Origin of the sequence: Vibrio thalassae, assembly GCF_900089835.1 — a bacterium.
GTDB lineage: Bacteria > Pseudomonadota > Gammaproteobacteria > Enterobacterales > Vibrionaceae > Vibrio > Vibrio thalassae.
The window spans coordinates 1-57,671 of sequence record NZ_OANU01000014.1 but is presented as its reverse complement, the minus strand read 5'-3'; the positions used below and the strand labels follow the sequence as shown (position 1 = coordinate 57,671).

Here is a 57,671-nt window from a genome sequence, read left to right as displayed (position 1 = left end):
ATAGATTATTTATATTCTTATCGTACTGCGCTGCTCATTCCAGGATTAAAATCAGCATCTTTTTCAATTAGTTCCCAGTTATCACTGAACCATTGCACGTTTTCACCAAAACCTTCCTCAAAAGTTACAATAGGTTTATAGCCGATCAGACGTTCTGCCTTATCGGTACAAGCTAGCATTCTTTTCTTTGTATCCCAAGTTCTTCTAGGTTTGAATTCAATGTTATTCTCGTTGCTCGCAGCGACGTTTACTGCTTTTGCCATATCTGCAATTGAAATTTCCCTACCAGCAGATAGGTTAAAGTTCTCTCCAATCGCTTCTTCATAAAAACCTGATTTTACTAGACCTTGAACTAAATCAAGCACGTATGTAAAGTCTCTCGTTTCTGATCCATCGCCAGTAATTGGTAGTGGCTGTTTTTTCATCGCCCAATAGATAAAATTTGGGATCACATTTCGGTATTGTCCAGGGATCTCTCCTGGTCCATATGAATTAAAGAACCTACAATTTACAGTATTTAGTCCGTAGTTATGGTGATAGAAGTTGCAGTACATTTCACCCGTCATTTTATTAACTTGATAAGGGGTTGTAAGATGCATAGATATGAAATCTTCCTTAACCGGTAGTTGCGCTGAAGAGCCATAGACTGCACAACCACTCGATGCATACACAAAACGACTTACTTTTGCTAACCTTGAATACTCTAATAACCTAATTTGTCCTAAAATATCAACCTCTGCTGATATTTCTGGATAATCGACAGAGTTTTGATTCGCAAAAAATGCTGCAAGATGGAAAACAATATCGATCTCTTCTTTAAAAACTCTTTTAAGATCAATATCGCTACGAATATCACCTTCAACGAACATCACATTTGCCAACGGAGTGATATTCCAATTAGATTTATTTTTTGAAGAGCTTAAGTTGTCCAAAATTACAATCTTTCCGCTTTCACCAACCAGCTTGGATAACATGATTGTGAGATTACTACCGATAGCCCCAGCACCTCCAGTGACAAGTATGTTTTTATTTGAATAGTAATTCATCAATTTGGTGTCAAAACTCGCTCTATTAAAGTAGTCGTCTACAATTCTTAATCTTTGCTCGTATACAGGTTTCATTTATATTCTTCCATTACTTAGTTGCTAAATTGTTGCAAATTCTCTCACATGCTTTTCCATCACCATATGGGTTATGTGAAAAGCTCATCGTTTGATAGGCCGTTTTATTAGAAAGTAACTCGTTTAAGTGACTAATAATTCTACCTACATCAGTTCCTACCAGTTTCACTGTTCCGGCTTCAACCGCTTCAGGGCGTTCCGTTGTATCTCTCATTACAAGTACCGGCTTACCAAGTGATGGAGCTTCTTCTTGAATACCTCCCGAATCGGTAAGGATTATATGTGCGCGGCTCATGAGGTAGATAAATGGTAAATATTGCTGCGGCTCAATAAGGTGAATATTCTCAATACCCTTTAGAACTCTATTTACAGGACCTCGTACATTTGGGTTTAAGTGCATTGGGTACAGTATTTGAGTATCAGGATGCGCTTTGGCTGTGATGGCCAACGCTTCACAAATGCGCTCAAACCCTCCTCCAAAGCTCTCTCTGCGATGACCCGTTACCAAGATTAATTTCTTGCTGTCATCTAAGAATGGAAACTGAGCAGCTAACGTCGCATTCAAGTCGCTATCCGATTCGATTTTATCTTTCACCATGAGCAGCGCATCAATAACGGTGTTGCCTGTTACGTAAATATCATCCGGCGTAAAGTTTTCACGTAGGAGGTTTTCTTTTGACGTTTCGGTTGGGGCAAAGTGATACTTTGTTAGTACACCCGTCAAACGGCGGTTCGCTTCTTCTGGCCACGGCGAGTAGATATTTCCAGTACGAAGGCCAGCTTCCACATGACCCACTTCAATTTGTTCGTAGTAAGCGGCTAAGCTAGCGGCAAAGGTCGTCGCCGTATCTCCATGAACCAAAACGACATCTGGTTTAAATTCTTGAAGGACGGTTTTTAACTCTTGAACGATACGCGCTGTCACATCATTAAGCGTTTGACCTGCTTTCATCAGGTTCAAATCATAGTCCGGAGTAATTTCGAACAACTCTAACACTTGGTCCAGCATTTCTCTGTGCTGTGCGGTGACGCAGCATTTTGCTTCGAAGCGCTCATCAGCTGCTAATGCGTGAACAAGAGGAGCCATTTTGATGGCTTCTGGACGTGTGCCGAAAACCGTTAAGACTTTTTTCTTAGCCATTGAATTTGCCACTTTTTAACGTTGTAGGGAGCTCGCTCCCTTAAGATTTGAGTTTTTTGCAAAAGTTGGTCTCAGTGAAATTTATATACTGAGACACTTTTCATTCATTTTGAGACAGCCTATTTTCGACAGCCCCTTATAAAACCTAGATTTTGCTACCTTTTTAAAAACCGCCCCAATAGGTGCCGCTTTTTTGTTAATCACTCACTATGATATATCGTCACTTTGGTGACGCTCACGAAATGACTAAAGCTGACGAGGTTTGGAGGATGATAGTAAGAGCCTAGGTTCTAGAGTCTCAATCGCCATTGTCCTGTTCTTTTCTAAATGCGAAGCGAACTAACACAATGGCAACGCCCAACATGCCACCAAGCAAGGTCCCAAGCACGCAAATCAGCGCACGCTTCGGCCCCGCTTTCAGCTCAGGCACCACGGCAGGATCCACCACTTTAAAAATGAACTCCTCCTGAACCTCGGCAAGCATCAAACTCTTGGTCTGCTCTTCAACGATCTGGTAAAACGCACTTTGCATCTCCGCCACCGAAGTTTTATTAAGCTGCTCAGCAAGGTAATCCAAGTTCTGAGTACTCTCAGCAATCACACGCTCTCGCATCACTTTGTTGATGTCTTCCACCAACCATGTGGTCCATTGCTGCGCGAGTAATGGTGAAAAGAACTCAATGCTTACTGTGTATAAGCCACTTTCTTTATCCTGGCTTACACTAAACATGTTTTTGATAAATACCTCATACGCTTCTTGCGCTGATGGTTCAGAGCCGCGTAATCCTTTTGGTTCACGTAGCCACTCGCCTGTAGATGCGTCATACGCCTCATCATCCAAAACCAAGGTATTCGTATTCGCATCCCACTCTTTCGCTGCCATTATTGGCACCAAAAGATCATGCTTTTGAATAAAATGGTCAACAAACTGACGAGATTTCATTACTTGCACGGCTAGGTCTGTTTGACTGCTCTCACCACCACCAAGGCTTACCCCAGCAAGCGCCGCCAAGCCGCCAAGTTGCCCTGCCATTTTAGCCAGTCCACCCTGCCCCGAGCTTTCTGCTGGGGCTAATAAGGTATCGGCTTTGTAAGTGTTAGGCTGGCTTATCGCGAATAGTACCGCCCCTACAGCAAACACAAAGGTTGTCGCAACGATTATCCACTTCCCTTTCCAAAGCGCGATAAACAGCTCTTTGAGATCAATTTCATCGTCGTGGCTTTGCTGCGCAAACTGCGGTGGCAGTTGGTTCGGATAGTTGTTCTGACTCATATTTTCTACTCCGAACTGTTACTTATTAATCGCATTAACCGCTACACCAATTTGGTATAGGATTTGCGTGGCAGCTGTCCAGGTGCTAAGTGCATCACGGTAATCCGTATCAATCGGCACAACAATCGTATCACCTGGTTTTAGCTCTTCATTGCGATTACCAAACCAGTAGCCGGAGTTAGGCTTGTAGACAGAGCCATCAGCACGTACAACAAAAATGCGGTCTTCATCCGCTTGCTTTTTAATACCACCCGCTTTGTTTAGGTAGTCTTTTACTTTTAGCTTGTTATCCAACAAGTAAGTGATAGACACCTGGACTTCACCCATAATTGATACGGTATTGCGGAAGGTTGGTACAAATAAGAAGTCACCATCTTCTAGCATAAAGTCAGCAGCTTGGTTGCCTTGTGTGATTTCATCGAGTTGAACGACCATACGGCCAAGCGCTTTGCTCTTACTGGCTTCTTCTACAAACGCCAATGTTTTATCAGGGTCTGTGATAGTGGAGCCTAGATTATTATCAACACGGAAGGTCTTCTTCGCAGTTTCTTTACGAATATCAGCTGCGTATTCGTTAAGCTGCTTTTCTTCCTGTAAACGAAGTGCTTCACGAGTGAAAATTGCGCCTTGCGGATGGGCGAATTTGGTTAAGCCACCAGCACGCTCGATAAGCTCACTAATGGTTTCACCCTGCCTTACTGTGTAAGTACCCGGGAATTTCACTTCACCTTTTAATGTCACGGAGCGGTGCATATTAGCATTGGGTTGCTCAAGGACATTTAAGCGATCACGTGGACCAATGATAGCGTTTTCATTGACATCACTAAGTAATGCGTTACCCAGATTAATACGAGAAATATCCAATACCGAGCGTTGGTCTTTTTGGTCAACAACTGTGCGAGATAGTTCGGCATTCATAATATAAGCATCTGGTGTCAAGCCTCCTGCAGCCGCCACCAAGTCTTTTACAGTATTATTATTGGTAATTGGGTAATTACCTGGGTGTTTAACTTCACCACTCACTTCTGCGATCATAGGTGGATGGCCATAAACAGCTTGTTGGCGAAGCTGCATCAACACAGGTGCGAGCAAGGATCGACGAGTAGAACGCTTCACCATATCAATTTGTTCTTGGGTAATTTCTTGACCTTGATAGATGAGTTTGACTTGTTGATTGTCAAGTTGCTCAGCACCTTTCAATGCATTTTGCTGGCCTTTCAACTCTTCTTCAAAGCTCTGCAACTGAGCTTGCTCGAAAGTCTTTGCCGTAACATTTTTTTCACCTAGCTGTGAAAGTGAATCTAACTCTTCAAGATTAAATCGGTTAAACACTAGGATACGATCACGAGAGTTAAGAAGCATATTGTCTTTGCTACTTGGTGCCATAATCGCGTTGGCTAGGTCAATTTGATAAACACGAACATCACGTTGAGGGTTTATTTCACGCACAACAAGGGCATAGTGCACATCTGCGGTTGAATTAAACGCGGTATCTACACTAGAGAAAATATGCGAAATCTTAGTGCCGTTTTTCCACTGGTAGTAACCCGGATGCAATACGTCACCTTCCACTTGCACGTAGTTCTTTAACTCATCACTACGCTTGCCAACAGTTACTTGGTCACCACTTTTAGCTTTAGTATTTAAACCTGCATTAGTATTGAGTGCGAGTGTTAATACTTCACGAACACCATGTTTAGCAGAGCGCTTAACTTGAACTTGATCGGCATAGGCGTTCGCCGTCAATCCAGCAGCCATATTCAGGATATGAGCGTAACTTTCCCCAGGCTTGATTTCATAAATGGCAGGGCGATTCACCTCACCTTCTATAGAAACAGTTTGTTTTACTGGACCAATAAAGACCACATCACCCGGCATTAAGCGCACATCGTTGCGAGTATCACCTTTTAGTAGTAAGTCATACATATCCAAACGACGGATTAGCTTTCCATTGCGTTTTAGCTGAATATCACGCAGTGCACCGCTTTCGCTAAAACCACCACTATAGTAAATCGCTTGAGAAATGGTTGTCAGTCCGCTTACGGTATACGCACCTGGCTTATAGGCATCACCCATCACGAAAATCTGCATGGTACGCAGTTCACCCATAGTGACATCGCTACGTACCCCAATCATCTGTTCACGCACACGTTGTTGTAATGATTCGCGTACGTTAGAGAAGCTCATTCCGCCAACTTGAATGGGGCCCAATGTTGGGAAATTAACCACACCTTCACGGTTCACTCTCAAACGGTGAATCTGGTTTTCCTTACCGAACAGCTGAATTACTATTTCATCACCTGGGCCAACTTGATACTCCGCGGGTACTGGTACATCACTTATCGGTGCAAATGTCGAAGGCGATGACGCGAACAGGTTAATACCAAAACGTTGCAAAGGAATATTTTGCTTTTCTTTTGGGGGATTAGGGTTGGGAATAAATTGACCGTCAGCGTCTTGAATAAAGGTTTGCTCAACAAATTGACCATCGGGCCCTTTAATATAAGTTGCTTGAGGCTGTGCGGAGCTTTGTGCTCCTTGCGCACCACGCTCATTCATCAACTGCGGATTTTGGTATTGTTCAGTCGTTCCGCTACTACTTGGCAGAGTTATTCCATATTGCGCTGCTAATGCTTGCTGTTGGCTAGCTGGCAAACTTTTGAACATTTCCATCTGCTGTGGTGTTGGCGTTTGAGCGTTTACTGGCATAGTAAATGCCGCTGTCATACAGACACTGGCAACCAGCCACTGTTTTAATTTCGTTCTCATTGATTCTTTCTCTTAGCGTATTCCATAATGACTTAGGTTTGTTTTCCTCACTTTCTAGAAGCGGTACTGAAACCCAAGACTTAACCCGTTTAAGCGAGCTTTATCGCTATTTAAATTGTTGAGAAACTCAAACGTGACGGCAGTGTAACCGCTTAACGCATAGTGCATACCGAGACCAAAACTCATCCCACTGTCAGAGCCAGAACCTACATCCTGCTGGTCAATGGTTACTGATGAATAGCCTAGCAAACCATACATTGAAAGCTGGTCAGTCACTGGGACATTGCCTTTTAATAACGCAGATGCCGTATGGTCAACATTAAGACCACCAGAGCGTTGAATCGAAGTGCCATAACGGCCTTCAACCGCAAAGTAATCCGTGAAGAAGTAGCCAAGCTGCGCTTGAACTAGCAGCGGGGAGGCATCTGTTGTCGCGCTTGATGAGGTGTGTTGAAATTCAGCACCAGCATAGGTAACAGCGGCACCTGCGTATAAATCAGCCAATGCCGATTGAGAGCAGAGCGCGCTACCCAATATGGCCGTTGCGATAGTCAATTTGGTTTTCTGGATCAAAATAATGTTCCCTGAGGCGTGATTATGGTCCGTATTGTGGAGGCATAGCCTAGGACAAATGGTCGAGAGGCGTAAAAGGAAATGTCGTCTTGGGATATGATGAAGTGAGCTAGGCAAAGCCGTGTCAATTTGAGGTGTGACAATGTACACAAGATAGGTACTTCTTTCGCCGCAGCCGCGCACATTACCTAATTTTCCATTTTTCGCGTCTCTGAGACGCGTTCATCCTTCAACTGTGGCACGCTACCGCCCGTTGGTAAAGCGTAAACCACATTGCGCATTTGCTAGCTATGTCTATTCAGAGTGATTAAATTACCAACCTTTAATCCATCGAGTGTATTGCTTTGATGGTCATCTAATGATGGTCTTTCTCGTCTGCTTCTGTCGGTCAATAACAGCGACTTTATTATCCATATATCACATAAGTGAGCAAGTTGGATTCGGTGAGAGTGTGTAAGGGGTCTTAGAGATTTGCACACTTTTTCTATTTGTTATCGATAAAAAACACAGATTAATTAACGAAAAACGCCATTAGCGCCTACCGAAGCTACCTCACTCTGGTCGGTCGCTCCGATCGGCATAGACAAGAATGGCTACTCTTAGTTATTGGGTATCTAGCTGATTCGGTCTTTGTAGCCAAGGTGACCTTGAATCTGTCACACTAAACAACTCGTACTTGCGCCCAAGCATTTGACCTCCGTCTCGAGTAATTGGCTGCCAGTTGAAGTTTGCTCGATTATTGCTTGGCTTCACCGTCATAATGTCGAATGGGATAGAGACATAGAATCCTTTAGTAAAGCTGCCCTCACCGAACTCTTCAGAACTTAAGTTAGAGAAACTTGCATAAGCTCCTGCAATCACACCACTCTTAAACTGTTTAGAGAAGTCCACACGAGTACCGATATCACCCGCTAAGAACTGACCAACACCAACCTTAAGCAAAGTATTATCGATAAATGACCACTGTGGCATGTAGTACCCAGTCAAGAACCCAGTTGTGCCTTTAGTAATGACTTTGAATGGACGCCCATATTCTGGGATGTTTTGCTGCTCTTCAGTGAAAACCCCAAAAGGGCTTGAAGGGTCGCGCTGAGACACTAGGTTGATGTCAGCACCTATGGCCCAGTTCTTATTCATCGGTCGGTACAATAACTCACCACCTGCACCCGCAAACATAGTTTCTAGATAACCACCATAAAACTGACCATAAAACCCATTGCCAAATTCTTGGAACCAAGTCGCTTGCAGGTTTTTCACCCATAATGTGTTATCTGATACATAGGCGCGGAACAAAGTTCGAACCCTAGGCACATCAGTACCATCTGGCGGCACGATATAGTTAAACTTGTCATAGTTATCGACAATATTAAGATGAACCGTACCCGATAAGTTAAGGTTTCGAGTTGCCCATAGCTCTGCACCCGCATCTAGGCCAATTTCATACAGATAGAAGCTTTCTGCCGATCCTATAGATTGTGCCAGCGTCGGAGATATTGAGTAATCCCAGCGGTCAAAGTCGTCACGTACGACAGTACTGTTCACTGGCTTAGAAACACCACTCATGGCAATCGCATCTGTTTCACTTTGGTCAAGTGACTGCTCGACAGCAATGCGCTTAAAGTCGTTGGCATTTACCGTCGCAGTGGTTAACGGCAGATGCTGTTTAGTTTCTACGATTTTGTAAGTATCAATCGACTTTGGAAGGTGGTTTGCGAGCACGCCAGCTGCTCTCTGCTGCGCCTCTTGTCTGTCTCGGTATTTGGTTTGTTCACCAATGATCGTGACCGTAGCTCCCGACTGCTCAATCATGACATTGTCATAACCAGCATTCGTTTTCAGCTCACCAATCACGGTATCCCAGTCTACTTGCTGATCATTACTAGCATAGGCCGTTGGTCTTGGCTCTGGCTTAGGCTCATCTAGCCAATGCGCTTTCATCTCATTAAAGTTAGTACGCAAAGTCAGGCCTAGCGCTACTGAATTGCCTCGTTGATAGCTCACGCGGGCATCGCCCCAATTACCTAATCGGTACAAGGCACCAAAGTTCCATGGTGTGGCTGGCGTCATATCCACGCCACCTCGATAAACCGGGAAATCTCCGGAGTAATCGTTGGAATCATATTCAACTTTGAAGCGCAGTGGTTGCCATGGGGTTTGATACTCGACACCGCCAAATAACGCCGCGGGGCCTTTAAACCAACGCTCGTAATCAACCATACCGCCGCTGCCTTTTACGTCTGATGGTCGAGAACAGTAGCCATCACTAATTTTACAGAACGGATTGGCAATATTATTTCGGGTGCCTAAATACCCCCATCCCATACCTAGGGTAAAATCGACGTTTTCATAGCGCTTCGTCGCGGCAATAAATTCGCCATCAAATAAACCTGTGCCTCCAAAATCGCGCAAACCTATGGAGGTTTCTGGCAGGTATTTTCCTTCTTGCCATAAACGGAATTTGAGATCGATACCTTTGTCGGTATATTTGGTATCTCCACTAAATCCCGGGTCGTTACTATAAAGGAGGTCTTGCACCATGGTGTAACGAATCGTAGTTTCAAGCCAAGGCATCACTTGCAGGCTGATATTGTATTTATGGTATTGGTCGCTCCAGTCACCATTAATACTAAACTCACCTTCGGCAGCCATGCGGCCTGTTGGCATTTGCATCAGACCTACGCCGCCAAAATCGGATTGAGAAGGTTTTAACGTTGCTGGCTCAAACGCATCCGCCCAAACGGTAGCACTAAAACTTGAGGCAATCGCCACTGCAACAAGGGAAGGTTTCATTTTATTATTGGTCATTATTGATTACCTTGTGACGCAGCAGTTGAACGATGTCTTGGTTGAGAGTTTTCAGCTCAGAAGGCAGAGACTTAATCGGGATATAGATAATGGCACCAGGAGCAATAAAGTGAGGTTTAAAGTTCCAAGCTCCGTATTGAGCTTCCATTACTTTTCCATCAGGCTGAATGATAGTTGCTGTGCCGTCGTATGCTGCTTCGGATTTTATGTTTCCAAGCATGGCGAAGTAGTCAGCTAAGAACCACTGGGCATGTTGTTTGACTTCTTCAGCCTTTTTAACAGCACCAAGAAAGTAGATGTTGTTAATTCGTGGAGCGATATTGAGTTGGTAGCTTCCAATTAAAAGAGGATTACCTTTTCGTTGGGACTGAACAACATCGTAATCAAGAGAAGTAAATTCACGATAATGAAACTTTGATGCGTTGATTTGCTCTGAGATTGACTGTGAATCAAGTTCTGGTTTTATTTGAGCGAGGTCTGACAGTTGACTCAATACCTGTTGCTTCATTTCATCAACGATTACTTGTTTTTTAGAATCAAACAGTTGAGCTTGGACTGGTTCAAAACGAACCTGTTTTTCTTGGGCTTGTTTCTGAACATCCCGAAGTATTGTTTCAAGACGCACTGACTGTGGATAGTCTAGACGAACACCTTGATTGGGTAACAGTACCGAGAGTTCTGCAGCGATAGACAAAATAGGTGCGCACAGTAGCGTCGCTAGTAGTAATTGTTTTATGCGTCCCTGTAGCATAGGGTGTCCTTTTCTTAGGTGCTAATTCGCCATCTTGGAAGTTGAGTCCTCTTGCAGCGAGTCATGCGCTTTGAGAGATCCTCGTTTTCACGAGGATGACGACTATTTTTATTTGTGCTGGGTGTGGCCAAGTTCTCTACATCCGTCATTCCCTTGAAAAAGGGAATCTCATGCAGCGAGTCACGCGCTTTGGGAGCTCCTCGTTTTTACGAGGATGACGACTTTTCTACTCTGTGACCGTGTATGACTCGGTCTCATGATTTTCTAAATCGTTGGTTGCTTCAGCAACGTTAGCTCAATGGTGCTCATATCAGGACCTATTTGCTCTATCGACTTGATCACTTTTCCAGTCGACGTATCTTTCCAATAGGTGTTAATGAGCTCACCATCAATTGCGTCAAAAACTACAGATTCTGTATACCTTGCGGTTTGATATGAACCGACAGCGGTCGAAATCGTCTCTTTACCCGCTAGGAATTCCGTGGCCAATCCCTGATAACCGTAGCGATAATTTGGCATCCAGTCGTAGGTGACTTTCCATGAGCTGGTCGTTTGTTGCTCTCTTTGTATGCCTTGCAGGTTATCCCCAAACAACCCTATCGTTTTTACGATTCGACCATTTTCGGTAATGATCATCGCTCGATCTGATGACATCCATTTATACTGAGTCACACCAGTGTTTGGATTCGGTTGTGCAAACGCGAGGACAACGAAAATCTGCGGGCCTTCGTTTATGCGCACATAAGCGCTGGCATACGGCAGTTGCTTGATTTTTTCGGGCGTCAGTGCAATATCGTCGGCACCAAATAACGCCTCAGCCATGGTTGCATTGACATCTTGAAAACGTTGGGAGCAAGCGGATAGAAACAGTAGACAGAAGAGTGCTAAAAACGATTTGGGGTTCATTTGAGACATTCTTGGATCTTCGCTGGGATTCTGGGTTCTAGAAAATCTAGAACCAAAACAAAAAGCCCCCTTACGATACAGCATGTAAGAGGAGCTCAAGCTGACTAACTAAAAATTAGTTTGCAGCCGTTACTGTGGTTGTTGTTGCGGTAGAATCGTCAGACGAGGCAACAGCGACAACTGCTACGGCCGCTGCTGCACCCACTGCGATAGCACCTGTTGTTGCTGCACCTGCTGCTGCGCCACTTGCACTTGCGCCTGCAGCGCCCGCTTCAGTCTCTGCGAATGCTGGATTAGCCAAGCCTGCCGCAATCGCCATTACTAGTGCGATTTTTTTCATGGTTATTTCCCTTTACTAAATTATCGATAATTCAGTGCACTCAGTTGACCACACTGACTCCTAATGTTAATGGAAAAAATAAACAGATGTAAAACGATATTTTAACCTTCCCATGACAAAAGTTAGCTTTTGACCACATCATCACGCTCTGAAAAAGATCCATAACGACCTCTCAGTAAACGAGAACTGAGTTACCTCGCTTTGAAGCGAACTGGAAATCTTATATACTCAACGCAATTATCCGATTCAAATGGAACCGTTTTATGATCATTGTAACTGGCGGCGCTGGCATGATTGGCAGCAACATTATTAAAGCACTTAACGAAGCAGGCTTAAATGATATTCTGGTAGTCGACAACCTTAAAAATGGACGTAAGTTCAAAAACTTGGTTGACCTTGATATTACTGACTATATGGATCGCGATGACTTTTTAACGCAAGTTATGGCCGGCGATGATTTTGGACCTATCGAAGCGGTATTCCACGAAGGTGCATGCTCAGCGACCACAGAGTGGGATGGCAAGTATGTCATGCTAAATAACTATGAGTATTCAAAAGAGTTACTACATTACTGTTTAGACCGTGAAATTCCGTTCCTTTATGCCTCTTCTGCAGCAACATACGGTGAAACCACAGTATTCAAAGAAGAGCGCCAATACGAAGGTGCGTTGAACGTTTATGGTTACTCTAAGCAGCAGTTTGATAACTATGTTCGCCGTCTAACCGCAGATGCTGAAGCTCATGGTGAGAAACTGTCGCAAATTACTGGATTCCGTTACTTCAATGTTTATGGTCCACGTGAACAGCACAAAGGCAGTATGGCTTCTGTGGCATTCCATCTGAATAATCAAATGAACGCGGGTGAGAATCCTAAATTATTTGAAGGTAGCGCCCAGTTTAAGCGCGACTTCGTTTATGTTGGTGACGTGGCTAAAGTCAATCTGTGGTTTATGGAAAATGGCGTGTCGGGTATTTTTAATTGCGGCACCGGCAATGCAGAGACGTTTGAGGCTATTGCTGAAGCGGCGATCAAGCATCACGGTAAAGGTGAGATTGAGAATATTCCGTTCCCGGACCATTTGAAAGGCGCTTATCAAGAGTTTACAGAAGCTGATTTAACCAACCTGCGCGCTGCGGGTTGCGATGTGGAGTTTAAGACTGTAGCTGAAGGTGTTGCTGAGTATTTGGCGATTGTGAACGGTAAGTAACAGGGCTTTACGTGATTCGTGTTATTTAATAGCGTCACTTGCTGTGGGAGATCCTCGTTTTCACGAGGATGACGCAAGTGTTAACAACATAGAAGATATTTATTAATGAACATTCTGATGGCCCTTTCTCAATTAGAGGTGACTGGAGCTGAAGTTTATGCAACAACAGTCGGAAACGAGTTAACCGCTCGGGGTCATAATGTGTTTTATGTCTCTGATACGCTAACAAAGCCCCATGACGGCCCATTTTTCTCATTGCGATTTAACAAACGCAGCGTTCCGCGTCGCTTTTGGCATGTGGGTTATCTTATATACCTAATCAAAAAACATAATATCCAGCTAGTCCATGCGCACTCTCGTGCATCAAGCTGGAGTTGTCATGTCGCTTGTAAGTTGACTGGTACGCCAATGGTGACAACCGTTCATGGTCGTCAACCTGTGCATGCTTCGCGGAAAAAGTTTCATGCTATGGGCGATAAAGCACTACCAGTTTGTGAGGCGATTCGCGATCAATTACACAACGACTTAGCCGTCCCATTAGAACAAATGGAAGTAAGTCGCAATGGTATTGAAACTGACAACTTCAAATGGGTTGAAGCTCCTAATAACATCAAGCCGGTTATTACCATTGTTGGTCGCTTAACGGGTCCAAAAGGCGATCTCTGTTATCGCTTGCTTGATGAGTGCTTAGATGCTGACAAATACGATATTCGTGTGGTCACAGGCTCTAAATTTGAAACGCGATTCGATAAATTTACCTCCACGGTTAACTTTGTTGGTTATACCAATGATGTGCCGACAATGCTAAGTGAAGCAGATTTGGTCATTGGGGCTGGGCGTGTTGCTATGGAGTCGTTGCTATGCGGCCGACCTACTCTCGCGGTTGGTGAAGCAAAATGTGTTGGTATCGTTAACGAAGAAAATATTACTGAAGCAATGGCGACTAACTTTGGTGATATAGGACCAAAAGACCTCGATATCGACTTTAACTCGATTCCTGCTCTTGTTGAGCAAGGTCTTGCTTCTGCACACTGTTCATCAACCACCAGCGACACGATACGTGAACACTATACGTTGTCGACTATTGTTGATCAGATTGAGGACATTTATCAGGATGTCTATGTCACCAAACTAAGGCGTGAGATGCCAGTCATCATGTATCACCGGTTTATTAGCGATGACAGTGGAAAAGGCGTTCACGGTACCTATTTGCATATCAATATGTTTGATAAACATATGGCCTTGTTAAACAAAATGGGATTCGAAACGTTAACCTTTGAGGATCTTCAGGATGGACGTTTAATTCGCAGGCTCGAAGCAGGTAAACGTTACATTATGCTGACGGTCGACGATGGTTATGTTGATAACTTAGAGCTAATGCTTCCCGTTTTACAAAAGTACGATTTTAAAGCTGTGGTTTATGTGGTGACGGGTGAAACGTTTAATCGCTGGGATGTCGAAAACCCTAGTAACCCGGAAAAGTCAGTACCCTTGATGAACGCGGAGCAAGTCCAGCAATTAGCACAATCCGGCAACATCGAAATCGGTGGGCATACGTTAACTCACCCTAAACTTGACACTTTGACCGACGAACAACAACGTTATGAGATTGTCGAGAATAAAAAAACATTGGAGCAAATATTAGGCAAACCATTAACCTCGTTTGCTTATCCATTTGGTGAGCATAACCAAGCTTCTAAAGACATCGCCCAAGATGCCGGTTACCAATACGCGGTTGCAACGAATTCTGGTCCACTTCTGTTCCATAAAGATCCTTACCAAATACGACGTATTGCGATTTTCCCGAAAACCGATGTGTTTGGGTTATGGCGCAAGATTCGTGGTAATTATCTGTTTAGAAAAGTGAAGAACTGATCAATGAGACAACTTATTTCAAGATTGCAGCTTTTGCGGGATCAAATACGCCAAAAGTTGGGCATTGCTTTGTTCGATAAAGCTCGTTCAACAAACTCGCTTGATCCAAAATCGATACAACATGTTGTGATCTTGAGAGTCGATGCCAAGCTTGGTGACTCTTTTGTTTCCTCGTTCGTCGCTAAAGACATTAAGGCATTTAATCCTGCTATCAAAGTAACCGTTGTAACAACAAGCGCAATGCGTTCCCTATTCTTGGATTATTGGGGGGCAGATGAAGTTATCGAGCTTAAAAAAAGACCTAAGTATCGCGATATTACAAACGCTTGCCGACAAATAGGTGATTGTGACTTACTCGTCTCGCTGACCCTCAATCCTAAGATGAAAGATTTGTTCTTTTTAAGTCAGTGTCGAGCTAAACATATTGCGGGCCTTAAAGACTCTTTGAAAATCGTTGATATCAAACTTGGTGAGAAAACTCGTTCGATGCATTTCGCAGAACGCTTTGCCTATCTATTAGAAGAAATCGGTATCACAGCGCACGCTCGACGTTACGTAATTCCACAAGACCAACACTCTATTGCAACGGCAGACTCATACATAGCAGCGCACTCTGCGACACCGTTTTGTGTGCTCAACGCCTATGGTAGTGGCAATTCGAGAAAGCTTAATGGTGAATCCATCAAGCGCCTCGTCACCATGGTTAAACGTCACGACAAACATTTGAACGTCATTCTGATCTCCTCACCAGATACGGTCGCAATAACAAACGAATATATAAAGCAATATCAGTTAGATGCATTACACTATGATGTATCGCGTTCTATTCTTGATGTAGCAAGTCTCGTAGCGAGATCAGAGTTTGTCATCTCAGTGGATACTGCCATTGTGCATATGGCAACGGGTTTAAATAAACCTCAACTGGCACTTTACAATCCCGACCCCGATAACTTTAACCAATGGCACCCTAATTCTGATCGCGCTTATACAAGCGTAGCCCTTGAGACCGACATTCCAGATATCAATATGCTCGATTGGAATGATATTGAACAAAAGCTCAAGCAGATAATAGACACTATCGGCTGATTTATATGAAAATATTAGTAGTAGGCCCCTCATGGGTCGGAGACATGGTAATGTCTCAAAGTTTGTACAAAGCGATTAAAGACAAGCATCCCACGGCGACCATTGATGTCCTCGCTCCGGCTTGGTGCCGTCCAATCTTAGAGCGCATGCCTGAGATCAATCAAACGATAGAAATGCCTATCGGTCATGGCTCGTTTAACCTTAAAGGTCGCTGGCAAATCGGTCGAGAGCTTAAAGCCGCTCGTTATAGTCATGCATTTGTCCTTCCCAATTCAGCAAAGTCCGCCCTGATTCCTCTCTTCGCGCGTATCCCTAATCGCATAGGGTGGAAAGGTGAAATGCGTTACGGACTGCTTACTGACCTAAGGCCTAACAAACGTATCTTTCAATATTATGTTGAACGGTTTGTTGCACTTGCCTCCAGCAAAGAGGCAATGATGGATGAAGTGAGTCTAGAGCGCTGTCCTCGTCCATCTCTTACCGTAAACTCCGCTGCTCAATCTGCAGCACTCGATAAGTTTGCAATATCTCATCAACGCCTAGCGATAGGCTTATGCCCCGGCGCAGAGTTTGGTCCATCTAAACGTTGGCCCGAGCACTACTACGCACAGGTTGCTCAACACGCGATAGAGCAAGGCAAACAAGTATTATTGTTTGGCTCAGCGAAAGATCGTGAAGTAACAAGTCAAATCGAAGCATTGTTAACAGAAGAAGCAAGGAAGTACTGTACGAATTTAGCAGGAAATACTTCTCTCATTGAAGCGATAGACTTACTTGCCGCCTGTGATACGGTGGTGAGTAATGATTCGGGATTAATGCATGTTTCCGCTGCTGTGGGATGTAATATTATCGCTATCTACGGTTCAAGCTCTCCGGATTACACGCCACCACTGAGTAACAACGTCTCTATCGTCAATACTGATATAGAATGCCGACCATGCTTTAAAAGAGTGTGCCCACTTGGTCATATGGATTGTCTAAACCAACTGACACCAGACACGGTCATTCGATTAATAAAGTGAAGATATCAGTATGAACAATAACTCTATTTATATGCGCGCAACACAAGTGACTGTTGCTTTCACTTTTTTTACTCTATTTGTCTCCAAAGCGGGAATGAATATCGCCTTTGCTCTCATTCTGCTTACAGCTTTGGCTGGAATGATGACTAAACAAACCGTTCTATCTGACCAACCTTTTCATCGTAACATTACGATAGCGTGTATTTCTCTTTATGTTCTCGGGCTTATTACTACTTTTATTGAACCGTTAAGTACACAAGACTTCTCTTGGTTTGCTAGAAAAGGGGCGTTCTTATTGCTAGTCCCCTTTTTTATTCCAATGGTACAGCAACATCAACGCACTGCTCTAAATGCACTGCTACTCGGTGTCATCGTCGCCCTAGCTTACTGCGTGTATGTCTATGTCGTGCAGAATTCTTTTCCTCAAGGGCGACTCCGACTCCACAGTTTTTGGGATGTCGGACGCTGGAGTGAGATCCTCGCCTACTTCATCGCTTTGTGTATCGGACTCACCTACTATCGCGGTGTGGTAGCACAGAAGAGGCGAGTACTGTTGATCATACTGGCAACCTTATGCTTTGTTGCTTTACTCGCAAGCGGCTCTCGGGGACCATTGCTATTTGTCGCGATGACAGTCTTCATGTTCCTTGCATTGGAAAACAAGAAATTATTTTTACTTTCTTTACTCGCTTTAGGGGCTCTACTCTTTTTGTCTCGAGAATCCAGCACTTTTTCTGGTATTTACGACAATGTCGCCAGTATTTTCGCCAACAATAACGAATCAAATAATGCTCGATTTTTAATGTGGAATAATGGCATCGGTTTTACCTTAGATAATATTGAAAACCACCTTTCTGTGTTCTTGTTTGGGACTGGAGACCATCAGATTGAAACTCTTTACTCTCAATATTTGCAATCCATAGGCTCAATCGAAGAGATGCAGCAAAGAGTTAACAATCAAATGTCTTTGAATGATTTTCATAATCAGTACATCGATAATTTAGTCCGTATGGGTATCATCTATACCCTTTGTTACCTAGGTTTTTTAGTGACTCTATTAATTGGATTTACAAAGCAATTAATAACTGGAAGTAAGGTTGCTTGGGCGGGGATACTACTTATTCTCACCTATGCCGGCATTGGCTTGGTATACAGCAATAATCTTGAATTTCAGACTGCTATATTTTTCTTTATGCTAACTCTAATTTTGGCTTGGCCACCAAAACCGCAAACGCTGAGGAGCAATCACTAATGAGTGGAAGTATTGAGGTCATTATGGCCGCTTACAATAATGTTCGTGACATGCAACTTGTTTTCGAGGGTTACTTAAGACAGACCGACAAAAGCTTTCAACTCTGCATCGCTGATGACGGCTCGGGACCAGAAGTAAAAACATTAGTTGATCTGTATAGCGCTCTTGGTCTAAACATAAGACATATTTGGCAACCCGATAACGGTTTTAGAAAAACGAGCATTGTCAACCGAGCCATTGCTAGTTCTGACGCCGAGTATATCATCTTCACTGATAACGACTGTATTCCTTCAAAGTACTACATAGAAGATTACCGTCACTATCTTTGCAGCGACAAGATACTAATCGGTCGACGCGTTGACATGTATAATGGGGCAAGTCACCTTTTGCGCACTCACCAAGTATCACTGGATACGCTTGAAAAACCTGTTTGGTTGCTCTGGCACGCGATAAAACGTAATCTCAAACGCCCCGAAATGGGGATCCGCTTTCCAGAGTTTGTAGTCAACTTCTGGAACAAAAAGAAAAGAGGTGCTATCGGCGCCAACATGGCGATGCCGAGAAAGTCATTAATTGAAGTGAATGGCTATGATGCAGATTTTGAAGGCTACGGTATGGAAGAAACTGACTTGCTCTATCGTTTAAATGCTCAGGGTTATAAAAACCAAACGGTGCTTGGGCGATGTGCAATGTATCATCTTTACCACAAAGAAAAACAACAGGGGCCTGAAGCTTCTGAGATGTTTCAGCAAAAAAGAAAACAAAACTTAACTCGCTGCCTAAACGGCATCGACCAGATCAGAGAAAGCCAATGATTGTCACAAATCCAATAATCTCTATCGTTTGTCCTTGCTACAACGAAGAACAAGTCGTTGGGCTTTTCATGGAGCGTATTAGTGCCGTACTGAGCAGTACTAATTACGAATATGAGATCATTCTCATTAATGACGGCAGTAAAGACCGCACACTTGAGACCATTAAAAACCTCCAAACACAATATCCCGCTATTCGACTGATCAATCTATCTCGTAACTTTGGCAAAGAAGCCGCACTTACCGCTGGTATTGATGTCGCGCGCGGAGAAGTATTAATTCCTATCGATGCTGACTTACAAGACCCTCCAGAGCTTATTCATGATTTCTTGCGCGAATGGGAAAAGGGCTTTGATGTCGTCGTTGCGAAACGCGTTGATCGCAGCACAGACTCTTGGGCGAAAAAGCTAACGGCTGAGCTTTTCTATAAGTTTCACAATGCCGTCGCTCAAGTTGAGATTCCTGAAAATGTTGGAGACTTTCGACTCATTAACCGCCGAGTGGTAAAAGCCATTCAGCTCCTTCCAGAAAACCAACGTTTTATGAAAGGCATTTTCTCCTGGGTTGGCTTCAAAACTTCAGTGGTCGAGTATAAACGCGAAGCACGTGAAGCGGGAGAGACGAGCTTTAACGGTTGGAAACTTTGGAACTTTGCGCTTGATGGCATAACGAGTTTCAGTACCGCACCACTGCGCATTTGGCTCTATATTGGTTCGTTCATTTCCGCCTTGGCTTTTGTCTATGGCAGCTTTACGGTAGTGAAAACCTTAATCTACGGCATTGATGCACCGGGTTACGCGTCGTTGATCACTGTGATGCTTTTTCTCGGTGGTGTGCAGCTTATTGGGATTGGCGTGATGGGTGAATATATCGGACGCCTGTATATGGAATCCAAACGCAGACCGACTTACATCATTGAAGAAGATAGCCTCACGAGTACGAGTGAGCCAAAAGACCGAGTCGAGTAACATGGCCCAACTGCTCGATCGCTTACTACAATATCGATTGATTCGCTTTGCGTTGACTGGCGGTATTGCCACCGCCATTCATATTGCGGTCGCGTTTGTTTACTTGCACATGGTTCAGGATAACGTGTTCCTCGCCAACGTTTTTGGCTTTAGCTTGGCGTTTATCTTTTCATACTTCGCACAAACGCTATTGGTATTCAAAAAACCGGTCAATTGGAGTAACGCACTGCGATTTTTTATGGTGCAATTCGGCGCTTTGCTGGTTGCTCAAGGTATTAGCGAGATATTCTCAGACATAAACAGTTACTTGCGCGTCATTATGGTGGTGTTTATTTTACCTATTGTGACCTACATTATTCACAAGCTGTGGACCTTCTCAGATTCGCAACCTCCTCAGCACAAGTCATAGAGAAAAACACCATGCTTCGTTTGCTCTACACCCTGCTTCTTACCCTAGTTGCTCCGCTTTTTCTCTATGGTCTTTTTAAACAAAAGCCCGGCAAGCCTAGCGTTGGAAAACGTTGGAAGGAACATTTTGGAGCCACGGCTGAGATCGAACGAAATGAAGACCATCCTGTGGTATGGTTTCACGCGGTGTCGGTGGGAGAAGTTATTGCCGTTAGTCCACTGATTCGCCGTTATGCCAAAGCCAACCCTAGCCACAATATTGTTATAACGACCACTACACCTACCGGCGCTGAGCAAGCAGACAAGCTATCCGACATTGCTCAGCACCGATATATGCCGCTCGACTTTAGCTTTGCCATCAACGGTTTTCTAAATCGTGTTAAGCCTAGTCAATTCATCATAGTGGAGACAGAGCTTTGGCCGAACACTCTACGTGCGGTCAGTCGTGCTGCCATTCCAATCACTGTTATTAACGCTCGCCTGTCGGAGCGCTCTTGCCAGCGTTACGCTAAAGTAAAACCTTTCTTTTGGTTGGCCGCTCAACATATCGATAGCTTTTGCTGTCAGTTCAATGAAGACGCAGAGCGTTTTATTCGGCTCGGTGTCGACTCTGACCGAGTTTCGGTGACAGGTTCGATTAAGTTTGATATCGAAGTGCAACCTGAAAGTTTTGCACACGGTAAACAGCTTAGAGAGACACTAGGCACAACACGGCCTGTATGGATTGCAGCCAGCACACACGAAGGCGAAGATGAGAAGGTCATCGCGGCACACAAAACCTTGCTCCAAACGGTTCCTGATGCGCTATTGCTGTTAGTTCCTAGGCACCCAGAGCGCTTTAACCAAGTCGAAAAACTATGCATAGAATCCGGTTTTTCCGTTGAGCGGAAGAGCCAAACTCAGGGGCCAATTACCCATACCACTGCTATTTTTTTGGGTGATACCATGGGTGAGATGATGGCTTACCTAGCGGCCAGTGATGTGTGTTTTATGGGCGGCAGCTTAATCGGTAAAAAAGTGGGCGGACACAATGTGCTCGAGCCCGCTGCACTTGGCATACCCTGTATAACCGGACCAAGCTATTTCAACTTCACCCAAGTTGTTGAACAGATGTGCAGCTCAAACGCCATTGAGTTGGTGCAAGACGAGTACGAACTAGCGCAGAGGGTTGAATCACTATTGCAAAGCCCAGATGCACTCGCGGCATTGGCCAACTCAGCGCAGCAAGTAGTAAAGCAGAGCCAAGGCGCGATTGACCGAACACTGAAATCAGTAAGTGACTAAGGGCAGATTTGCAAAAAATCGTCGGCATGATAATGAATGCCGGCTCGCTGTACTTCTTTCTCAAACGAGCGCTCTAACCTATCATAGTTAGCCTGCTTCCAATCATCCCCTTGCTGGGTATGACACTTATCGAAATCGATGATCCATACCTTATCGGCACTATCTATCAGTATATTATGAATATTAAGATCAGTATGGTTCACCTGTGCATCGTGCATCTTGCGTATCTCGGCACCGATCTTTTGGTACATTTCGGCAGTTAGTGGTCCATCTTTTAGGATCGCCACTAAATCACGCGCATTGGCTACCTTTTCACTTAATAGATCGGCGCGATAATACGGACCTGTTTTTACTGCTCTTGCCGCAATTGGACGAGGAACGTTTACACCCGCCTCGATAAGAGTATGAAGCAGTTGAAACTCTTGATAACAGCGAGTTTGCTCCCAGCCAGAGAACCAGTATTGATCTTTAATGAGCTTTCCAAATAACCCACCTCGGCGATAATGACGCAAAGCTGCCGAAACGGTTTCCGTTTGCACAAACCACGTCGTGCCCCTCCCTTGTGCACTACCAAGAACACGCTGCTGTGCTTGCCAATATTTCGGCTCAAACACGCTCTGCACAGGCTCTTTTAGTAGCGTTTCATCAAACCAATAAACTACGTTGTTCTCTTGAATCTCTCTCACACTCTCGCCCTAAATCTCTATTCAAGCTTTTACTAATCACTCGCTCTATCTGTTTCTGATTTTACATTCAAACCGCCCCCCTGCATAATCTTTACATCTGTCCCTTGCTTTGCGATTTTATGGCACTTTTTGATACTTCTCCTAAATCCATTTGTATTTTGCGTCTGTCTGCCATTGGTGACGTCTGTAACACCATTGCAGCAGTACAAGCCATTCAAACCTATTGGCCCGAGACTAAAATAACTTGGATTACCAGTAAACTTGAAGCTCAGTTGCTTGAGAGCATTGCTGGTATCAAGGTTGTTGTATTTGATAAAAAAGCTGGTTGGCAAGGCTACAAACAACTTTGGCAGCAATTGAAAGGACAGCAGTTTGACGCTCTGTTACACATGCAATACGCATTTCGCGCTAGTATTGCGACATTAGGCATCAAGGCAAAATATAAACTTGGTTTTGATGAAGAGCGTGCGCAAGACTTTCAAGGGCTATTTACTAATGTAAAAGTTCCTTCCCCGAGAAAAATGCACGTTCTTGATGGGCTAATGGCTTTTACCGAAACACTGGGAATACCAGCTACAGAACCTAACTGGCAACTTCAATACTCTGAGGAAGAGTATGCCTGGGCTAAGCAATATATTGCTAATAAGCGTAATTTGGTCATCGTGCCCGCAGCAAGTAAAGGCTATAAGAACTGGACCGCCGAAGGCTATGCGGATGTGATTGAACATGCGATGCAGCTAGGCTGGAATATACTACTCGCGGGGAGCCCTGCTCAGATCGAAATTGAGCTTAGTGAAAAGATTGAGAAAAGCCTCTCATCGCCGATTACCAATCTGGTGGGTAAAAGTAGCTTACTCCAAATGCTTGCCCTTCTTGATCTAGCCGATTTAGTTATTGCGCCAGACACTGGCCCTACTCATATGGCTAACGCCATGGGAACGCCAGTTATTGGCCTGTATGCTCACCATAACCCTAAGCGAACCGGGCCGTATAACTATCAGGATTATGTCGTGTCTGTCTATGAAGAGGCAATTTTAGCTGAAACGGGAAAACCAAGTGCAGAGCTGAATTGGCGGGCTCGAGTTAAGGATAAAAAAGCAATGCAGCGAATTTCGTCAGATAACGTGATTGAAATGTTCGATCGGGTTATCGAGGCGGAAAGACTCGGTTAATCCAAGGGGTAAATCCACTGTCATCCGCTTGAAAAAGGGGATCTCATGAAGCGCACTGTGGAGCTGAGTACGCTTTACTTACCATGTCGTTATTCACGTAATCACTCGCTTTGGGAGAGCCTCACTATCGTGAGGATGACGAGATAATTAGAGACGGCGAAAATTTACGAATGACATTATCCCTCGATAATAACCGGGGGTACAAACCAAGGACCATTACCGTGACCAAACCAACACTTGCTGTCGCAATGATTGTAAAAAACGAATCTAAGCACTTACGTGCTTGTCTTGAAACCGTTCAAGGTTGGGTCGATGAGATCGTTATTCTTGATTCTGGCAGTACTGACGATACCAAAGCAATCGCCGACGAGTTTAAAGCAAAATTCCACCTGAACGCTCAATGGCCAGGCTTTGGACCACAACGCCGCTTGGCACAAAGTCATGTAGAGTCTGATTTTGTATTCTGGCTTGATGCCGATGAGCGCGTTACTCCAGAGCTTAAAAAAAGTATTATCGAAGCGGTAGAAAAAAACCAACCTTCCATTATCTATCAATTTGCTCGACTAAGTTGGGTCTTTGGTCGCTTTATCAAACATTGCGGCTGGTATCCTGACAAAGTACTGCGTCTTTATCCAACCAAGCTAACTCAATACGACGACTCTTTGGTGCATGAGAAAGTTGAAACGAATAACAACATGAATATTGAGACGCTGAACGGTGATTTAATCCACTACACCTACGATGATGTCCATCACTACTTAGTAAAGTCAGCGGGTTATGCCAAAGCTTGGGCCGAACAACGAGAGAAGCGTGGTAAACATTCAAGTATCTCTCAAGGGATCATTCATGCAATAGCTTGCTTTGTAAAAATGTACATTATCAAAGCGGGATTTTTAGATGGCAAACAAGGTTTGTTACTCTCTCTATTATCTGCACATTCAACCTTTGTGAAATACGCCGACTTATGGGTGCGCACTGCAACATCACAACCTCAGCAAGACAAAAAGTAGTAATAATATGAACTATCAACAACACTTCCGACAACTCACTAGACTGGTCTGGTTTCAGGTTTTATTAACCACCACTATTTTATTATTAGGTAGAGTGGTTATGTTCACCGATTTCGTGGACTTTAGTCAGTTGGCTGGGCGTAATACAGATCTGTGGCGCATGGTTGTCACTGGCCTTCGTTATGATTTTCGTGTCACGGCGATTGCCTTTGCTCCACTTTACCTTTTCGGCTTAATCTTTGCCTGTCACCCGATGACATGGCGCGCACTTAAGGCCGCTGCGCCGCTATATTCTGCCCTAATTACTTTTTTGATAGCGGCTGTCACTATTAGTAATTACTTCTATTACCAAACCTATCACAATCATTTCGACATTTTTATGTTTGGTTTCTTCGAGGATGACACCAAAGCCGTGGTGGCGAATATGTGGCAAGACTACCCCATATTTAAATGTACAATTTTATCCGCGCTCGCGGCGTTACTAAGCGGCATGTTAGCGAAAAAAATCCTCGTTTCTGAACGCATTATGTCCCCATGGAAAACATTACCCGTAACTGTTTATGGCTTGATTTCTATTGTCATTTTTGTGATCGCTGCCCGCGGTTCCATCGGTACATTCCCACTTCGCCAAGCCAACGCACAGGTTTCTGACTTGGTGGTGCTAAACAAACTCACCCCCAATGGATTTATGGCCATCGATTGGGCTTTAAAAGCACGTAAACAAGACGCTAAATTTGAAGATGTCACACTAGAAAAAGGCCTGTCACTGATAGAAGACACGATTGCTGAAAACGAGCTTTATATCCAAACTGAGGTCAATCCTTATCTGGAGGATACCAAACCGAACGTGGTTTTAGTGGTGATGGAGAGTTTGGGCTCAAATATGTTGGCCTTCGATGACCCAAAAACGAATGATATGCTCGGTAGCCTACGTCAACACTTTGAATCGGATTATTTGTTTGAGCATTTCTTGCCTGCCGATAACGGAACTGCGCCATCACTTGCGCAAATAATGTTTAACAGTCCTATCCCATCGATCAGTCAATCATCGGCACAGAGTTTGACATTAGATGGCACCGCTTTTAAGCCTTATAAAGACGCTGGCTACAAAATCGTTTTTGTATCCCCTGGCAATATGGCGTGGCGAAACTATTCCGACTATTTGCCTATTCAAGGCGTCGACCAAGTCGTAGACCAAAACACACTGCTCAACACCTACCCCGAATCGGCTAAATACATGACTGACTGGGGCCTGCCTGACGATGTGGCGTTTAAATACACTCAAAAGCTTCTTGCCGACGAGCAGGGACCTCTATTTATCATTATACTGTCAGTCACCAATCATCCTCCCTATGTGACACCCGACTATTACGACGCCTACCCGACTCATGTCAGTGACGACTATCGAGAGCGAGCAGGACAAGGTCAAATCGCTCCAGAAGGGATTCAGTCTACGTTCCAATACTCTGCTGACAGCTTAGGTCGGTTCATTTCGGATATCAAAAACGAAAACCAGAAAGACCAATCTCGCCCTACGATTATTGCCGCGACGGGCGATCATCAAATGCGTCGTATTGCAGCGAAGATGCCACAAGAGGTTTATCTAGACAAAGGCGTGCCTTTTTATCTCTACATCCCAGAGAGATTACATCAACATATAGGCATCACCTATGAGCCTCAACGAATCGGTGCTCACAAAGATATTATGCCCACACTATTTAGTGTGAGCTTATCTAATGCTACCTACCTCAATGTCGGCGGTCGTAATTTGATGGCCGAACAAGATAACCCCAACAAGGCATTTGGAGTGAATACCAAGGTTTGGATTAATAAGGATGGAGTTGTGTCTTTAGAGGAACCCATGCGTTTCTACCCTTGGAACAAAAATAGCCTATACCTTGAACCACAAAGCGCTGCCGCCGTCCCCGATGATGTCAAACAGAAAATATCGGCCTACCATGAACTCATGAAATGGCAGTTAAATTATCGTGTCATGCAAGCCAAAGAGTAATGTAATAGACATACAAAAACAGACCTCAATTGAGGTCTGTTTTTGTTTACTATAAACCTTGATGTATCCAGCGATTAATCTCGGGAAGTAAAGCCACAACATCAATTCTAGACATATCCTCTTGTGCCCCAGTATCGGTCGCATGCGGCGGATAAAACGGCAAATGTCTTCCTTCTGAGTTGATAGGCTGCCATCTTAACGGCGTTGCAGAACGCTTAGCCGGGAAAAATCCAACTGTCGGTACATCAAGCGCTGCAGCAATATGCAGCGGGCCTGTCGAGCCTGCGATGAACAAACTCGCGCACGCCAATGAGCACGAGAAATCCACCAGCCCATCATTTTTCTCATAGACCACACTGCGGATAGTATTCTCAGCAAGCAGTTGCTGTAACTGTCTGGCTTTCTTTTCTTCACCAGGGCCCGCGGTGAGAACAATTTCTGCATTCAACTCAATACCACAGATCAGCTCACAGTACTGTTCAAGAGACAAATTGTTCGCGGAGCCTCCGCTGCCAGCATGCACATAAATCCAAGGTAGGCCTTTATTCAGGTCTAGGTCGGTAGAGAGCTTTTCTTTTTGTTTCGCCAAGGCATCGAGAGAAAACGAGAAATAAGGCGCGTGAGGCTCGATAATATCTATGTTTTGATCTCTCAAAAATGCGCGAATCAGATCAAGGTTATACTCGAACTCTGGCTTAGCACTTTGTGAACGCTTTTGTTTAATACGTTTGTTATAGAAGATTTGAGCCAGTTTAGTTGCAGGCGCCAAGCGGTAAGGGATTTTCGCTTTCCAAACCAATAGAGCATTGTACGTCGTGGAAAATAAATTAATGGAGGCGTCAAATTTTGCTCCCTTTAAGGTATTCACCAGTGTGGCTTGAGCACGCTTACTCGCTTCCTCTCCACAATCAACAATCACCTCATCAATCCACGGACAAGCTTTTGCCAAAGCCACTGTATAATTGGGCACAAGAGCCGTAATACGGCACTCCGGTAAAGAGGCTTTCAGCATCGCAAAGCTCGGCCATGCCAACATAAAATCACCGATTTTATCGTTACGAACGACTAAAATATTTTTCATGTAATACTTCTCTTTGATCTCTTATACCTAGCAACGCAAGAATAATAACAAGTCATTGGATTAATGATAACTGTTGCGAGTCTGTTTGTTCGCATCTATAAAATGCTACACTGAACAAAATTTCTTACTTAGAGCAGACATTGTGACCCAGAAGCGTTTATCTCGAGTTATCTACCCTGGTACATTTGATCCTATCACCAATGGTCATCTAGATCTTATAGAGCGAGCGGCCACTATGTTTGATGAGGTGATCATCGCCATTGCCGCCAGCCCCAGTAAGAACACTATGTTTATGCTTGATGAGCGGGTTGAGTTTGCCCAAAAGGTCACCCAGCATTTAGAGAACGTCTCTGTAAAAGGTTTCTCCGGTTTATTAGTCAATTTTGCGAAAGATGAGAGAGCGAACGTCCTTATTCGTGGCTTACGTACTACTGTCGATTTTGAATATGAATTCGGCTTAACCAATATGTACCGACGTTTGTTGCCGGGTTTAGAAAGCGTCTTTCTCACTCCAGCTGAAGAGCATGCGTTTATCTCTTCTACATTGGTTCGAGAAGTAGCCATACACGGCGGTGATGTAAGTCAATTTGTACCGCCATTAATTGAAAAAGCGCTACAAACGAAAAAAGTGGTCTAGCATAAGAGCTTCTTTTGTAAAATTACACTCCTTAACAATAGATTACTTGCCAATTTATTGACCTACACTTAAAGAGTATGTGAGACTCCGTAAGTTTTTATTTGGCAGGATGATATAGCTATCATCCTGTTTTGATTTGTAACAGAAACCCTGTTCTCTGTTTTGGCGACAAGTTGGAGCTAACAAAATGATTAATAAAGAGCGAACGCTATGGACCTTGCTAATTGGTGCGTTGCTCATCCGTCTACTCTCTCTTGGATTCTATCCACTAATGGATACTACCGAATCTCGGTATGGGGAAATGGCGCGAATGATGGTGGAAACTGGAAACTGGTTAACGCCTCTCTATGATTATGGCGTGCCTTTTTGGGGCAAACCACCACTATTTACTTGGATGAGTGCGACAAGCGTTGAGCTATTTGGCTTGTCGGAATTTACTTTACGTCTGCCACACTGGATTGCTGGTGTGATAGTAGTTGGGGCAGTAGCATGGTTTGCCAAAAAGAATGGCTACCATCCTCTTGTTGCCGCTGTTGTTCTATCAACAACGTTAGTCTTCTCTATCTCCGCAGGCGCGGTCATGACAGATATGGCGCTCACCTTCGGGCTGACATTTGCGATGATAGGTTTCTATCAATGCTGGCGTGGTGAGACACTATGGGGTTATGTAGGTTTTGTCGGCTTAGCCATCGGCTTACTCGCAAAAGGCCCTGTAAGTATAGTCTTGTTCGGATTGGCCGTATTTCCGTGGATGGTCATTCAGCATGGTATTGTTGGAGCCTTTGTCGAACTATGGCGTCGATTCCCTCTGATTAAAGGGACATTACTGATGCTCGCTATCGCCTTGCCGTGGTACCTCATGGCAGAGCGCGCAACACCAGGTTTCATTGATTATTTTATTGTCGGAGAGCACTACAAGCGTTTTGTTGAGCCAGGCTGGACCGGTGATCTGTATGGTGCTGGTCATCAAGAAGCAAAAGGCAAGATCTGGTTCTTCTGGATTCTAGCGATATTACCTTGGTCGCTTATCTTGCCGCTACTCATGATCATTAGAGCGAAATTTGGTCTAGAACAAGCTAAAAACAATCATGGCTTTACCAGTTTCGCCATCTGGTGGGCACTATGCCCTCTTATTTTGTTCACCATGTCGAGTAATATTTTAGCGACCTACGTGCTGCCTGGAGCGCCCGCGATAGCGATTCTAATGGCCATTTTCTGGAAACAAAAAGACACGCTTTGGTTGACAATTGCTGCACTTATCGTGCCTGTTGCTTTAATTGTCGCAACTTGGTTACTCAATACGGGGCAAGTTGCTGATAATAGTGATAAGTCTATTTTCCAAAAAATAGATAAATCGATTCCTGTTTACTACTTACATTCAAGACCTTATTCCGGTCAGTACTACAGCAGTGGTAAAGCGAAAGCAATTCAGAACATCGAAGAAATAAAACAAGCCGACGAGTTTTATATTATCTTCCGAAACAATAGACAAGAGCAGTGGGATAAAATGGCGCACGGGCACATCTCTTGTAGCCAGCCAGTCGCGACAAATGCTGAGCGCACCGCCTTACTTTGTCACGCTAAGTAACCAATAGCAAAAAGCCCCATCTAGAACACTCTACATGGGGCTTTTCTCTTACATATTCTTGCGTTTAAATGCCATACTCCGCACGATAGGCTTTCACCGCCTCTAACTGCTCAGCGTTATCACCTTTTTCTTCAAGGAAAGTAATAAGGTCCGTTAAGCTCACTATCGAAATAACCGCACAGCCAAAGTCGCGCTCCACTTCTTGAATCGCCGACAGTTCACCCTTACCTTTCTCTTGGCGGTCAATCGCCACAAGTACACCGGCCAAATCAGCGCCATTGGCTTTAATAATTTCCATCGACTCGCGAATAGCTGTACCTGCGGTAATCACATCATCAACCAACATAATGCGACCTTCTAGTGGACTGCCTACCAAGTTACCGCCCTCACCGTGATCTTTTGCTTCTTTACGGTTAAAACAGTATGGCGTATCCACATTGTGGTGGTCAGCTAGCGCTACAGCCGTGGTTGTAGCAATTGGGATGCCTTTGTATGCAGGGCCAAACAAAACGTCATAGTCAATGCCAGAATCTGCTAATGCTGCCGCATAAAAGCGACCTAAACGCGCAAGATCGCGGCCAGTATTGAAAAGCCCAGCGTTGAAGAAGTATGGGCTTTTACGGCCAGATTTAAGGGTAAACTCGCCAAATTTTAGAACTTCTTTCTCTAGTGCAAATTCAATAAATTCACGCTGGTATGCTTTCATTTTTTCTCTCTCTTTAATTTAATCACAATGTACATTGCGTCACCCACGCAGTGCACTCGTCATCCCCTTGAAAAAGGGGATCTCGTGCAGCAAGTCACTCACATAAGAGCGCCACACTTGCGGACAAAGATCCTCACTTTCGCGTGAGGATGACGTTTTGTAATTAGTGTTTTCTTTACTCAAAAAAATAGCCCCCTTACGGGAGCTATCAATTAATCTTCTAATGCCAGCTTCTGAGCTGCAACGATATCGGCAATGCCTTTATTTGCTGATTCCAGCAATGCCATTAACTCTTGGTGAGTGAACGGTTCACCTTCTGCAGTACCCTGAATCTCGATCATTCGACCGTCTTCAGTCATTACCACGTTCATATCGGTATCAGCTGCGGAGTCCTCTGTGTACTCAAGGTCACAAAGGATATCTTCACCTAAAATACCCACAGATACCGCAGCAACATGCCCTTTCATTGGGTTTGCTTTCAGCTTACCTTTAGCGACCAAGTGAGCGAACGCATCCGCCATGGCTACACTGGCTCCAGAAATAGACGCTGTACGCGTACCACCATCAGCTTGAATCACATCACAGTCAACCGTGATCATGATTTCACCCATTGCTTCTAAATCAACAACAGCTCGAAGACTACGCGCAATCAGGCGTTGAATCTCCATAGTACGGCCGCCTTGCTTACCATTAGCCGCCTCGCGACGCATTCTTGAATGCGTTGAGCGTGGTAGCATGCCGTATTCAGCGGTTACCCAGCCTTTACCTTGGCCTTTTAACCAACGAGGTACATTCTCCTCAACCGTTGCATTACACAACACTTTGGTATTGCCGAACTCGACCAATACAGAACCTTCTGCATACGCGGTATAGTTGCGAGTAATTTTTATTGGGCGCACTTGGTCTGCTGCGCGATCATTTGGACGCATGGACATTACCTTTGTTGGGGAAGAGGATTTGGTTGGGCGAAGATTATAGCGAAGATGGCAAGACGGGTCTAGCATCCTTAGCGTGGGCATCTAGCCAAACATACGCCAATGGATATCGCAACGTGTATTACTTAGCGAACCTCACTATGCTAACATGAAGACAGTTTGAACAATTTATCAATCCAAGGAAATCAATCCATGATCTACAGCATGACCGCATACGCGCGTAAAGAAGTCAAAGGTGACTGGGGTAGCGCAGTATGGGAAATCCGCTCAGTAAACCAACGTTACCTAGAAACTTACTTCCGTCTTCCTGAGCAGTTTCGTGGTCTAGAACCTGTACTTCGTGAGCGTTTTCGCAAACGCCTAGCACGCGGCAAAGTTGAATGTCATCTGCGCTTTGAAGCGAACCCTGCTGCAAAAGGCGAGTTAAATATCAACGAAACGCTCGCTCAACAAGTGATTGGTGCCGCGAAGCAAGTGATGGCAATGACTGGTGAAGACTCTCGCCTAAACCCATTCCAAGTGATGCAGTGGCCGGGTGTGATGGAAACGCCAGAACAAGATATGGATACCATTAACAAGGCTCTGCTTGAAGGTTTCGAGCAAGGTTTAAGTGATTTCATCGACGCTCGTGCTAGCGAAGGTGAAAACATGACAGCGCTTATTGTTCAGCGTCTTGAAGCCATTACTGCTGAAGTCGTTAAAGTCCGTGCTCGTATGCCAGAAATTCTTGACTGGCAACGTGAACGCCTGCTTGGCAAATTTGAAGAAGCAAACATTGAGCTTGATGCCTCACGTGTAGAGCAAGAACTCATTTTGTTGGCTCAAAAATCTGACGTTGCTGAAGAATTAGACCGCTTAGATTCTCACGTCAAAGAAACCACCAGCATCTTGAAGAAAGGTGGCTCTGTAGGTCGTCGTCTTGATTTTATGATGCAAGAGTTCAATCGCGAATCAAACACGCTAGCGTCGAAGTCTATCAGCACGGATATCACAGCCTCAGGTGTGGAGTTGAAAGTATTGATAGAGCAAATGCGTGAGCAGATCCAAAACATCGAATAAGGTTTTTTGAGTCTCTTTGAGCTTACTTAAGCTTACCAAGCCCCTGTAAATAGGGGCTTTTTTGTTTTCAGAAGATTTCAGGTCTTTGCCTCTATTTTCAACCAGCTGGTGAGTTTAGTGGTGAGTAGGATTGATCTAGTATGCCCTTAAATGGTGAGTAACTTTCCATGACAAGGAGAACACTATGGGCAAGCTCAATGCACGTAAAGTCGCCGCTTTAGCCAAAGATGAACCACGCAAAACCGCAGACGGTAATGGTCTGTACTTCGTTGTACCGGCTTCTGGAGAACCGTTTTGGATCTTGCGATTTTCAATCAACGGCAGTCGTCCAGAAATGACACTTGGGTCCTACCCAGAACTATCCCTTGCTGACGCACGCGATGCCGCCTTCCAGCAGCGAAAGCTCATTAAACAAGGCATAAATCCACTGGCCGAACGTCAACGCCGTCAATGGTCAGGTATAGAAACCGTCGAGCAACTGTTCGATGATTGGTATAAAAACGATCTTCAAGTAAGACTGCAACACGCCAACATCCCCAAGCGTATCTACACCAAAGAAATCCACCCAGTGATGGGCAAAATAAGAATCGATCAAGTCACTGCTCTTGATGTAAGAGAAGTAATCAAGCGCGTCGTAGATAGTGGCCGCAAAAGCATCGCAAATGACACCTTGATGTACATGAAACAGCTTTTTCGACATGCAAACAAACTCGACCTCACACAGTTCAACCCGGCAGCAGCTTTTCGTGTCAACGACGCAGGAGGTGTTGAAAAAAGTCGAGAGCGTGTTTTGACCGAAGACGAGATAGCAACTGTGTTTCGAGTGTTCAGAGAGAACAATGTAAGCTTTACACGAGAAAACTATCTAGCTTGCTGCTTATATCTAGTGCTAGGCGTCAGAAATAGCGAGCTCTGCCAAGCGCCTTGGGATGAGTTTGATTTAGATAATGGGATCTGGGAGCTCCCCAAAGAGAGAACCAAAAATGGCATACCATTAACTATCCCACTTCCTCGCCAAGCTGTGGAATGGCTGCAAGAACTCAAAATCAGAGCTCTTGATTCCGATTATGTATTTCCGAGTAGAAGGAGGAGCAAAAATCCATACATGGGCTCAGATACAATAACCACCGCTATTAAATATCTGTTTGGTCGTGACAAAGAGAGGCCAACCAAAAATAAAATGGAAGGGGTTGACTATTTTGTTGTCCATGACCTACGCCGCACCTTCAGAACTCTAGCTTCTGCCGAAGGCATTGACGGACAGGTGGCTGAGCGTTGCTTAAATCACAAACTCAAAGGCGTTGAGGGCATCTACAACCGTCACGACTTTCTGGAAGAACGGAGAGAAGCACATCAGAAGGTTGCAGATCGTATATGCCACTTACTGTGATCGACAAGGGTACGCATTCTTAAATGCATCATACAGATTTACCCTTAAACCAGGCCCTGTAAGCAATGTACTGGGCCCTGGAGTAAAATCAGGCTGTTCTCGATACAGCAGCTCAAGGGATCGATCGACATGAGATCTTACTGATTCAAACTGAATGTTTCTTGGTAAGCAAAGCTGACCATTATCTTGAGGCATACTGACCCAACGCACGATATCATTTGCTCTTTTAAGATCAGGGCGAAGTAACGCCGCATCTTCAACCCACTGAGTCCAAAAAGAAGCGGATTGCAAAAAGCCCTTGAGGAAAAAATTGCACGCTTGGTTAGGCTGGCCACACATCTGCTTCCAATCACCATATGTGAGCTCATAACTAGGCACAGCATATGCCTGGGCAGATAAACCTACCGATAAACATACACTGAGGGCTTTCAACGGTACACCACTTCTCGTTTTTCTTTTAAGTGCAAACTTACTGGGCATTTTTGCTCTCCATGACTATTCCATCAACCATAAAGCTTAGATATCCTAAGTATACAGAATCATGAAAAACTTAGAAGATCTAAGCATCTAGAGATTGTCGATGAATGTGATTTGCCAACCCCAAGCCCCTTACCAACACGCCTTAAAGAGGCAAGAACGCGAGCAGGCATCAGCCAAAAAACGCTCGGTATTCGTATTGGTATGGACCCAAGCGTGGCGAGTGGACGCATGAACCATTATGAGAAAGGCCGCCATACGCCTGATATCAACACGTTAAGAAAAATGGCAGAAGAACTAAACGTACCCATTGCGTTCTTTTTCTGTGATTCACCAAAGACAGCTGAACTTCTATGCCTTATAGAAAATCTCTCAGAAGAAGAAAAAAGCACACTAATTCAAAAGTTAGCTAGCAACCAGCCCCACACCTCAAGTAAATCCTAAGTTCACAGGGAAGTTGGGAAACGTGGGAAATCGGGAAAACTACCCCTCCTTGTTACTCTCACCCCGCTTTGCCTGATATGCGGCATACCAGTAGACACATCCAACAGCAGCTATTGTTAACATCAGCCCCGCGAGCCAATACCAAAGCAAATCCATACAGCCTCCTTAAATCGTTGAATCAAAGGGATCGCAGCTAATACCACCACAGTCAAAACCAGTATCAATGCTAGTCATGCTGTCATTCCCAAACACATTACCACCGATGTCAATGCAGGAGTTTTCCACCATGGGAAGACCGCTTGCTGGATTAATATAACCACACCAAAATGATGGGCTCGAATCAGAACTGGAATCTGCGATATCAGGCATCAATTCTGCACTCGCTGCACTGACCAATCCAGCTCGGTATACTCCTGAACTTGATAAGCCAGATAACGAACCATCTCGCATCGACATTTGTCCATGTCCAGCGAACCTTCGCCCCCTTCTTGACCTGCCATAACGTCGATGTAGCTTGTTCACGTAATAAGATGCAGTGAACAAAACAGTCAAAAATGAAATTGGGCTGGGCAAGGAAAACAACAGCACCACAAAAAGAATCCATTTCACTATTAGTTTTAGCGGCCAGAGCCAATCACGGTGAACGGTTGTCTTCGCGTCTTTTTCCGTGAAAGCATGTGGCTCAAAACCTGTGCAACCAGGGTGCTTTGCAGACACTTCATCAGAAACGGTATGCATCTTCAGAATCATGCTACCTCCTCAGCCATAGAGTGACTCAACTGGGAAAAAACAGTGACTACCAGCCAGTGAGTCTCCTGTGGCACTAGCAAGAAATATAGATCTCCCGTGGGGTGGTGCCAGATTTGACTGCCGTCGTCACCGTACTTCAGCAGTTTCTGAAATCGTGTACGATCTGAGAGTCTCGCTTGACGAAGCTCAGGGTTGCAAAGTTGACGTTGTAGGCTCAACCAGGGAGATTTCGTGTAACCGTGACGAAAGCGCTCTTGGTAACGCTGTATTGCATGGCGACTGATTGTAACAGGCCCTAATACTGGAGAATCAAACACAGGTTGAGGAAAGCGATATGGCTGGATCATTAGTATCTGGTCAGTAGAAGCGGCAACACCGACAATTTCATCAGGATTGAGTTGCACTCCATCCAGCCACGTCTTCAAATACTGACCGGCTTTCCGCAAATCATTACTTGAGCTCTGCTTCAAAGACCGAAGGGTCGCACACGACAACCCTATCGCAAGACCTTTACCGCTGCCTGGACGATGGCCGAATACCTGACGGTCCCAGAGCAAATAGCGTACTACAGTAAGCTCTGCAACTGCTATACGATGCTCAATCTGACTTACGCGTACATCAATCACACCATTTTTTGATAAACCAGAGAACCACGCTACGCTCACGTTAAACTTACTGGTGGCAATTGTTTGAATTTTCAATTTCATCATATGAAACCCCTCCTATTTACTACCAAAATATCACGTATTTTAAAAATGCAACCTCCAAGCTAAAAGCAACAAAAAAGCCTTCCCAACAAGTCTGGCAAGGCTTAATAAAATATCAACCAAGATTATGATTTAATTAACTTTGTTTCGAACAAACATTTCAATCTTATCTACAGGATATACAAGCTGTAATAGCTTCTTCTCAAATTCTGAAATAAAGTCTGCACGCACTTTCATTTCCTCTATTTGTAGGCATATGTGGTAATACATTTGCCGTTCCCAGTTAGCGACGTTACTCATCCTTTTTTGCTTTAGAATGTTACCTGTTAACATTTCTAGCTTTGCTGGTTTGTCCCTATTAAAAACTATAACTTTAAACCATTGAAAGTTAGGCAGGTTATCCTCGATATACACGGTAAAGACAAACCGAAACGGTTCCTGTCCGGAGTGCTCTTTCTTTAATTTATCCCTGTAATTGTTGAATGACTCTTCCAGAAAGAAAGCTGAGCGTTTTAAATCACGTCGCTGTACGATTAACTCATCTTTCATTTTCGAAATGTACGTAGATAACAATACAGAATCATGGATATTGGTCGTTAGGCTATTTAGATCAACTTGAATATCTTTATCAAAAATACCGACTAATGGGTCTTCTAAACTCATTTGGGCTCCTCCATCAACTCAAAATGATCTCGCAGCTTGATAAAACGACGCTGACACATTTCAACTTTTTTTCTGATGTTATCCATCTCATGCCGGATCTCTCGAAGCAGCTGAAAAGCATCTTCACAATAATCAATCTGAACCTTTTCCCAATCTTGAGCTTTAGAAAAACTGCTTGGGCGATAGCGACTACCTGGCCCCTTCGGAATATGTACTGACCTAACTTTTTGGTGTTTGTTTTTTCTGCGCTTCATGTCTTCTTCATCAAGAAAAACATTTAGATACCATGAGGCCTCAAACTTATTATCTTTAACCCTCACACGGCAGCCAAACCGTCCAGGTACTTCCGAAATGTCAGGTGAGCGATAATGTCGGTTAAAACGCCAAAAATTACTAGCGAAACAACTAGCCATAAATTCGAGTCGAAATGGCTCTTGGCGTGTAATCTTAATAATTTCGTCGAGGAGCATTTCCGACTGGCTCAGAGCCTTCTCAAAATACTCTGACTCATTAAATTCATCACGGTAATGGGCTAACTGATGCCAATTAAACGCTAATCTATCCTGCTCAATGTAGTCTTGCATAATAAGCCTCCTTCTGTATGACTGCTACGAGCTACAGTCTACCGAGACTTTCTATTTCGGTTGCACTCTGGAAATGCCCATTCTGGACAGTTTGAGAGACTTTTAGTTTCAATGCCCCAATAATAATGCTGCACATTGATAGAACCCCCTTACCGGAACCTAACCAGTCACTTTCCAATAAACTATCTAATGTGGGGCCTCGGTGATTACTTTCACCAAAAATAGTAGTAACGCTCTGGGGCTGCTAGATTTTGTTTCTAGAGCTATGTGGGACCTTGGAAATCAAAGCTGAAGCGGATGGAACATTAACTGGTATTATCCAAACTTATGTGGGGCTTTGTCTGCAAGTTTTCGATAGCACTTCTGACTTTCACATGTGAAAGTCCCATACCTATACCTAGTACTGTTTAATTCTGAAAATCACCTAAAAACGACTTCTCAATACAGGTTATCAACTCGTAAGCACAACAAGAAATCCAAAAGCTACCTAGTGGTTGCTTTTTGGTAACCACCCTGGTTGACAAAAACAAAAAAAGGCATAGAATGAGTTTACATTTCACAACTTTTGCATAATTTAACCCAGCATACGGATAGAACGAATGACCAAAAAACCTGAATTTTATGCTCCAGACCTAACGGAAGAACGCTTGCACATATTGAGTGAAAACCTACTCGATGTGCTCGATGAGGCCCATCATTACTCAGAAAGTCCCAATGCGACGGCCTGGTTTAAAGGCACTGCAAATTATGGTTTACCACAGGGAATGCTAATCCGTATGCACTCAGACAGTGCTTATCCATGGCTCACACTTGCCAACCAAACAATGGATTACACTGCTAGAGTTGGAAACACTCTTGTTCAATTTGTTGTAGATGACCCTCACTCACCTCGCAAGCAACATCGCCTTAAACGCAATGCTGTTGAAAAGCATCAAATATCTCTTGAATTAGAGGAAGACTATGTTGATACCCCATTGATTTGGCGATTTTACTTAAATCCTATATCTAATGGTGTTGATTATTCCCCATCTATTTCTTTGTTGGGTTTCAACGGCAATAGCAACGTTATATGCAGTTGGGAATACGACACAGTTGTAACTGGTCCAGTTATTACAGACAAACCAGAGTCGGTTGAAATTGATGAGCCATTATTGGTTCGTAAAAAGAAAGTACAAAAAAAGGTCTCTGATGAGTAAAAGAAATGATTTATCAAGCTGTTAATCGTTTTAACGGCGAGCAACTAAAATTGGCGCGAGTAGCTGCTGGTCTATCGCTAGCAGATGTAGGAGAAGCTTTACAGGTAACAAGACAATATGCGTCTAGGCTAGAAAACAATGCTTCTCCATCGGATGCACAAATAGAACTTCTTAGTAGTCTTCTTTCGGTCCATACAAGCTTCTTCTTTAGGCCAAGAGCAAAGACCATTGAAGCTGAACAATGCCATTTTAGAAGCTTGAGATCGTCAACTCAGACGCTCAAAAAAACAATAATGGCTCAAGTAGAAATGCTTGATAGTCATTTTGTTTCTGCTACAGAAGATGAAGTGGGCTTTCCGGAAGTAAGCATTTTTTCAGCAGAAGATCATGAGTTCAGGTCGGTGAAAGATATTGAGCTTCTCGCTGAACGCGCAAGAAAAGAGTTCGGTCTTGGCTTAGGCCCGATATCTAACATGATAAAATTGCTAGAGAAACTAGGTTGTATTGTTGTCAATCTTGCTGATGCTGATGAACGCATTGACGCATTCTCTATATATACGTCTCGTCCATTAATCGTAAGAAATACAACGAAACAGAGTCCAGGTAGGCTCCGATTTGATTTTGCACACGAGTTAGGCCATCTCATTATGCACCAAGGTATTGAGACAGGTTGTCGAACCACTGAACAACAAGCCAATAACTTTGCTAGCGCATTTTTAATGCCAAGAAGCTCTTTCGTCGCAGAGTTTCCAAGAGTAAGAGGCTCATACTTTAATTGGGATGCGCTTGTTGAAATGAAAGTTCGATGGGGCGTCAGCCTTAAGGCAATTCTATATAGAGCAAAAGCTCTCGGACTGATAACTAGTGACAAAGCTAAATCAGGTTATATCTACCTCTCAAGAAATGGCTTTGCAAAGGTTGAAAGAGGAGATGAACTGATGAATATAGAGCACCCTATGATGCTTCAAAGAGCTATAGAATTACTAGATATTCACACTCTTGAAAACCTTATCGCTAATAGTGGTTTAAGCCGACAGCTTTTGAAGGAGCGTTACAGTCTAATGTTACCCCCTCCACCTTTACGTTCCGTTTAAACTATCTTAAATGGCCAACTAGTAACCCATCTTAAGGGACACCGATTGGCCATTTAACAATCCATATAGAAAATTAGTTCAAATAATCAAAGGCCAACTCACTTTCGAAAAGCGATTTAGCATTATCTGAATCTAAAACTTGTTTTCTCACCGTTGGCTCCATGAGAGCTAACACCTTTAACTTCCCATTAAAGGCCGCAACAGACTCTATTCGACGATATTTCCCTGCATGCTTCTCTGCATATTCAGCAAGTCCCTTCAACTTAGGCAAGGCATCGCTTAAATGCAAGCTATGTGGATCGACGATATCAACTGCGATCGTTCCGTCAGGCTTTCTCGCGTATGAGACGTCAACTAACTTGTCCGGTCGGCGTCAATTAACTTGGCCAGTATTTGAGTTTACTTTCATTGCTTGTTTTTTGCGGTACCTTTCTCTTTCAATTTTATAAATATCACTGTGGTGAACAAGTCGATCTATAGCGGCAACTGTCATCATGTTATCGCCGAATATACGATCCCATTCACTAAAGGCTTGGTTTGATGTGATCAATAAACTGCCTCGTTCGTATCGGTGTGCGATCAGTTCGAACTGCACTTGGCTTTCACTATCACTCTTTTTTGACGTAGCCGATATCGTCCAGTATCAGCAATTCATCCAAGGCACCTATAGAAAAATAGCTTTTTCTAATAGTAATAACGGGACCTTTCCAATTCCTTTCCAGATAACTATCTTTTTTAGGACTCTTCGCTTCGTTCTCCATGAAAATAGCCGTTACCTCTAATGGGACAAGTGGCGATAAATTCCCTATTCTTTGGGACTACGATACGTAACCTTTAAGCGCAATGGGACTTACCGTTAAGCTAGCCAATAAGTTTTGGGGCCTTTACCTGCACTTTCACATGTGAAAGTTCCCCTCCAAGGGGAGTTTGCTAAAAACCAAACTCCGCCAACAGGTCACCATCATTAGCGACTGTTTGCTTCCATTCAATCAGTGACCAAACATCACGCAAGTATCCCTGATCTTTATTAGCTAAGAATTCATAAACTCGATACCACCAAAACCGCCACTCAGCTTTCTTAACATCCAAGGGAAACCGCTGGGTATGCCGGTTTAACTGGTTGCAAAAATCATTAAAGTCCTGTGGCATCAAGTCCGAGGCAACCCGTTCACAAAAGTGAGTTATAACATGCTCTTCAACTCGGCTATGAACTTGATAAACCTCTTTCCAAACACTGATTTTGGCAGCGATATCAGCGGGCGCGGTGGGAAACGTAACTGTAGCCGAAGCTATTGGGTCCTGCCAATCTCCACCATGCAGTTCAGCTAACCCTCTAAAACTAGGCTCTATACAAGCATACTGATGGCATGACTCTTGTGATGGTGGCAAGGGATAAAAAGCCGTTCGGCGTTGTTCTTGAGAACCGACAAGTACGTTCTTCGCCCCTTTTGCCTTACTGTTACAGATATGGCAAGTAGGGATGAAGTTTCCAGGGTGAGCCGTGTAAATCGGGTATTTATCTTTGCAAAGCACATGGTCGTAATCGGCTCGCCATTGCTCATCATCATCTAAGTTTGTTCTATCTTGCGACAGTAGTGAGGTACCACATAAAAAGCACAATTGGGAATTATTGTTTTCACGCCTAAACTCTTGAAAGTGTTGCTCTATCGAACTATCAGCCTGTTGCTTTGCTCCAGATAAATCTTTAGTCCGAGTGAATAAATGGGATGTCAGAGACTTAAACACTTCAAATAAGCTATCCTCTAACTCTGGTAGTGGAGCAGCTAAATCATCAAAATACACTGTGATATCTTGGGAGTTTTGAACAAGTTCAAATAATTCACGTCGAGTCTGTTGTTCTAAAGGCTCTAAAGCAAGCCATAGCGCTTCAAACTTTTCTTTCGTAGCCTTATTGCTCCAACAGACACTTATTGTTTGTTGACCGTCATGTTGGTACTGAGAAAACAGATCTTGATTGAAGCTGTTCGCCTGAACAGCGGCCTCTAAGAAATGCAAAAGCTCACTATTTAGTACCTCAAAAACACGGCACTGAGGGGTATTGGGATTCAATGGAAACAACATTAGCTTTGCAACTTCCTTAGCAAGTAGGCTTTTTCCATCGAGTCACCGAGATTTTCCTCAATCCACTCACGGGCAGCGGCTAGTGACTCAGGACGCTCATCCTTAGGTAGATATTCTTTTACAGCTTCGACAACTGTTTGAGAGATAAGGGAGCGCAAACCAAAGTGGTTTTTGATCAACACTTCAAAAGAAGCACCATAGGTTTGGCTGCCAACTGGCTCCATCTTGATAAGGCCTTCATCATCGCGCTCGAAGAACAGCACATCTTCTTTCTTCAGTGAGGACACCATAAATGGGGAGTGCGTTGATAAAAAGACCTGTGCTTGAGATTCGCCATTACCTGGAAGCACCATCGCCTTGCTTAGATGACTGTGGAAATACGTACGCCATGAGGGATTAAGATGGGTTTCCGGCTCATCGAATAAGAACAAGGTTCGCTCAGGACTAAAAATCCTTGTGGTGGCAAGAACTTCAATTAACTGTGCCTCACCATCTGATAAATCATCCAAGCATACAGTTCTGTCATTACCATCAGACAAAACTAACTCAGTGATCGATAACGGCAGTTTAGTCTTAAGCGGTTTTTTCACCGTTCCAAGAAAGTTGTCTTTCTGCAATTGCAATCGCGAAGCGTACTGTAAATTTTTAACGCCTAGCTGCTGCAACTTATAAAGCCGGCGAAATAACGTTATTGGGTCACCATAGTTCGATTCTCGCAGATCTGCTGCCACATTTTGATTTGTTAGGTCGAGGGTGATTTGTCCAGCAAGATACTCAAGCTCATAGGTATCGTATTGACTTGACGTAGCTTCTCTTCCGATAGGGTTAAAGCTACTTTCTCCTGCAATACGCATCAGCATCCTGATATCACGGATGGCATCCTCTTCAGCTACGCCGCCGCGAAAATCATACTGTAAAGTTATCCGAGTAGGATGCTTAAACGTCACCTCGCTCAATAAGCGCTCAACATCATCAACCGGAAGCACTGCCAAACAAGCGAGCATTAAGCCTGCGCTATCGTAGTCTAGGTAGATTGCTCGGCTAATCGGGGTATCTGCTTCCCGTAGAGCAAGATAGCCATCTTGATCAAATGCCTCCCCTTCTGTTGGAGAGAAAATATGCGGGTATTTATCTAGGTATTGCCGGTTAATTTCAGCATGTTGAAAGTCTTCAAGCTTGCCTGATAACTCCTTGCGGCGCCTAAGCCTAATACGTTGCACCTCAAAATACTGCACCGCATTTTTCATAAAGCTGCGTTGCAGGTTTTCATTTTGTCCTGATGAGTAACCCACAATGAACGGGAGCTCTAACTCCTCGATTCGAATTTCATTCCACGTACCTGCGAGCCAAACAAAAGCGCTAGGCTGCTTAGAAGTCTGGTCTAATATGACTTTGAACTTGGGGTTAGAAATACCTCCCGCCACCGCTAGCGGGCTACCGAACTCCATTCCAGGGCTACCTGCACTATGATCCGTGGTTCCGCCTAACTGGTACGTTAGTTCGAAGCCAAAGCCAAGTGGCGTTTTCACCTTAAAGTCGCTGCGTTGAGTACGCTCTAGAAACGCAAATGCCTCGGCGATCAACTCTAATAGCTGTGACTTACCAGAGCCGTTGAGCCCGATCAAGGCTACGATATTGCCTTGAGTACAATGAAAATCAAAGTACTGATTTTTAAGGCCCTTATATCGACCATCCAGTTTTAATGAGAGTAGCCTCACAACATCGTATCCTTTTCAGTGGCTATCTCTAGCCTCACTACAAAACACTAGATGCATCGCCCAGTGTGGTAAATATCGCTTTAATTTTTACCAAACAACCCACTATACTAAGTGCAAGTGGATTGGGAGTGCCCGGTCGGCGTTGGAACCTCGGTGAGTACATCGAGGTTTTTCGCTATCTATAGGTAGAGGTAGGTAAAATTTTCTTGCTAATCTGCCCCATTAACGGCTAAACTCCTCTTATCTCATCCACCATCCTCACGGTGTCAGCGTGGAAGGAGTTACGGCTCCGCCCGGTAACGGGCGAGGCTAGCTTCCCTAAAAAGTCTCGTGTTTATTTCTTTCCCAGCGCTTATTTAACTTCAATTTTTGATGAGTTCTTTGCACTGTATAAGCCGTCCAAGGTAAAACATAATCTTGTCGCTTATTGAGCACGACTAAATACTCTTCAGCTTCATGCCAAATATGAATCCGCTTGTCTGAACCGCGTTTTTCAACCCAAACTTTTAGTGCTGTGTCAGTGTCATTTTCAATATGAGGGCGAGGCCAAGCAATTCGCTCACAACGTCTCAGATCAGGCTCGCGCTCAGCTTCAACACTACCTTCACTTATCATGTGCCAAAAAGTAGCAGATTTTCCATCATATTCAGGATGGCGCTTTAAACCTAATCGTTGTCCTCGAAAGTACGGCTTATCATCAACAAAGTCAGCACAGAAAAGTCGATAAACTTCGTCAAAGTAGTGCTGCCAATTGCCATTGAAATCCTGCAAACAAACTAACTCAGGCAACCAATCTGGCAAGGTGCTCTGTGTCATTCTCCACCTCCATTCCAAATCAACAAGTTGAATTTGGCCTCACGCATTAAGGTATTACATGTTAGGCGATATCCACTTCTTTGCTTTATTCTTTCAATTAATTTGAGCTTCGCTGCATTTGTCGACAAATCGCGATGCAAGTAAGACAACGCACCGATCAGCAAATCTGCCACCTGCAACTGCTCGGATTCATGGGAGTGGATTTGTTGTACCCTTTCTATAACCTCACGTGAAAAGTCGTATGAGTTGTGACAGAGCACATCATGGAGTTTTTTTATTTTATCAGCTCCGATTGTATCTTTTATATCCAAATACACTCGATACTTCGCTTGCGGGTCGAAGATCACCTTAAGCATGGTGAAGTACATTTTGTAGTACCAGTCGTCATGCGTTTGCCCCCAAGCCTCATGATTTAACTGCGCTTTGTCGGGTACAATCAAACCCCGAAAATTAAAGTCATCATCATCAAAGAAGTAATCAATAATCTCCATGTAAAAGGGCAACTTTGCTTGGCTAACTTTTGTCCACTTAATTTCAAAGTCTTTACCCAAGCCATGTTTAACCTTAATTTCTCGCACTCGTTGGCTTATCTCTTGGCGCTTACTAGCAGGGCACCAAATGCCGCCCAAAACCATTGCCCGCTGCCCATCATTTTCCAAATGGCAAGATTCATCACAATATACGTTATAAATTTCGCTCATTGCTCCCCCTATTTCCGTGACTTCTTGAGTGACTTTAGCGCAGCACGCTCAGCTTTAATTTTTTCAAGCAATGCCTCGGCAGAGTTCTCGCCTGAGACCAACTCAGGATTATCTTTGCGCCATTGCTCGGTTAGTTCACCTCGAAATGCTTTAGCAAGAATTGACTGAGTGAGATTGTTGACCCGCTCTAATGCTTGGTTGACTTGTGATTCGATGGCATTAGCACTAGCAAAAAGCGTCTCGACACGGTGAGTAATTTCTTTTTGTTCTGAATATGTAGGAAAAGGGACAGGTAAACTTCGAAACTTAGCTGCTTTAATACCCTTCGCCGCAGAGCCTGTAGCATTTAGCTCCACTAACTTTTGGAAAGCACTTGTTAACATATAGTAATAATGAAATTTAGTACTCAAATTACCATACGGCTGGAGTGTCAAAGTTCTTTGAGCCAACGCAATATCTTCTCCTATTGTGTTGATTGCGGTACATCCCATAGTATGTCCTTCCGTTACAAAGAAGATATCTCCAAGCTTTGAAAAACCTCTCGTCATCCAATTCTTAAAGTCATTTTCACTCAAGTACTCTACAGGATCGTTAGATATGAATCCCATTTTGATATTCTTGGCTGTATACAGCCGTTTTCCACTATCGGATTTTTTAGGTGTTTTACCTCGATAGTCTATGAATTTATATAACTTAGAAAAAGTTGATACTTTCCATTCTTTTGGGAAACTGTCTACAACTATTTCATGGTTCGATGTCACTTCAGCTTTCTTTGGTTTATCCGTATTAAGAGATTCTTCGGTAGATAAATCTGAGCCAGAGTATTCTAAAGCACTCTCTCTCCAGGTCTCAGTCAACTTACCACTCACTGCTGCAGCCAAGACCGATTGACGGAATTGCTTGAGTGTTTCAAGCGTATTCTCTAAACGAGCTTTGGTCGCTTCAACTTGCGCTAGCAGGTTGCCCAACTTTTCGGCAATGACTTTTTGTTCAGCTATTGGGATCATCGGAGCATCAAAGCTTTCAACAAAGGCTCTTGGTACACGTCGTAGGCCAACTGCCCCAGTCATATTTGCCGCACCATCATTCGCAAATTTTTGTGTTTTGATTAGTGCAAATAAAATCTCAGGCAAGAAGTAAGGAGTATGAGGTCTTAAGACATAAAACTCCGAGCTTCCTGCACCTATACCATTGGGCAACCCATCAACAATAGCTGCTTTACCATTTTCAAAACAAGGTGTTACCTTGGCAAAGAGAACATCTCCGTTTTGAAAGTTAGTGTAAGACTTCTTGATTTCTTTCCAGTGTTTCTCTTCATAACGCAATGAATCAGAAAATGAAGCCGGAGCTAAGGCCATTGGTACAAATCCAGATATTGTATCTGGTTCTGCATCTATTTTTTTGGGATTAACTTGGGCAACATCAGAGATTGAACAAGCTACCCAGTCAGATGGAAAATTAATTTCTGACATGACTATGCTTCCTCGCCCAGTTCTGCAAGCAAGTTGTCAATCTCAGCCAAAGCATCATTCAATTGTTGCTTGGCTTCTTTTGCCAACACACTAGGCTCAGGAAGGCTTGAGGCATCGACACTGTCTTTGTCTTTTAACCAAATGATATCTAGAGAATCACCTTTATTTTGGTAAATCCAATCACGGCTAAAACAACGCCAACGGCTGTGCGCTAAATCGTTATCAACATTTTTGTTTTCTTTGCTAGCGGACTTATCGACTTCAATTTCAAACGCATCGAATGACCATTCCCCCTCTTGGCGCAGACTTTGATCATTGGCATCCTCACCATAAACCTTTTCAAAAGGTACAAGGTGACTGTCATTAAATGGATTGCGCTTACCAAAGCTAGGCATATTGGTACGAAGATCGTATACCCAAACGTTTTCTGTGCAGCCTTCTTCTTGCAACTTGTCCTTTGCGCTGCCTTTGGTGAAAAAGAGCACATTGGTTTTAACGCCTTGGGCATAGAAAATGCCGGTTGGTAGCCGCAGAATAGTGTGCAGGTTGCATTTGTTCATTAAATCGCGGCGGATATCGGTACCGACACCAGATTCAAATAGCACGTTATCAGGTAGCACCACGGCTGCACGGCCGCCTGGCTTTAGGTTGCGATAAATATGCTGCAAAAACGCTAGTTGCTTATTGCTGGTTGGATAGGTTAAATCATCACGGGTAATGGATGCTTCACCTCCCTTACTGGTACCAAAAGGAGGGTTGGCGAGGATAATATCGGCTTTCTCTAAACTCGCACCAATCTGGCCCAGCGCGTTACCTAAATGCACCACGCCTTCGTCGTCACCTTCCATGCCATGCAGTAAGCAATTCATCAGCGCTAGGCGACGAGTAGATGGCACTAACTCAACCCCAATAAACGCTTTGTTCTTTTGGAATGCCTGCTGTTTTGCATCTAAGTCAAAGTAATCATCGGTCTGATCTTTCATGTAGCGGTCAGCGGCAATCAAGAAGCCTGCGGTACCTGCTGCTGGATCTTGGATCACTTCTCCAGGCTGAGGTTGAATGCAGCGCACCATAGAATCAATCAAAGCACGTGGCGTGAAATACTGTCCTGCACCTGATTTGGTTTCATTCGCGTTCTTTTGCAGTAAGCCTTCATAAAGGTTACCTAGACCATCTTTCTCATCACTAAACCAGTCTTTGATTTGATCCAGAGATTTCACTAATTGCTCAAGGTGGCGCGGCTCACGTAAACGGGTTTGCGCATCGGCATAGATGGCGCTAATCAAAGGGTCACTGTCTTTAGACAGGTCTAACAGCATCTGCTTATAGTGGTTCAGCAGGTTCAGACCAGATTTACTGTTCAGATCAGTCCAACGACATCCCTCTGGCAAAGTATGTTTATCTAACGTTTCTGCTTCAGTGTTCTCATGCACCATCTTAATAAACAGCAGTAGTACTAGCTCGGTGACATAGTCCGAATAGTTAATGCCATCATCACGCAGAACGTCACAAAGGTTCCACAGCTTTTGTACGATATTATCGTTAGTCATCTTATACTTCCTATTTTGCCTAGTTACGCCATTACATTTGGCGAAGGCATTTATTTTGTTTCGGGTTTAGCTTGCGACCTGAGTTGGCCACATCGCTTCACTTAACTCAGCCAGTACGGTGTCTAGCTGGTTCACTAAAATTTTATCCAATTGCTTGGCTCCACCATGTTCAGCAAAGCGTTGGTTGACAAATTCACGATCGACAATGACTTCATGCACCAACTGCTTAGCTAAGCGCTCCAGCCACTTACGCTGGGCTGGCATCCATTGATGTGTGGTGTAAATACGATCCATTGCTTGAGCAACGCGCTGCTCAAATGGCACTAACGGCTCACCAAAGGCAGCACGACGAATATGACCGATAATGCTAGCTGCAATGTCTTGGCTGGTTTGATTGCGTACCGCGCTTTGCAGTTTAGCTTCAGAGTAACCAGCACCATCAAGTAACAAGCGAACCTCTTTAAGTTGCTCGCGAGTAAGATCGCGGGGCTTGTTTACAACCACAGCCAAGGCCGCCGACTGATTTAACTGCTCTTTGATGAATAGGTTAAAGCTATCGAGGTAATCTTCCGGGCGCTGGTATGCGCCATAGCTTTGAGTACGATCTCGGATTTCATCTTCATGATCTGAAATCACTGGTTTTCTTTCGCTACCGATTAGCAGTGATACCTCAGCTAATTGATTGAGTAAGCCGCTTTGTTGGATCACAAACTGTGCAGCCTGTTTAGGCCCCAGTTGGTGCAAGTGCTTATGCAGCAGCTTAGGCTCAACTCCCCACATCTCTTGCAGCTCATCCAGCTTCTTCTTAAGCTCAGGCTTAAACTCCGCCTTCTTCTCCGCTTTACGTAGAACACGCATCAGTTTCTGGCTGAGTTGACTTAGTACCACATCAGCGTGGGACTCTCCCTGCTGCTCACCCGGGCTACTTAGGGCTTGCTCCAACTTTTCAGGGTCGGTCAGCTCATCAACTAATTGCTCGATGGTGATATTGGGGTCTTTCACCAACGGCTTCATGGTGTTGACTTCACTTAGCGCAGCGTAAATATCTACCGGATCGTAGATGCGGAATACGGTTTTACCTATCTCGTCACAACGGCGGGTGGCACGGCCAACCATTTGCTCATAGAGGATGCGAGATTTTACCCGACGTAGGAAAACTAGGTTACAAATTTTTGGTACATCGATGCCGGTCGTCAGTAAGTCAACCGTAATAGCAATGTTGGGATAGCGTTCGTTTTTGTATTGACGAATTAACTGATCGACTTTGTCGCTTTGGCCCGTGATTTTAGCAACGGCAGCCTGATTGTACTCGCCGTTATAGAGTTCTTTGAAGGCATCATCCAGCAAGCGCTTAACCATATCAGCATGAAGATCGGTGGCACAGAAGATCATGGTTTTTTCATCACCAAATGGGTCAAGCTCCTGCACCAGTTGCTCGCAAATCACCCGATTGAAATTTTCATTGATGACGCGACGGTTAAACGCATCGACCTCGAACTTCAGTTCATCTTCAAGTTCCGACGATTCTACTTCACCGGTTTGGGTGTTAATGGCAGAGACTTTCGCCCCTTTTTCAAACTCTATGCCCTTTTGAGTCAACAAAGTTTCATAGCGGATCGGGGGCTCATGATCGATCAACCAGTCATCGGCGACCGCCTCACGGTAGGAGTAGGTGTAAACCGGCTTACCGAAAATCTCGCTGGTGTGCTTAGCTGGGGTTGCAGTTAGCCCGACCTTGACCGCGTCAAAGTAATCCAAAACTCGGCGATAACTAGAGAGATACTGACTTGCATCCCTTGTTGCTAATTCACCCTCGGTCATTTCTTGATCTAGGGTGTAACCACGGTGCGCTTCGTCGACAATGATGCAATCAAATTGATCTACAGGTGGTGGGTTATCCGACATAAATATGCGCTTAACCATGGCCTGAACGGTGGCAACTTGCACCCGTGTTTCAGCTTCAGCAGCCATATCTCCCAATTCTGCGACATTGTAGATCTTGGAGAGAGTCTGGTTTTGCTCAAGTGGGGCTTCGTTGAATGAGTCTATGGCTTGCTGCCCAAGAGCTGTCCGGTCAACCAAAAATAGAATGCGCTTGAAACGCTCAGCCTTCAGGAATCGATACATTAAGCCAATGATTGTTCGGGTTTTACCGGTACCAGTCGCCATGGCCAGCAGTGCACTGCGAATATTTTGCGCCAAGGTGTTTTCTACGGCAGTGATTGCCTTTTCTTGGTAACTACGCAACTTTAGGTAAGCAAAACCTTCTTGCTGTAAGACTTGCTCTGCTTCTTGTTTACTTCGTTTCAGTAGGTCTAGCAGACCATCAGGCGTATGGAACTGCTGCAAAGCACGCTTAGTGTTGCTAGGCTCACGTACATCTCGGAACCAAGTGCCTGATTGCTCAGCAAGCTGTGGGATATATGGGCGACCGTTACAGGAGTAGACGAATGGTACTTTGTAGTGGCCATCGAGCTCGTCTGGCCATGCGACCGTTTGCCCTTCAATCTCCCATGCGCCTAGCATTTGTCCTTCGAGTTTAAAACCTTTGCTGTAGCGCTCTGCCTGCGGGATTTTACCCGCCACATTGGTGTTTTCTTTCTTTGCTTCGACTACCGCAATAGGTGTCAGGCCATGAAACAGCACATAATCTGCACGGCCTCCCTTGCCATTGTGCTTTGTTGGCCACTCAGAAATGGCCTTATTGACGCCTTTCTCTGGGCGAGCGCCATTTTTAAAGGTTTGCTCTTGGCTGTCGGCAGACCAACCGGCTTCGATTAGCTGCTGATCAATAAGAATTCGGGTAAGCTCTTCACTCAGAACAATCTGCTGACTGGCGCTACGAGTGTTACTGCTTACCTGCTGCTTTTGTGCCGCAGCAGCTTTTTCACCTTGTTGCTCAAGCTGTTTTTGTAGGTCTTGTAACTTGGATTCGTACTCTTTTTGCTGCTGTGATAGCGCCTGCTCATGCGCTTTTGCTTGTTCTGACAGTTGCTTTGACTCTTCATCCATCGCCAACGCAAGTGCTTCGTATTCGGCCTTTTCCCGATTAATCAGGTCATTAAATTGCTTGCTGGAGTCCAGCTCAACATTCGCTTGAGTCAGCTCGGCTTTTAGCTTCTCTATTTCCGATTGAAGTAAACGAAGATCGCTACTTGGATCTGACGGAGGTACGAAAGGTCCAGCTTTAAAGGCGGTACCTTGCTTACCGAAAGACTGATGGAACCATATCGAAAGAGCTCGTGCCACTTTTAGCCCATCAAGGGCTTCTTTATGCTGCGTTTTAAACTGATGAGTCGCTTTGTTGCCCTCAATACGTAAGGTATGGAAAAGCTCACGTACCACTGGCTCGAATTTAACTTCACGGTTGAGACGGTATAAAAGGTCGGCTTGGGTAGTTTTCTCATCAAACTCGATTCCGACCAATACTGCAATGTGTTGAGCCAACGCTTCGCCCAGTTGTCTGAGTTTGATTAACGTTGTATTGGGGTCGCTGGAAAAAACACGCTCAGCGCCAGAGGCTAGTTCAACAAAAAGTGGGTCGTGTTCTTTCAGAAAAACAAAGTTTGATGTTGTTTGCATTTTACCTTCCGTATCCTTACTTAATTCTTGGAACTAAAGCCAAATTCAAGCTTGCTCTTGAGTATTATCCCGCTCCAGCAGCTCTCCCACATTGCAATCAAATAGAACGCACAAGCGCTCAATAGCTTCCAAGTCCACTTTTTGGGCTGTTTCTTTATATAGCAGCGTGACTGTATTGCGACTAAGGCCCGTTTCACGGACAACGTCTGCAATACGCAGCTTACGTTCTCCCATTAAGCGAGCAAGATGACATCGAATCATATTTTCTATCCATATAGATGAAGTCATAAGGAACAGGATTTTATCACAAACTCGTTGCGATGAGAAAAAATGCAATTTGAAATGAAATTATGGCAGGCAAGATGAAACTCGCGTCAACTCACCGACCTCACTGAAAAGAACTCTAACTTGCTCTATCTGTACAGTGAGTGCGGCGGAAACTGTACCGACTTGTTCAAAACGGTACAGTTGGTCGGAGTGTCTAACTTCAATGCTTCTGGCTAAAAGCCCATAAAAATAATGACTTATGAAAACAATATTCTGAGAGTTATCTGAAACTGTACCGATATAGCGGTACAGTTAGAAAACGGTACACTTGCGACAACAGCTTCTAGTGCCCGTCTTTTCAATTAATTTCAGCGCTGCGCCATGACTTTCACATGTGAAAGCGTATCACTTTATGGTTATGTAATAGCCATTTCCCCCAAATCATCCCACCTCACTCTTAAAGTCACCGCCAAATAGCCCTGTTTGGACAGTTCCAGAGTGCTAATTATTCAGCTAGCACAGATACCATAATAATCGTCGACGAAATGAACTGAAATCAGCTGAAAACTAGTGCCGCGGCCTTTCAACTAAGGACAGACTTATGAACCAAACAGTTATAGCCAAAAAAATTGGCTTAGTCTTGGAACAGAAAGATAAGACTCCAATACTAATCGCTGGGCCAACCCATGTGAAAGCCTTTACTTATGATCCAACCTTTATGAAAGACTTCGGAGTACTTTTACAATGGACATCTCGATCAGGAAATGCTCACGAGCGCGTTTTCAAAATGAAAGATATTTTGGCTGATAGCGGAAAAAACATGCTTCAGTCATTAGCCGACACTGGATTATTTATTCACCACAAAGCAAAGTACTGGCACTTTATTCTCGACTACCTGATGAGTGAGAATCCAGAGAAAACAGTTGTAACCGTTGAAAAGACGGGTTGGTACTTTAGTCAATTTGTTTCACCAAGTTGGGTCGCTGGCTTCGGTGAGCAAGAGGTGATGTACAACGGTGATTCACCTGGTCAATTAAAATCCAATGGCACCTTTTTAGAGTGGCAAGATAACGTTGCCGCTCTCTGTCAGGATAATGCTTTGATGATTTTCACTTTGTGTGCGGCATTTGCAGCCCCCTTACTCGATAAACTCGACTGGGACTCGTTTATAATCCATTTCTTGGGTTCATCCAAAAATGGCAAAACAACATTAATTCGCTTATCAGCCTCTGTTTATTCTGACTACCAATATCGAGATACGTGGAGTAGCACAGCAAACGGGCTTGCAGGTCGCGCTAAGGATAGAAACTGCATGCTGGTTTTACTCGATGAGCTTCACCAAGCAGAACCTGAAGATGTTTCCAAAGTCATCTACCAAATAGGTAATGGTGTATCTAAACTGAGAGGTAATAAGGACGGTGGTTCGAGACCTCAGGATTACTGGAGTTTGATCGGGCTATCAACAGGTGAGGTTAGCCTTGAACAAAAGCTCGCAGAAGCAAACAAAAAACCACAAGCTGGCCAGTTGATGCGTTTTTTTCAGATCCCTCTTTTTCAGACTTTTGGTGTGTTTGAAAACCTACATGGTTCAGCGTCACCAAAAGAATTTGCAGAACGTATTGCCAAAGTTACGAAACAACAATTTGGTACGGCTTTGCAACCGTTCCTAAATCAGGTTTCAGCGATGCCAGACCTAGAACAAACCATTACCGCTCAAATCAAAGAAATTTCCCAAATTTGGATTGAGAACCTGCAAATCAATCCTAGTAATCAAGTTGCATTTGCTGCCGATCGATTTTCATTTCTAGCTGCTGTTGGGGAGCTCGCTATCGACCTAGGAGCCATACCTTGGGAAAAAGGTTCAGCCCAATTTGAAATAGGGAAAGTGTTTGAAGCATGGCTAGCCAACTACAGCGAAGAATTTGATTACGAGGAACGACATATTCGCGAGCAACTGCGCAAGTTTCTTCCCAAGAGCCAGTATTCAATCAAACCACAAGGTGCGGAGACTAATGTCGGATGGTGGAAATTGAACAGTCATGAATTGAGTTGGCATGTCCGCCGTGATGCTTTTAAAACTGGCCTAAAACTCGAATTTGATCATCAAGTTATTCAAGCCGCCATGATATTAAAAAAGCAAGGCTGGCTTCAGACTAACGAACCGTCACGAGGCACATTTAAAAGTAGCATTTCAGGGAAGGCAGAAAGGCACTTCAAACTACTTCCCAACCAAATCGCTAAAGACTTAAACATCAACATTGACTTCAGCCGCTTTCAACAAGGAGGTGAGGCATGATTTCCCACTTTCCCATTTCCCAAAAGGAACGAGCGGAAGCTAAAGCGCTTCTGGCAGATATCAAGACCGCAACAGAAGAACTCCGCACCTTGATCACATCGCAAAAGCAGTTTCTTAGTGCTGAAGAGACCGCCCAATACACTGGTTTGTCAGTTAAGTACATATATAAGCTGACCCATGCCAAGCAGATTCCGCACTACAAGCCAAATCGCAAACTGTACTTCAAGCGCGATGATCTCGACGCCTGGCTGATGTCCCACCGAGTAGAGGAGAAAAAGTAAATGCCTTATACTGAACCGACGTTGACACAAAGAGCAGAGATCTTGAACGCCTATGGTGAGTCAGAGCGCTTGGTGAGAGAAGCTGAGCGCAAGCAGATCACCTCGGTCAGCAATACCACATGGTGGAGACTAAGCCGAAAAGGCCAAGTTCCGGTAGCCAAGCAAGTTGGTACAACCAAGTCTTGGTTACTCTCCGATCTGCTGCTGTGGATGCAACATCAGTAAGTTAACCAAAATTTTTTTGGTGAGTATATCGGTGAGTAACAAATATTGATTACTCACCATAATTGATTGAAAGCATTGATTTAAAGGGCATTATCAATGCTATTCTGCGAGCAGATCCAAAATATCGAGTAATATTAGCTTAACGCTGAACCCTTAAATAAACAGGCATAGATAATGAAAAATGTAGTTTACTCCACCACACGTCAGTGGAATCCAGGAGATGAGTTTATCCTAATGGGTACTCAGTACTTACTTGAAAAGGTTATTGGTAAACACAATCCAATCATTTTTAACCGTAACCCACAGATTAGACGAGCTCGAAAGTACGATTTTATCAAAAAGATCGATAACACCTTAGGCAAAGACTTTGTTGAAAAGTTTTTAGATAACTCTGTAAAAGATCGCATGCCTATGGATTATGCCGATATTGCCGTCTTTGCAGGTTCGCCAGAATGGCGCGGTTTGAGAACAAGAAAACTCTATCGTTCGATTCTAGAATATGATGTACCAACCCTTTTTATGGGGCTAGGAACAAGCAGCCCAGTACATTTTGGCGATGAGAGCTTTTCTGAAGACGAACAAAAAGTGTTCAAAAAAGCAAAACTCATTACCTGCCGTGACAATGATAGCTACAACGGACTTAAAGAGATTGGTGGTCATCAATTACCTTGTCCAGCTCTATTCTCAAGTCGAGACTATAGAAAAGTAAACAAGGTTAAGAAGATCGGCATTCTGTATGGAACTGCAAGCGCAGTTGCTTGTAATAATGTCTCCCAAACAACCTACGATTTCATGATGAAGAATTACCGAGCAATTCTTGAAAAATATGGCACGGATTATGAAATCGAGTTTGTGGCTCATTACATTGACGAGTTATCCGAGTTTAAGAAAGATTTCCCTAACGAAACGCTGAGATACTCATTTGACGCTAAAGACTATCGAGACATCTTCTCAGAATATGACTTGATTATAGGCTATCGTGTTCATGGTATTGGTATGTGTGCTTCTCAAGGCACTCCAGGAATTATGATTGCACATGATCCTAGAGCAAGCACTGTTAAAGGTTTTCTGGCGGAAATGGTTGACCTGAATACAAGCACTGATGATTTCCTTAAACTTATCGACTCTACGATAGAGAATATTGCAGACAAGAGTGAAGCATTATTGAAACATCGACATAATGTCGAAGAGCAATATATTCAACTTTTGACTAAAGCAATAGGCACAGAGGCCTAACGCTTCTAAAAGCTCCTCTTAACCAAAACGCCCTGCATCACGTTGGGTGTTTTGGTTTATTGAATTTGATTTGTTTTGACAAAGATCGAGCGAATCTCATCTACCCTGATAAACTTAGAGGGCTTAATTTGCAAACACTCTCTATGCCGACGGACCTTTCCTCTCTTGCAATATTGTCACTCAGTGACTTTTGTAGCCTATTCTCCTTTGTTTTCACAAAATTCATATGAAACAAGAAAATATAAATATCCGACTCCACCCCATACATTGGCTGATGAAAGGAACGCTCTTCAGTGCTGCCACCCGCTCCATTTTAGTAGGCATAGTATTGCTTGTTGCTGAAGCGTTAGTCAGAGCTCACTACGATATTGTTCCGATCGGTGAACCTTACAATATTCCTTTGTTTGTTCTTATATTTGGATTACTGATCAGCTACTCTCGTTCTTGGCTTGCCGCTGGTATTTTGGGTGGATTCTTATTTGTCTCTTATGCAATCCAGCTCTTTAGTATCTCTAACTATGGCTATTTCATAACACCCATCAAACTCTGGTTATTATTTGAAAAATTTCTAGAAGTGCTGATCTCCGGTAAAGACGCTGCCAAAACGATGGGCGTGACTTTCTTCGCTATATTATTGGTCTTTTCAGGAATATTTTTGTTATTTCGTGGTCGCAAAAACATTAAGCACAAGAAACACTGGGTCAGTATTATTGCTGTGGCTGTCGTTTTGTTTTATCCAATCCGACAGACCATCAACCAATCAAATACCTTGGGTAGACTCCCAGCTATGTATCACTCGACCATCAAAAGTTCATTCTATACTTGGGGATATTTCGCCGCTCGCGTAGTGCCAGAAGAAGTGTTTGGACTTTCTCGAGTCAAACCATTTCAAAGTGACGCTCCTTCTCATGCCTCAAGCGGTAATGCTCATAATATCATCGTTATCATGGGTGAAAGTCTATCGTCCGAGTACATGAGTGTTTATGGCTATTCAGAACCGACGACTCCTTGGCTCGAGGAGCAATCAAAAAAAGCCAATCGCTTCATCGCTGAAGGCTATTCTGGCGGGCTCTTTACCGACGTTAGTCTTCCTTTCTTCTTCAACGCGATTGCCAAGCCCAATGGCGTAAAACAAATTGGTAGTGGCGACACCAATATCTTCCGACTGGCGAAAGAAAACGGCTACACTACTCACTTTTATTCAACGCAAGCAAACTATGGTTTAAGCCTAGTTTCTATGTTGGGTAGAGGTTGGATCGACCATTACGATGACTCTTACAGCATTACCAACAACAGTTATAAAGGTGTGTTGGATAGCGAACTTTTGAACTGGTTAGACGGCGTAGACCTCAATCAAAAGAATCTTATTATTCTTCATCAGACTGGGTCACACATGCCTTACGCGGAGCGAACGCCTGACAGCTACAAACCTTTTGGTTCTGACAGCGACTACGGCGTTTTTCAAGGTAGTTGTCGCCTTTAATTTTTTAAGCAGCTTCTTTCTGCCTTTCAGGATTTAGCTTAACTTCACCAACTTCATCCCAGTTTCTAGATTCGTTTGACCACCGCTGTGGGTTGGCTGCTCTCGCTTGTTTATAAAGCTCTTTGCGCTTAGCTAAGATGGTACTATCCTCTCCATTATGGCGTTGAACTGGGGTCAC

General features: G+C 44.0%; 51 protein-coding genes and 2 pseudogenes. 24 read left to right on the top strand and 29 right to left on the bottom strand.

Annotated elements, in window-relative coordinates:
* Nucleotides 1–17: 17 nt before the first annotated feature.
* From VTH8203_RS07335 to VTH8203_RS07290, 10 genes are all read right to left on the bottom strand, one after another.
* Nucleotides 18–1,121 carry an NAD-dependent epimerase/dehydratase family protein gene (locus VTH8203_RS07335; protein ID WP_096993075.1) on the bottom strand — a complete coding sequence of 368 codons (1,104 nt, stop codon included), beginning with the start codon at nucleotides 1,119–1,121 and terminating at the stop codon, nucleotides 18–20.
* 13 nt (nucleotides 1,122–1,134) lie between these two features.
* Entirely contained in the window at nucleotides 1,135–2,262 is a 1,128-nt protein-coding gene (gene wecB, locus VTH8203_RS07330; protein WP_096993074.1) for a non-hydrolyzing UDP-N-acetylglucosamine 2-epimerase, read from the bottom strand.
* 246 nt (nucleotides 2,263–2,508) lie between these two features.
* Nucleotides 2,509–2,571 carry an LEPR-XLL domain-containing protein gene (locus VTH8203_RS25465; RefSeq protein ID WP_096993095.1) on the bottom strand — a complete coding sequence of 21 codons (63 nt, stop codon included), beginning with the start codon at nucleotides 2,569–2,571 and terminating at the stop codon, nucleotides 2,509–2,511.
* Entirely contained in the window at nucleotides 2,561–3,535 is a 975-nt protein-coding gene (locus VTH8203_RS07320) for a Wzz/FepE/Etk N-terminal domain-containing protein (protein ID WP_096993073.1), read from the bottom strand. The genes VTH8203_RS25465 and VTH8203_RS07320 overlap by 11 nt, the downstream gene beginning before the upstream one ends.
* Nucleotides 3,536–3,553: 18 nt before the next feature.
* Complete coding sequence (locus VTH8203_RS07315) at nucleotides 3,554–6,304, bottom strand: SLBB domain-containing protein (RefSeq protein ID WP_096993072.1); 2,751 nt, start codon at nucleotides 6,302–6,304, stop codon at nucleotides 3,554–3,556.
* Between the two features lie 54 nt (nucleotides 6,305–6,358).
* Nucleotides 6,359–6,877, bottom strand: a complete 519-nt coding sequence (locus VTH8203_RS07310; RefSeq protein WP_370739208.1) for an outer membrane beta-barrel protein — start codon at nucleotides 6,875–6,877, stop codon at nucleotides 6,359–6,361.
* A gap of 603 nt (nucleotides 6,878–7,480) precedes the next feature.
* On the bottom strand, nucleotides 7,481–9,682 hold the full coding sequence (locus VTH8203_RS07305) for a YjbH domain-containing protein (protein ID WP_167385796.1): 2,202 nt from the start codon (nucleotides 9,680–9,682) through the stop codon (nucleotides 7,481–7,483).
* Nucleotides 9,672–10,433, bottom strand: a complete 762-nt coding sequence (locus VTH8203_RS07300; RefSeq protein ID WP_096993071.1) for a capsule biosynthesis GfcC D2 domain-containing protein — start codon at nucleotides 10,431–10,433, stop codon at nucleotides 9,672–9,674. Before VTH8203_RS07300 ends, VTH8203_RS07305 begins: the two co-directional genes overlap by 11 nt.
* Nucleotides 10,434–10,697: 264 nt before the next feature.
* Nucleotides 10,698–11,348 (bottom strand): YjbF family lipoprotein, encoded by a 651-nt coding sequence (locus VTH8203_RS07295; RefSeq protein WP_158296076.1) that lies wholly within the window; start codon nucleotides 11,346–11,348, stop codon nucleotides 10,698–10,700.
* Nucleotides 11,349–11,454: 106 nt separating this feature from the next.
* Nucleotides 11,455–11,679: a hypothetical protein gene (locus VTH8203_RS07290; protein WP_096993069.1), complete on the bottom strand. Its 225-nt coding sequence runs from the start codon at nucleotides 11,677–11,679 to the stop codon at nucleotides 11,455–11,457.
* Nucleotides 11,680–11,942: 263 nt separating this feature from the next.
* On the opposite strand from VTH8203_RS07290, the gene rfaD reads away from it, so the two are divergent.
* The 9 genes from rfaD to waaA all read left to right on the top strand — a co-directional run bounded on the left by rfaD (nucleotide 11,943) and on the right by waaA (nucleotide 21,594).
* The gene (gene rfaD, locus VTH8203_RS07285; protein ID WP_096993068.1) at nucleotides 11,943–12,887 is read left to right on the top strand and encodes an ADP-glyceromanno-heptose 6-epimerase; all 945 of its coding nucleotides are present in this window, start codon (nucleotides 11,943–11,945) and stop codon (nucleotides 12,885–12,887) included.
* Nucleotides 12,888–12,992: 105 nt separating this feature from the next.
* Nucleotides 12,993–14,762 (top strand): bifunctional glycosyltransferase family 4 protein/polysaccharide deacetylase, encoded by a 1,770-nt coding sequence (locus VTH8203_RS07280; RefSeq protein ID WP_096993067.1) that lies wholly within the window; start codon nucleotides 12,993–12,995, stop codon nucleotides 14,760–14,762.
* A gap of 3 nt (nucleotides 14,763–14,765) precedes the next feature.
* Nucleotides 14,766–15,848: a glycosyltransferase family 9 protein gene (locus tag VTH8203_RS07275; RefSeq protein WP_096993066.1), complete on the top strand. Its 1,083-nt coding sequence runs from the start codon at nucleotides 14,766–14,768 to the stop codon at nucleotides 15,846–15,848.
* 5 nt (nucleotides 15,849–15,853) lie between these two features.
* Nucleotides 15,854–16,870 (top strand): lipopolysaccharide heptosyltransferase II, encoded by a 1,017-nt coding sequence (gene waaF, locus VTH8203_RS07270; RefSeq protein ID WP_096993065.1) that lies wholly within the window; start codon nucleotides 15,854–15,856, stop codon nucleotides 16,868–16,870.
* 10 nt (nucleotides 16,871–16,880) lie between these two features.
* Entirely contained in the window at nucleotides 16,881–18,122 is a 1,242-nt protein-coding gene (locus VTH8203_RS07265; protein ID WP_096993064.1) for an O-antigen ligase family protein, read from the top strand.
* Complete coding sequence (locus VTH8203_RS07260) at nucleotides 18,122–18,937, top strand: glycosyltransferase (RefSeq protein ID WP_096993063.1); 816 nt, start codon at nucleotides 18,122–18,124, stop codon at nucleotides 18,935–18,937. Before VTH8203_RS07265 ends, VTH8203_RS07260 begins: the two co-directional genes overlap by 1 nt.
* Nucleotides 18,934–19,902 (top strand): glycosyltransferase family 2 protein, encoded by a 969-nt coding sequence (locus tag VTH8203_RS07255; RefSeq protein WP_096993062.1) that lies wholly within the window; start codon nucleotides 18,934–18,936, stop codon nucleotides 19,900–19,902. Before VTH8203_RS07260 ends, VTH8203_RS07255 begins: the two co-directional genes overlap by 4 nt.
* A complete protein-coding gene (locus VTH8203_RS07250; protein ID WP_244181160.1) occupies nucleotides 19,877–20,311 on the top strand; it encodes a GtrA family protein in 435 nt (144 codons plus the stop codon). The genes VTH8203_RS07255 and VTH8203_RS07250 overlap by 26 nt, the downstream gene beginning before the upstream one ends.
* Before the next feature lie 11 nt (nucleotides 20,312–20,322).
* Complete coding sequence (gene waaA / locus VTH8203_RS07245) at nucleotides 20,323–21,594, top strand: lipid IV(A) 3-deoxy-D-manno-octulosonic acid transferase (protein ID WP_096993060.1); 1,272 nt, start codon at nucleotides 20,323–20,325, stop codon at nucleotides 21,592–21,594.
* On the opposite strand, the gene VTH8203_RS07240 is transcribed toward waaA, so the two are convergent.
* Nucleotides 21,591–22,280: a 3-deoxy-D-manno-octulosonic acid kinase gene (locus VTH8203_RS07240; RefSeq protein ID WP_096993059.1), complete on the bottom strand. Its 690-nt coding sequence runs from the start codon at nucleotides 22,278–22,280 to the stop codon at nucleotides 21,591–21,593. The genes waaA and VTH8203_RS07240 overlap by 4 nt on opposite strands.
* A gap of 119 nt (nucleotides 22,281–22,399) precedes the next feature.
* Here VTH8203_RS07240 and VTH8203_RS07235 point away from each other — a divergent pair, with 119 nt between their 5' ends.
* From VTH8203_RS07235 to VTH8203_RS07225, 3 genes are all read left to right on the top strand, one after another.
* Nucleotides 22,400–23,452, top strand: coding sequence for a glycosyltransferase family 9 protein (locus VTH8203_RS07235; protein ID WP_096993058.1), 1,053 nt, complete (start codon nucleotides 22,400–22,402; stop codon nucleotides 23,450–23,452).
* Between the two features lie 170 nt (nucleotides 23,453–23,622).
* Complete coding sequence (locus VTH8203_RS07230; RefSeq protein WP_096993057.1) at nucleotides 23,623–24,462, top strand: glycosyltransferase family 2 protein; 840 nt, start codon at nucleotides 23,623–23,625, stop codon at nucleotides 24,460–24,462.
* Between the two features lie 100 nt (nucleotides 24,463–24,562).
* Nucleotides 24,563–26,473: an LTA synthase family protein gene (locus VTH8203_RS07225; protein WP_158296075.1), complete on the top strand. Its 1,911-nt coding sequence runs from the start codon at nucleotides 24,563–24,565 to the stop codon at nucleotides 26,471–26,473.
* 49 nt (nucleotides 26,474–26,522) lie between these two features.
* Here VTH8203_RS07225 and VTH8203_RS07220 read toward each other — a convergent pair whose 3' ends face one another.
* The gene (locus VTH8203_RS07220; RefSeq protein WP_096993055.1) at nucleotides 26,523–27,554 is read right to left on the bottom strand and encodes a glycosyltransferase family 9 protein; all 1,032 of its coding nucleotides are present in this window, start codon (nucleotides 27,552–27,554) and stop codon (nucleotides 26,523–26,525) included.
* 142 nt (nucleotides 27,555–27,696) lie between these two features.
* Between VTH8203_RS07220 and coaD the strand changes: the two genes are divergently transcribed.
* Both coaD and VTH8203_RS07210 read left to right on the top strand, forming a co-directional pair.
* On the top strand, nucleotides 27,697–28,191 hold the full coding sequence (gene coaD, locus VTH8203_RS07215; protein WP_096993054.1) for a pantetheine-phosphate adenylyltransferase: 495 nt from the start codon (nucleotides 27,697–27,699) through the stop codon (nucleotides 28,189–28,191).
* Nucleotides 28,192–28,381: 190 nt separating this feature from the next.
* Nucleotides 28,382–29,779 (top strand): ArnT family glycosyltransferase, encoded by a 1,398-nt coding sequence (locus tag VTH8203_RS07210; RefSeq protein WP_096993092.1) that lies wholly within the window; start codon nucleotides 28,382–28,384, stop codon nucleotides 29,777–29,779.
* 64 nt (nucleotides 29,780–29,843) lie between these two features.
* Here the strand turns inward: VTH8203_RS07210 and pyrE are convergent, their stop codons facing one another.
* Together pyrE and rph are read right to left on the bottom strand one after the other, a co-directional pair.
* Complete coding sequence (gene pyrE, locus VTH8203_RS07205) at nucleotides 29,844–30,485, bottom strand: orotate phosphoribosyltransferase (RefSeq protein ID WP_096993053.1); 642 nt, start codon at nucleotides 30,483–30,485, stop codon at nucleotides 29,844–29,846.
* A 212-nt stretch (nucleotides 30,486–30,697) separates the two neighbouring features.
* Entirely contained in the window at nucleotides 30,698–31,414 is a 717-nt protein-coding gene (gene rph, locus VTH8203_RS07200) for a ribonuclease PH (protein WP_096993052.1), read from the bottom strand.
* A 198-nt stretch (nucleotides 31,415–31,612) separates the two neighbouring features.
* Here rph and VTH8203_RS07195 point away from each other — a divergent pair, with 198 nt between their 5' ends.
* Together VTH8203_RS07195 and VTH8203_RS07190 are read left to right on the top strand one after the other, a co-directional pair.
* Nucleotides 31,613–32,479, top strand: coding sequence for a YicC/YloC family endoribonuclease (locus tag VTH8203_RS07195; protein ID WP_096993051.1), 867 nt, complete (start codon nucleotides 31,613–31,615; stop codon nucleotides 32,477–32,479).
* Between the two features lie 184 nt (nucleotides 32,480–32,663).
* Nucleotides 32,664–33,869 (top strand): tyrosine-type recombinase/integrase, encoded by a 1,206-nt coding sequence (locus VTH8203_RS07190; RefSeq protein WP_017042237.1) that lies wholly within the window; start codon nucleotides 32,664–32,666, stop codon nucleotides 33,867–33,869.
* Here VTH8203_RS07190 and VTH8203_RS07185 read toward each other — a convergent pair.
* Nucleotides 33,861–34,349, bottom strand: a complete 489-nt coding sequence (locus tag VTH8203_RS07185; RefSeq protein ID WP_096993050.1) for a hypothetical protein — start codon at nucleotides 34,347–34,349, stop codon at nucleotides 33,861–33,863. The two genes, VTH8203_RS07190 and VTH8203_RS07185, sit on opposite strands and share 9 nt — an antisense overlap.
* A 111-nt stretch (nucleotides 34,350–34,460) precedes the next feature.
* Here VTH8203_RS07185 and VTH8203_RS07180 point away from each other — a divergent pair, with 111 nt between their 5' ends.
* Nucleotides 34,461–34,790, top strand: coding sequence for a helix-turn-helix domain-containing protein (locus VTH8203_RS07180; RefSeq protein ID WP_001143087.1), 330 nt, complete (start codon nucleotides 34,461–34,463; stop codon nucleotides 34,788–34,790).
* Nucleotides 34,791–34,955: 165 nt separating this feature from the next.
* Here the strand turns inward: VTH8203_RS07180 and VTH8203_RS24975 are convergent, their stop codons facing one another.
* The 4 genes from VTH8203_RS24975 to mobI all read right to left on the bottom strand — a co-directional run bounded on the left by VTH8203_RS24975 (nucleotide 34,956) and on the right by mobI (nucleotide 37,494).
* On the bottom strand, nucleotides 34,956–35,540 hold the full coding sequence (locus VTH8203_RS24975; protein WP_244181159.1) for a hypothetical protein: 585 nt from the start codon (nucleotides 35,538–35,540) through the stop codon (nucleotides 34,956–34,958).
* Entirely contained in the window at nucleotides 35,537–36,250 is a 714-nt protein-coding gene (locus VTH8203_RS07170) for a hypothetical protein (RefSeq protein ID WP_096993049.1), read from the bottom strand. Before VTH8203_RS07170 ends, VTH8203_RS24975 begins: the two co-directional genes overlap by 4 nt.
* Nucleotides 36,251–36,379: 129 nt before the next feature.
* Nucleotides 36,380–36,910, bottom strand: coding sequence for a hypothetical protein (locus VTH8203_RS07165; RefSeq protein ID WP_096993048.1), 531 nt, complete (start codon nucleotides 36,908–36,910; stop codon nucleotides 36,380–36,382).
* On the bottom strand, nucleotides 36,907–37,494 hold the full coding sequence (gene mobI / locus VTH8203_RS07160; protein ID WP_096993047.1) for a conjugative transfer protein MobI(A/C): 588 nt from the start codon (nucleotides 37,492–37,494) through the stop codon (nucleotides 36,907–36,909). Before mobI ends, VTH8203_RS07165 begins: the two co-directional genes overlap by 4 nt.
* A gap of 599 nt (nucleotides 37,495–38,093) precedes the next feature.
* On the opposite strand from mobI, the gene VTH8203_RS07155 reads away from it, so the two are divergent.
* The gene (locus VTH8203_RS07155) at nucleotides 38,094–38,690 is read left to right on the top strand and encodes a hypothetical protein (RefSeq protein ID WP_096993046.1); all 597 of its coding nucleotides are present in this window, start codon (nucleotides 38,094–38,096) and stop codon (nucleotides 38,688–38,690) included.
* 5 nt (nucleotides 38,691–38,695) lie between these two features.
* Entirely contained in the window at nucleotides 38,696–39,784 is a 1,089-nt protein-coding gene (locus VTH8203_RS07150; RefSeq protein WP_096993045.1) for a helix-turn-helix domain-containing protein, read from the top strand.
* A 73-nt stretch (nucleotides 39,785–39,857) separates the two neighbouring features.
* On the opposite strand, the pseudogene VTH8203_RS07145 reads toward VTH8203_RS07150, so the two are convergent.
* The 10 genes and pseudogenes from VTH8203_RS07145 to VTH8203_RS07100 all read right to left on the bottom strand — a co-directional run.
* Nucleotides 39,858–40,109: pseudogene (locus VTH8203_RS07145) on the bottom strand (hypothetical protein); the annotation flags it as partial.
* Nucleotides 40,110–40,157: 48 nt separating this feature from the next.
* Nucleotides 40,158–40,437 (bottom strand): annotated as a pseudogene (locus VTH8203_RS07140) (ATP-binding protein); the annotation flags it as partial.
* 277 nt (nucleotides 40,438–40,714) lie between these two features.
* A complete protein-coding gene (locus tag VTH8203_RS07135) occupies nucleotides 40,715–41,866 on the bottom strand; it encodes a hypothetical protein (RefSeq protein WP_096993044.1) in 1,152 nt (383 codons plus the stop codon).
* Nucleotides 41,866–43,584 carry an AAA family ATPase gene (locus tag VTH8203_RS07130; RefSeq protein WP_096993043.1) on the bottom strand — a complete coding sequence of 573 codons (1,719 nt, stop codon included), beginning with the start codon at nucleotides 43,582–43,584 and terminating at the stop codon, nucleotides 41,866–41,868. The genes VTH8203_RS07135 and VTH8203_RS07130 overlap by 1 nt, the downstream gene beginning before the upstream one ends.
* 318 nt (nucleotides 43,585–43,902) lie before the next feature.
* Nucleotides 43,903–44,400: a hypothetical protein gene (locus tag VTH8203_RS07125; RefSeq protein ID WP_096993042.1), complete on the bottom strand. Its 498-nt coding sequence runs from the start codon at nucleotides 44,398–44,400 to the stop codon at nucleotides 43,903–43,905.
* The gene (locus tag VTH8203_RS07120; protein ID WP_096993041.1) at nucleotides 44,397–45,101 is read right to left on the bottom strand and encodes a DUF3800 domain-containing protein; all 705 of its coding nucleotides are present in this window, start codon (nucleotides 45,099–45,101) and stop codon (nucleotides 44,397–44,399) included. The genes VTH8203_RS07125 and VTH8203_RS07120 overlap by 4 nt, the downstream gene beginning before the upstream one ends.
* Nucleotides 45,102–45,109: 8 nt before the next feature.
* The gene (locus VTH8203_RS07115; RefSeq protein WP_096993040.1) at nucleotides 45,110–46,573 is read right to left on the bottom strand and encodes a restriction endonuclease subunit S; all 1,464 of its coding nucleotides are present in this window, start codon (nucleotides 46,571–46,573) and stop codon (nucleotides 45,110–45,112) included.
* A gap of 2 nt (nucleotides 46,574–46,575) precedes the next feature.
* Nucleotides 46,576–48,123: a class I SAM-dependent DNA methyltransferase gene (locus tag VTH8203_RS07110; protein WP_096993039.1), complete on the bottom strand. Its 1,548-nt coding sequence runs from the start codon at nucleotides 48,121–48,123 to the stop codon at nucleotides 46,576–46,578.
* A 66-nt stretch (nucleotides 48,124–48,189) separates the two neighbouring features.
* On the bottom strand, nucleotides 48,190–51,705 hold the full coding sequence (gene hsdR / locus VTH8203_RS07105) for a type I restriction-modification system endonuclease (protein WP_096993038.1): 3,516 nt from the start codon (nucleotides 51,703–51,705) through the stop codon (nucleotides 48,190–48,192).
* 45 nt (nucleotides 51,706–51,750) lie between these two features.
* The gene (locus VTH8203_RS07100) at nucleotides 51,751–51,966 is read right to left on the bottom strand and encodes a helix-turn-helix domain-containing protein (protein ID WP_096993037.1); all 216 of its coding nucleotides are present in this window, start codon (nucleotides 51,964–51,966) and stop codon (nucleotides 51,751–51,753) included.
* Between the two features lie 607 nt (nucleotides 51,967–52,573).
* Here VTH8203_RS07100 and VTH8203_RS07095 point away from each other — a divergent pair.
* The 5 genes from VTH8203_RS07095 (at nucleotide 52,574) to VTH8203_RS07075 (ending at nucleotide 57,493) form a co-directional block, all read left to right on the top strand.
* Nucleotides 52,574–54,268: a DUF927 domain-containing protein gene (locus tag VTH8203_RS07095; RefSeq protein WP_096993036.1), complete on the top strand. Its 1,695-nt coding sequence runs from the start codon at nucleotides 52,574–52,576 to the stop codon at nucleotides 54,266–54,268.
* Entirely contained in the window at nucleotides 54,265–54,549 is a 285-nt protein-coding gene (locus VTH8203_RS07090) for a helix-turn-helix domain-containing protein (protein WP_000623305.1), read from the top strand. The genes VTH8203_RS07095 and VTH8203_RS07090 overlap by 4 nt, the downstream gene beginning before the upstream one ends.
* On the top strand, nucleotides 54,550–54,774 hold the full coding sequence (locus VTH8203_RS07085; protein ID WP_096993035.1) for a hypothetical protein: 225 nt from the start codon (nucleotides 54,550–54,552) through the stop codon (nucleotides 54,772–54,774).
* A 174-nt stretch (nucleotides 54,775–54,948) separates the two neighbouring features.
* Entirely contained in the window at nucleotides 54,949–56,010 is a 1,062-nt protein-coding gene (locus VTH8203_RS07080) for a polysaccharide pyruvyl transferase family protein (protein WP_096993034.1), read from the top strand.
* A 274-nt stretch (nucleotides 56,011–56,284) separates the two neighbouring features.
* Complete coding sequence (locus VTH8203_RS07075) at nucleotides 56,285–57,493, top strand: sulfatase-like hydrolase/transferase (RefSeq protein ID WP_158296074.1); 1,209 nt, start codon at nucleotides 56,285–56,287, stop codon at nucleotides 57,491–57,493.
* Nucleotides 57,494–57,671: the final 178 nt, after the last annotated feature.

Excerpts from the sequence above, each read along its gene's own strand:
- VTH8203_RS07220 (WP_096993055.1), bottom strand. The coding sequence starts at position 27,554 with ATGAAAAATATTTTAGTCGTTCGTAACGATAAAATCGGTGATTTTATG.
- VTH8203_RS07095 (WP_096993036.1), top strand. The coding sequence starts at position 52,574 with ATGAACCAAACAGTTATAGCCAAAAAAATTGGCTTAGTCTTGGAACAG.
- waaA (WP_096993060.1), top strand. The coding sequence starts at position 20,323 with ATGCTTCGTTTGCTCTACACCCTGCTTCTTACCCTAGTTGCTCCGCTT.
- VTH8203_RS07275 (WP_096993066.1), top strand. The coding sequence starts at position 14,766 with ATGAGACAACTTATTTCAAGATTGCAGCTTTTGCGGGATCAAATACGC.
- VTH8203_RS07195 (WP_096993051.1), top strand. The coding sequence starts at position 31,613 with ATGATCTACAGCATGACCGCATACGCGCGTAAAGAAGTCAAAGGTGAC.
- VTH8203_RS07280 (WP_096993067.1), top strand. The coding sequence starts at position 12,993 with ATGAACATTCTGATGGCCCTTTCTCAATTAGAGGTGACTGGAGCTGAA.
- VTH8203_RS07300 (WP_096993071.1), bottom strand. The coding sequence starts at position 10,433 with ATGCTACAGGGACGCATAAAACAATTACTACTAGCGACGCTACTGTGC.
- VTH8203_RS07085 (WP_096993035.1), top strand. The coding sequence starts at position 54,550 with ATGCCTTATACTGAACCGACGTTGACACAAAGAGCAGAGATCTTGAAC.
- VTH8203_RS07165 (WP_096993048.1), bottom strand. The coding sequence starts at position 36,910 with ATGAGTTTAGAAGACCCATTAGTCGGTATTTTTGATAAAGATATTCAA.
- wecB (WP_096993074.1), bottom strand. The coding sequence starts at position 2,262 with ATGGCTAAGAAAAAAGTCTTAACGGTTTTCGGCACACGTCCAGAAGCC.
- VTH8203_RS07235 (WP_096993058.1), top strand. The coding sequence starts at position 22,400 with ATGGCACTTTTTGATACTTCTCCTAAATCCATTTGTATTTTGCGTCTG.
- VTH8203_RS07190 (WP_017042237.1), top strand. The coding sequence starts at position 32,664 with ATGGGCAAGCTCAATGCACGTAAAGTCGCCGCTTTAGCCAAAGATGAA.
- rfaD (WP_096993068.1), top strand. The coding sequence starts at position 11,943 with ATGATCATTGTAACTGGCGGCGCTGGCATGATTGGCAGCAACATTATT.
- VTH8203_RS07320 (WP_096993073.1), bottom strand. The coding sequence starts at position 3,535 with ATGAGTCAGAACAACTATCCGAACCAACTGCCACCGCAGTTTGCGCAG.
- VTH8203_RS07110 (WP_096993039.1), bottom strand. The coding sequence starts at position 48,123 with ATGACTAACGATAATATCGTACAAAAGCTGTGGAACCTTTGTGACGTT.
- VTH8203_RS07335 (WP_096993075.1), bottom strand. The coding sequence starts at position 1,121 with ATGAAACCTGTATACGAGCAAAGATTAAGAATTGTAGACGACTACTTT.
- VTH8203_RS07155 (WP_096993046.1), top strand. The coding sequence starts at position 38,094 with ATGACCAAAAAACCTGAATTTTATGCTCCAGACCTAACGGAAGAACGC.
- VTH8203_RS07090 (WP_000623305.1), top strand. The coding sequence starts at position 54,265 with ATGATTTCCCACTTTCCCATTTCCCAAAAGGAACGAGCGGAAGCTAAA.
- VTH8203_RS07295 (WP_158296076.1), bottom strand. The coding sequence starts at position 11,348 with ATGTCTCAAATGAACCCCAAATCGTTTTTAGCACTCTTCTGTCTACTG.
- VTH8203_RS07260 (WP_096993063.1), top strand. The coding sequence starts at position 18,122 with ATGAGTGGAAGTATTGAGGTCATTATGGCCGCTTACAATAATGTTCGT.
- VTH8203_RS07115 (WP_096993040.1), bottom strand. The coding sequence starts at position 46,573 with ATGTCAGAAATTAATTTTCCATCTGACTGGGTAGCTTGTTCAATCTCT.
- waaF (WP_096993065.1), top strand. The coding sequence starts at position 15,854 with ATGAAAATATTAGTAGTAGGCCCCTCATGGGTCGGAGACATGGTAATG.
- VTH8203_RS07305 (WP_167385796.1), bottom strand. The coding sequence starts at position 9,682 with ATGACCAATAATAAAATGAAACCTTCCCTTGTTGCAGTGGCGATTGCC.
- VTH8203_RS07225 (WP_158296075.1), top strand. The coding sequence starts at position 24,563 with ATGTTCACCGATTTCGTGGACTTTAGTCAGTTGGCTGGGCGTAATACA.
- pyrE (WP_096993053.1), bottom strand. The coding sequence starts at position 30,485 with ATGAAAGCATACCAGCGTGAATTTATTGAATTTGCACTAGAGAAAGAA.
- mobI (WP_096993047.1), bottom strand. The coding sequence starts at position 37,494 with ATGCAAGACTACATTGAGCAGGATAGATTAGCGTTTAATTGGCATCAG.
- VTH8203_RS07125 (WP_096993042.1), bottom strand. The coding sequence starts at position 44,400 with ATGACACAGAGCACCTTGCCAGATTGGTTGCCTGAGTTAGTTTGTTTG.
- VTH8203_RS07075 (WP_158296074.1), top strand. The coding sequence starts at position 56,285 with ATGAAAGGAACGCTCTTCAGTGCTGCCACCCGCTCCATTTTAGTAGGC.
- VTH8203_RS07080 (WP_096993034.1), top strand. The coding sequence starts at position 54,949 with ATGAAAAATGTAGTTTACTCCACCACACGTCAGTGGAATCCAGGAGAT.
- rph (WP_096993052.1), bottom strand. The coding sequence starts at position 31,414 with ATGCGTCCAAATGATCGCGCAGCAGACCAAGTGCGCCCAATAAAAATT.
- VTH8203_RS07150 (WP_096993045.1), top strand. The coding sequence starts at position 38,696 with ATGATTTATCAAGCTGTTAATCGTTTTAACGGCGAGCAACTAAAATTG.
- hsdR (WP_096993038.1), bottom strand. The coding sequence starts at position 51,705 with ATGCAAACAACATCAAACTTTGTTTTTCTGAAAGAACACGACCCACTT.
- VTH8203_RS07290 (WP_096993069.1), bottom strand. The coding sequence starts at position 11,679 with ATGAAAAAAATCGCACTAGTAATGGCGATTGCGGCAGGCTTGGCTAAT.
- VTH8203_RS07230 (WP_096993057.1), top strand. The coding sequence starts at position 23,623 with ATGACATTATCCCTCGATAATAACCGGGGGTACAAACCAAGGACCATT.
- VTH8203_RS07135 (WP_096993044.1), bottom strand. The coding sequence starts at position 41,866 with ATGTTGTTTCCATTGAATCCCAATACCCCTCAGTGCCGTGTTTTTGAG.
- VTH8203_RS07185 (WP_096993050.1), bottom strand. The coding sequence starts at position 34,349 with ATGCCCAGTAAGTTTGCACTTAAAAGAAAAACGAGAAGTGGTGTACCG.
- VTH8203_RS07255 (WP_096993062.1), top strand. The coding sequence starts at position 18,934 with ATGATTGTCACAAATCCAATAATCTCTATCGTTTGTCCTTGCTACAAC.
- VTH8203_RS07265 (WP_096993064.1), top strand. The coding sequence starts at position 16,881 with ATGAACAATAACTCTATTTATATGCGCGCAACACAAGTGACTGTTGCT.
- VTH8203_RS07100 (WP_096993037.1), bottom strand. The coding sequence starts at position 51,966 with ATGATTCGATGTCATCTTGCTCGCTTAATGGGAGAACGTAAGCTGCGT.
- VTH8203_RS07315 (WP_096993072.1), bottom strand. The coding sequence starts at position 6,304 with ATGAGAACGAAATTAAAACAGTGGCTGGTTGCCAGTGTCTGTATGACA.
- VTH8203_RS07170 (WP_096993049.1), bottom strand. The coding sequence starts at position 36,250 with ATGATGAAATTGAAAATTCAAACAATTGCCACCAGTAAGTTTAACGTG.
- VTH8203_RS07120 (WP_096993041.1), bottom strand. The coding sequence starts at position 45,101 with ATGAGCGAAATTTATAACGTATATTGTGATGAATCTTGCCATTTGGAA.
- VTH8203_RS24975 (WP_244181159.1), bottom strand. The coding sequence starts at position 35,540 with ATGATTCTGAAGATGCATACCGTTTCTGATGAAGTGTCTGCAAAGCAC.